This is a genomic window from Microbacterium xerophyticum (genome assembly GCF_053543555.1).
In genome coordinates, this window is sequence record NZ_JBLVOB010000007.1 from 362,441 (window position 1) to 406,943 (window position 44,503).

A 44,503-nucleotide genomic window follows, 5' to 3' on the forward strand; every position below is an offset into this window, starting at 1 on the left:
GGGGCCCCCCTCCCGATCACTTTCCGCTGGGCGTGAAGTTGTAGATCGACGGCACAGCCTGCTGCACCTGGGGCACGATCTCTATGCTGTCGCCGTAGAAGTTGAACGTGTCAGGGCGCATCACCGGCGCGAACCACACGTTGTCGACGACGAACTCGTTGATCTGACGTGCGATCTGAGCCTGGCCGTCCTCATCGGCGAGGGGGTACTCCGCAATGAGGTTCTCCAGCTCAGGATCGGTCGATGCCATCGGGTTCCACGGAGCATCCGGCGAGAGCAGGAACTGCGTCGTGCCCCAGTCGGAACGCTGCGCGAGCGTCATGAACGCGAGCGGGAACTCACCTCGTTGCATGGACGGGATCGCCTCACCCGGACCCCACTGGTGACGGGTCACGGTCACGCCGATGTCTTCCCAGTTCTGGATGATCGCGTCGTAGATGACGGGTTCGAAGACACCGCTGACGGGGAGTGTGAACGCGAGGTCGCTCGCGCCGGCTTCCGCCAGAAGTTCCTTGGCGCGCTCCGGGTCGTACGCGTAGGCGTCATCGAGATCCTTCGAGTAGGCGGACGTCTCGGGACCGAAGACCTCTGAGGTCTCGGCTCCGAGCCCTTCCCAGCCCACCTGCACGAGCGCCTCGGAGTCGATGGCGATGGCGAGCGCCTCGCGTACACGGACATCGGCGAGTTCGGGCAGCAATGCACCGTCGCGGTCGAAGAACAGGATCCCGCCCCAATTGACCGAGAACGGTTCGGGAGCGTTGAGGCCCGCGGCTTCCGCCTGAAGCGCAGACGCGGCTCGGTTGAGCGAAGCGAAGTCGATCTGGCCGGAGGTGAGTGCGTTGAGTCGCGCCGTCTCGTCAGTCAGGATCTTGAACTCGACTGTGTCGAATGGGAGCGCTTCGCCCCAGTAGTCCTCGTTGCGCGTCACCAGGATGGTGGATCCAACGACGGTCTTGCTCGTGTCGAGCACGTACGGCCCGGAGCCAACAGGTGCGGTCGCGAGATCCGGTGAGGCGAGAGCCGCGGGGCTGCCCATATACCCACCGGCGTTCGCGAGGTTGGCCGGGAGGTCGGGATCGGGCGAAGACAGGTTCAACGTGACGGTGTCGTCATCGACGACGTCGACGCTGGCCACGCTGGACAGGTTGCCCAGCATGGGTCCGTTGGCCGTCTGGAAGTGGTCGATGTTCGCCTTGACAGCCTCGGCGTTGAAGAGCGTGCCGTCGGTGAAGGTGACATCGGTGCGCAGGTCGAGCGTGAGCGAGAGGTTGTCGTCACTCGTCGTCCACTCGGTGGCCAGCATCGGGACGAGTTCGCCGTCGGGGTTCTTCTTGATCAGCGTGTCGTACACGGACTGGAAGATCGGAGCGAGGTGGCCCTCGTTCGCCTGGGCCGGGTCCCAGCTCGTCGGCTCTTGAAGGGAGCCGATCGTGAGCAGGGGTGCGGTCTCCGAGCCGCCAGAGCCGTCCGAGTCGTCGGGGTCGGCGCCGCCTGCGCTGCAGGCGGTGAGCGTCACGGCGGCGACGGTTACCGCCACCGCGAGACGGATGAATGGTGCGGAACGCATGTGGTCTCCTACAACGTCATTGGTTCGGGATTCACCGTGCCACTCTGCCCGGCACAGTAATACTAAATAGTGTTCAGTAGTTTTGCAACTGCTTACCCGCCCAGGGCCGCACGCGAGTACAGCGGCTCCCAGACTTCGCGCGGTAGAACACCGACCCGCCCGCTCCAGGCCGCGTACGCATCCGACAGCTCACGCACGACGGACCGCTGTTCACGTGCGAGATCGGTCGTCTCGCCACGGTCGAGTGCGATGTCGTAGAGTTCCCACGCGCCAGGATGCTTCCGCACCAACTTCCACCGACCGCGACGGACCGCGGCGTTCCCTTCGTGCTCCCAGTAGAGTGTTCGATCGTCGGCGGATACTTCTCCTCGCCACGTCGAGAGCATGCTCACTCCTTCCATCGGAGCGACCGGCGAGCCTCCGCGCTCTTCGGGGTAGTTCGCTCCGGCCATCTCCACGAAAGTGGCCATGATGTCGGTCAACTGATGCGGACGATCTCTGATCGCAGCCACGGTGGGCGTCGCAATCGGCCAGCGCACGATGAACGGCGTCGAGATGCCGCCCTCGTGTACCCAGTGCTTGTACTCACGAAACGGGGTGTTGGACACGTTCGCCCAGGCACGGCCGTAACTGGCGAACGTGTTCACGGCCCCCGGCCAGACCTCGCTGGTGTTGCCGAACGCGATCGGTTCGCCACCGGCCGTCGCGCGTGCGAAAGGCAGTGGCCCTCCGCCTACCGGAATCTCCTCCGCGCAGCCGCCGTTGTCCGAGAGGAAGACGACGCAGGTGTTCTCCGCGACTCCGCTCTCGTCGAGCGCCCGCAGCACGTGCCCGATCCCCTCATCCATGAGAGCGACCTGCGCCGCATAGACCTCCATGCGTCTCGCCTGCCAGCTCTGTTCGAGATCGTCATCCCACACGGGCACCCGAGGGTCAGCATCGCTTTCGACGAACTCATCGTCACCGAAGAGTTCGAGCTCTTCCTGACGATCGATTCGCGTCCGACGCGCGTGCGTCCATCCTGCGTCGTACCGTCCGGCGTGCTGCGCAACCGCGGATTCCGGCGCTTGGAGCGGCCAGTGCGGCGCGGTGAAGGCGACGTACGAGAAGAACGGCTCGTCGGGTCGGTCCCGCACGTGATCCCTGATCGAGTCTGCGGCCGAACTCGCGACGGCCTCGGTGTAGTAGAAGTCGTCAGGTACTGCGACCCGCTGCTCGTCGCGGTACAGCGCGGGCGGCGTGTAATAGCTGCCACCGCCGTCCAGCGTTCCGAAGAAGGTGTCGAACCCTCGGCGCGTGGGCCACGTGCTGTTCGGCTCGTCGATCCGACCGCTGACATGCCATTTCCCGACCATGTGAGTCGCATACCCCGCTGAGCGGAGGACCTCGGCGAGAGTCACGCATTGATCGTTCAACGTCCCCGGATAACCTGCGGGCGTGTCGTCGCGCGTGAGGATTCCCACCCCGGTCTGGTGCGGATGCAGCCCTGTGAGCAACGACGCCCGCGAAGGCGAACAACGAGCGGTGTTGTAGAACTGCGTGAGACGGACCCCCTCCTCGGCGAGCGCGTCGAGATACGGCGTCGGGATTTCGCCACCGAAGCAGCCGATGTCCGAGAACCCGAGATCATCGGCCAGGATCAACACGATGTTCGGGGGTGCATCGGATGAAATGCTCATTCGTCGTCCTCGCAGTTCATTTCCCGGTCGGCCGGAAGTTGTAGATGGACGGGATGGCCTGCTGAACCTGCACGTCGAACTGGACGGAATCGCCGGAGAACACGAACTGGTCGGGCCGCATGACGGGGGCGAACCAGACGTTGTCGATGACCCATTCGTTGATCTCGCGCGCGATCGTCGCCTGCTCGGATTCACTGGCGGTCGGGTACGAAGCGATCAGCGCGTCCAACTCGGGATCGCTCGAACCCAGCGGATTCCACGGTGCCTCCGGAGCGAGGACGAACTGCGTCGTGTTCCAGTCCGAACGCTGCGCCAATTGCATGAACGCGAGCGGCACATCGCCGCGCTGCATCGCGGGAACCGCCTCGCCCGGTCCCCACTGCATCCGATTCACCTTCACACCGACGTCTTCCCAGTTCTGCACGATCGCGTCGTAGATGATCGGCTCGAAGACGGGACTGATCGGTAACGTGATCTCGAGATCCTCCGCGCCGGCTTCGGCGAGCAGCTCCTTCGCGCCCTCGGGGTCGTACTCGTACGAGGACTCGAGCGACTCATCGAAGCCTTCCGTCTGCGGACCGAAGATCTGCGATGTCGGCGATCCGAGCCCTTCCCAGCCGACGTCGACGAGAGCCTCCGAATCGATCGCGAGCGCGAGCGCCTTGCGGACGCGTACGTCGGAGAGTTCGGGCTGAAGCGCACCGTCGCGATCGAAGAAGAGGATGCCGCTCCACCCAGTGCTGTATGCGTCAGGGGCGTTCAAGCCAGCAGACTTCGCCTGCAGCGCTGACGCCGCGCGGTTGAGCGCTGCGACGTCGACCTGCCCCGAAGTCAGGGCGTTGAGCCGCGCGGTCTCGTCGGTGAGGATCTTGAAATCGACTTCGTCGAACGGCAGCGGATCGCCCCAGTAATCGTCGTTTCGCATCAGCGCGATCGTGGAACCGGTGACGGAACGCGCCTCATCCAGAGTGTACGGACCCGTCCCGACAGGAACGAGTGCCATTTCGGGCGTCCCGAGCGCCGCTGGGCTTCCCATGTAGCCGCCCGCGTTCGCCAGGTTGTACGGAAGGTCCGGGTCGGGGGAGACCAGGTTGAGCATCACGGTGTCTTCGTCCACGATGTCGACGGACGCAACACTGGCCAGGTTGCTCTGCAGCGGACCGTTCGCACTCTGGAAGTGCTCGATGTTCGTCTTGACCGCCTCGGCATCGAACGCCTCACCGTCGGTGAAAGTCACATCGGTACGCAGATCCAGTTCGAGCGAGAGGCCGTCGTCAGCGACTGTCCAATCAGTCGCCAGCATGGGTGACAATTCGCCATCCGGTTCGCGCTTGATGAGCGTGTCGTACACCGACTGATAGATCGGCGCGAGGTGCCCCTCATTCGCCTGCGCGGGATCCCAGCTCGTCGGTTCCTGCAGGGAGCCGATCGTGAGCAGCGGTGCGTTTCCCACATCGTCCGACGCCGCGGGTTCGGCATCTCCGGCGCTGCATGCGGTGAGCGCTACTGCGGCGATGGTCGCCACTGCCCCGAGGCGAATGAGTGGTGTAAAGCGCATGTGTTCTCCTACGTCGTCATTGGGTTCGGAAACATAATCGATGCGACATCGCGTCAACGATGTAATACTAAATAGTGTTCAGTAGTTAACGCAATGCCGCGTGATGCACATCGAGGAGGATCAGTGAATCGGCCGAACATCCTGTGGATCTCGACCCATGACATCAACCCCCACATCGGCCCATACGCCGATCTTTGGCCCGATGCTGACCAATCCCCCACTCCCCACCTCGACGCGTTGGCGCAGTCGGGGGTGCGGTTCGATCAGGCGTTCGCTGCGGCACCCGTGTGCGCGCCTTCCCGCTCGGCGATCATGACCGGGTGCTACCCCACGGCAATCGGCACCATGCACATGCGCACAAAAGCGGTACCTCCTGCGTCCGTCCGGCTCGTGAGCGAGTACTTCCGCGAGGCCGGCTACTACACGTCGAACAACTGGTTCACTGACTTCCAGGTGAAGACCCCACCGACCGCGTTCGACGATTGCTCCCCCACCGCACATTGGCGCGACCGGCCGGACGGCGCGCCGTTCTTCGCGTCGTTCCACAGCCTCATCACTCATGAATCGCGCATATACGGCGACGACGCGTACGCAGCCGCCACTCGTACGCTCAGTGACGACCAGCGACACGATCCCGCAGCGGTGCCGTTGCCGCCATATCATCCGGACACTCCCACGTTCCGCCAGGCGTGGGCACGCTACTTCGATCTCGTCACCGCGATGGATGAATGGGTCGGCGGCATCTTGGCCCAGCTCGAGGAGGACGGTCTCGCCGAGGATACCCTCGTCGTCTTCTGGAGCGATCACGGAGCGAGCTTCCCGCGGGCGAAGCGATGGGCCAACGAGGCCGGGGTTCGTGTGCCGCTCATCGCGCGGTGGCCAGGACGAATCGAGCCTGGCACCTCACGCTCGGAAGTCGTCCAGATGCTCGACCTGGCGCCGACGATCCTCGAGGTCGCCGGCATCGAGGTGCCCGAGCACATGCACGGGCGCCCCCTCCTCTCGTCGAACGGCGAATCGCTGCCTGCTGCCCCCTATGCGTACGCGGCGCGCGATCGGATGGATGCCACCGACGACACGGTCCGGACCATCCGCGACGAGAGATACCGGTACATCCTCAACGTGCATCCCGACCGGCCGAGCATGCAGTACAACTACTACCCGGATCACCTGGGCACCTGGAGCGACCTGCGACGCCTGCGACATGAAGAGGGCGACATGCTCACGCAGGGGCAGAACCCCGACATCCTCACGGACCTGCAACGCTCGCTGATGAGCGTGCCGCGTCCGGAGGAGCAGCTCTACGACGTCGTCGAGGATCCGCACGAGACGCGCAACCTGGCGGACGACCCCGTGCACGAGGCGACGAAGCATCGGCTGCGCCGAGCCCTGCAGGACTGGCGGGACGAGTATGGCGATCTGGGCGCCATCCCGGAGAACGAGCTGATCGAGAGCTGGCGCCCCGGGGGCGTCAGCCCGAAGACTGCGGCACCGGTTGTGGTGTCCGAGTCGGGAGCCTACGTCGCGACGGTCGCCACCGAGGGCGCGTCCATCGCATGGACGGCGGACCCTCCCGGTCCTCTCGGTGATCTGTCGGACATCGAACGGGCATCCGGCTCGCCGACTCCGGACGGTCGGCGCTGGCATCTGTACTCCGGGCCGGTGGTGGTCGCGGAGAATGACTCCGTCTGGTTCGGCGCGTGGCGCCTGGGCTATGAGCCCAGCGATCACGTCCTCGTCACCCAGGAAGGAGCCCGCTGAGCATGCGCGCGATCAATCTGATGTTCGACAGCCTCAACCGCCACATGGTGCCTCCCTACGCGGACGTCACCCCTCACCTGCCGAACTTCGAGCGACTCGCTGCCCGCACCGTCACGTTCGAGAAGTTCTATGCCGGGTCCATGCCCTGCATGCCGGCTCGACGCGAGCTGCACACGGGTCGCCAGAACTTCCTGCATCGCAGTTGGGGGCCGCTCGAGCCCTTCGACGATTCCGTTCCTGCACTTCTGGCGGAGCACGGCATCCATACGCATCTCGCCTCCGATCACACGCACTACTGGGAGGACGGCGGCGCGACGTACCACACGCGGTATACGACGTGGGAGTTCTCACGTGGACAGGAAGGCGACCCGTGGAAGGGCGTCGTCGGTGCCACTGACACCCGCACCTCACCCGTCGTGCGCATGCGCGCTCAGGATGCCGTGAACCGCAGGTACATGCAGAGCGAGAAGGAGCACTCCCAGACCCGCACCGTCGATGCCGGCATCGACTTCATCACGACCAACGCGGCAGCCGATGACTGGATGCTGCAGATCGAGCTGTTCGACCCGCACGAGCCGTTCTTCGCACCCGAGCGCTTCCGCGAGGGTCGGGGTATCCAGGGCGAAGCGACCAACGACTGGCCCGCCTATCGTCGTGTGCTCGAAAGCGAGGAGGAGGTGGATCGCGTGCGCGCCGAATACCTCGCTCTGCTCGACATGTGCGATCACTCCCTCGGCCGCGTACTCGACGCGATGGATGAGCACGGGCTCTGGGACGACACGATGCTGATCGTCAACACGGACCACGGGTTCCTGCTGGGAGAGCACGGCTGGTGGGCCAAGGGCATCACGCCCTGGTTCAACGAGCTCGTTCATGTGCCGATGTTCCTGTGGGACCCGCGTACAGGAGCCCGCGGCATCCGAGACGAACGCCTGGCCCAGACCGTCGACATTCCGCTCACCCTCCTCGACTTCTTCGGCGTCGAGTCGACTCCCGACATGATCGGTCAGCCGCTCACCGCCCACGCGGATGGGCATGATGGCGCGCTGTTCGGCGTCTACGGGGGGCATGTGAACGTGACGGACGGACGATATATATACATGCGGGCGGCAGACGACGTCAGCAACGCGCCGCTCGAAGAGTTCACCCTCATGCCCACCCACATGAGAGCACGCTTCTCGGCCGCCGAGCTCCGGGATTGGGAGCCGGCGGATCCGTTCACCTTCACGAAGGGGCTGCGGACGATGCGCACCGAGACATCCGCCGTATGGTTCAACTCGTGGCAGCATGGCACGTTGCTCTTCGACCTGGACTCCGATCCTCGCCAGCTGCACCCGCTCGTCGACGATGAGGTCGAGTTGCAGATGGCCGAGCTGCTCGTCAACCTCATGCGACGTGGTGATGCACCGGGCAGTCAGTACGCGCGGCTCGGGCTGCCCGCAGAGGGGCCCGTCGACGTGACGCACTTGCGCGCGCGAGCGCACCGGGAACGTGCAGAGCGCAATCTCGTACCGCTGCCCCGCGAGGACGAGCTGACGGCGCTGGATCTGCTCGATCTTCCGCTCGACGATCTACTGTACGAACCGCGGTTCCGGTCGGTTGTGGAGCGGCACGCGCCCGACATCGCGCGTACCGAGATCCTCGGGCTGGCGCCAGGTGCGAGTCTCATTTCGATGGCGACCAGAGCCGGAGTACCGGCGGATGCTCTGCGAGCGCTGGACACGGATCTCGCCGCTGCGAGGACGGGCACCTGATGACTGCTCCCGGTCTCCCTCGCACGATCATCACGACCGACCCGGAGATCGACGATGCGAACTCACTCGTACGTCTGCTTCTGTATGCCAACGAGATCGAGATTCAGGGATTGATCTACGCAGGATCTCAGTTCCATTGGCGCGGCGACGGCCAAGGCACGTATTTCTTCCACCCCGACCGCGAGTACACCGAACCGCAGACGTCATGGCGCTGGGGCGAGGAAGACGTCTTCATCCACGACGTCATCGATCGGTACGCCGAGGTCCACGACAACCTGCGAGTCCACGACGCGCGCTACCCGCGCGCAGATCAACTGCGCTCGGTGATCCGCATCGGCAACGTCGACTTCGAGGGCGATGACCGCACGCCGTCGGCCGGAGCGGATCTGATAGTCGAACGGATCCTCGATGACGATCCCCGGCCGGTGTTCGTGCAGTTGTGGGCGGGACCGGCGACTCTCTCGCGAGCGCTGCGGACTCTGGAAGAGCGCTTCGGGTCGTCATCCGACTGGCCGGCAGTGCGAGACCGCCTCAGCCGCCGGGTCATCGTGACGAAGTTCGCTTCACAGGACGACACCTACGAGGACTACATCGCGCCGAACTGGCCGAAGGTCGAGGTCCGCGAGGTCGCGACGCGGATGTGGGGGTATGCGGCGCGCTCCGTGGCGACCGCGGACGGCGCACGATTCCTGTCATCGTCCTGGCATGAGGCGAAGATCATTCCGGCGGGACCGCTGGGCGGGCACTATCGCGTATGGGGGGACGGCCGCACCATGCCCGGCGACCACAATGACTACTTCGGAACCCGTCGAAGCGAAGCGGAGCTCCGTGCCGAGGGGTACCACGTCTTCACTCCCCTTCAAGAGCCCGGATCGTGGGTGTCCGAAGGCGACACGACGAATTTCCTGAATCTGATCGGCAATGGCCTGCGTGCTTTCGAAGCTCCCCACTGGGGAGGCTGGGGCGGCCGGCAGAAGCCCAATCCTGACCGGGCGAACGAGTTTCTCGCGACCCTAGCGACCGACCGGGACGAGACGGGTGCCCGATCCGCCTCGTACACCGCGGCCAGATGGTTCCCGGACGCTCAGCGGGACTTCGCCGCACGCCTTCGCTGGTCGACGACCTCGGATCTCGCAGCGGCGAACCACGCTCCTGACATTCATCTGGTCACTCCCGCAGCGCTCGCCGCCCGCCCTAGTGCGATCGTGACCCTGGAGGCCGGCGTCACCGACCCCGATGGAGACGAGGTCCGTCTTCTGTGGCGCGAGGACACGGACGCGGGGGACGGCGACGCATCCGGTGTCTTCACCGACCCCGGATCGGCGGGCACGCAGTTCTCGCTCGCGGGAGCGCTCGAACCAGGCCGCGAAGTGCATCTCATCCTCGAAGCGCGCGATGTCCGCGTCGACGACCAGCCGCCGCTGGTCCGGTACGCCCGCGTCCTCATCACGATCGTCTAGGCGCGGGTTTCCGCCTCGAACCTCACTGCTCCGCACGGATGCGAGCGAACAGATCACCGACACGCTTGACGGCAGCCGCGTCGTGGGGTCCCCACTCGGGTCGAGGCGTGGCAGGTCCTGTGTACGGCTCATCGGCGTAACGCTTCTGGTACTCGGCGAGCTTCACTTCAAGCGCGGCGCGCACCTCGGCGTACACGGGGTCGGCGACGACGTTCTGGCACTCCTCGGGGTCTACTCGCAGGTCGTAGAGCTCCCATTCCGGCTCGAAGACGGCGCCGGATGCCCCGGGCACACCGAGACCGGCGCCATAGTAGTAGATGAGTTTGTGGTCGGCGGTGCGGATGCCGTAGTGCGCCGGTGCGCTGTGGATGGGGTCGTCGTGCTCCCAGTAGCGGTAATAGGCAGCATCCGCCCAGTCCTCGATGGTCTCGCCCCGCAGGATCGGCAGGAAGCTCCGCCCCTGCGAGGTGGGGAGCGCATCGTTCGCGTCGATGCCGCACGCGTCCAGGAATGTCGCGGCGAAGTCGACGTTGGTGATGATCGCCTCGCTGCGGCTGCCCGGCGCGATCTCCGCCGGCCAGCGCATCAGCATCGGCATCTGGAGCGACTGATCGAACATCAGCCGTTTGTCGAACCAGCCATGGTCGCCGAGGAAGAAGCCCTGATCCGAGGTGTAGACGACGAGAGTGTTCTCGGCAAGGCCGCGCTCGTCCAGATGGTCGAGAAGACGCCCCACGTTGTCGTCGATGGATTGGATGCACTGCAGGTAGTCCCTCATGTAGATCTGATACTTCCAGCTCATCCGCGCCGCCCTGTTCTCGTCGCCGCGCAGGTGCTGTGGAATCTCGGTCTTCAGGTCGTCGACGCCCATGTCATCGGCGATCGTCATGTGCACGCCGCGGACCGCCCTGCTGCGGGAGGCGTTGTCATCGAAGAACGTCTCCGGCTCCGGGATGTCGCCGTCGGCATAGAGATGCTTGTGCTTCTCGTCGGGAACCCACGGTCGGTGCGGCGCTTTATGGTGCACCATCATGCAGAACGGCTCGCCGTCGAGGCTGTCGATCCACTCGGTCGAGAGGTCGGTGATGATATCCGTCGCGTAGCCGCGCATGACATCAGTGCCGCTCTCATCGATCATCGGCGGATCGATGTATTCGCCCTGCCCGGGGAAGATCTTCCAGGCGTCGAAACCTCGCGGCAGAGATTCTCCGTGCTCACCCAGGTGCCACTTTCCGAACATCGCGGTCTTGTATCCAGAATGTCCCAGTACCTCGACGAATGTGGGGACCCGGTAGTCCATCTCGGTCCAGATCGAGGAGACGCCGTTCACATGGCTGTACGTTCCCGTCAGGATCGACGCGCGGGAAGGACTGCAGATCGAGTTCGTGCAATACACCGCGTCGAGCCGCATCCCCTCGTCGGCGATGCGGTCCAGGTGAGGCGTCACGTTGACACGACTGCCATAGGCCGAGATGGCGTGCGCGGCATGGTCATCGGACATGATGAAGATGATGTTGGGTCGGGTCATCGTGCGGGCTCTCGTTCGTCGATCATCGTGGTGGAGTGTCGGGATGCTCGTCAGCGCTCGTGCTGCAGCGAAGGGGCGAGCATGAGGTGTGCGCGTGCGTCCGCGCCGTCTTCTCCGCGGGCAGCGGCCACGATGAGTCGTGCAGCCGACCTCCCGCCTTCTTCAAGCGGAAGGCGCGAGTAGACGAGCCCCGGCCAGAGTCCGGGTGAGAGCGACCCTGCGGCGAGCGCGACGACCTGGGTGCCCGGTGCGTGCATCGACGCGGTCCGGTATGCCGCCTCCGCATCGATGCCCCACGCGCACAGGACGGCGCTTCGAGCCGGCACACCGGCCCAGCTCGCAAGAATCTCGCCGAGCTGCCGGATGAGGGTGTGATGGTGCGATCTGTCCGCGTCACCGGCGTCGAATCGTGCGATCGTCTCGAGGGTGACATCCGTCGTGAGCGTGTGCACCTCGAGCGCAGAAGCTCCCGCTGCTTCCTCGATCGCTCGCGCACGCGCCTGCTCGGCGGACGAATCGATACCGGGCCGGATGTAGACGAGCCTGTCGACACCGGCCAGAAAGGCGAGGCTCTGGCGCACCCCCTCGCCGTAGTCGAAATCGACAGTCGGGTAGCGCTCCTGCTCAGCTCCGGAGCCGCAATCGACGGCGACGAATGCGATGCGGAACTCCGCGATCGCGTCACGCAGCGCACTCGGCACTCCCTGGTCGTCGTGACCGATGAAGATGAGCCCATCCAGCGTGCCGGCGCGCACATCGTCGATTCCGCGGAGCGCGTCCGCTTCCTCGAGCAGCGAGATCCGGAAGCCCTCGGTCCTCAGGCCACGCGCCAGCCCGTCCACGATCGAGGCGTAGCGCGCGAGCGTCAACGCCTTGCCGAGGATCACACCGATCGTCCGGCTCGCGCGCGCCTGCAGCGACCGCGCCACTCCGTTCGGGACATACCCGAGCTCACGGGCCGCCTGACGCACGCGTTGCTTGGTCGCTTCCGCGAGGCGAACGGTGCTGGCGTCGTTGAGCGCGTACGAGACGGCCGATGCCGACACCCCGGCTCGCGCGGCGACGTCTTTCAGCGTGGGTCGACCCATGGTGCTGAGATTAGGTTGTTCAATCGATTGAGTCAAGTAATCGACGGGTCGATTCAGACCAGTGGCATCGAGGCCGCGGACTCGGGATAGGCTGGCGGGCGACCACCGAACTGGAGTGCGAGGAGTGTCATGACATCCGATGCGGGGTGCGGTCCCGGTTGCACATGCGGGGCACCGGGACGCGAGCAGTTCGTCGCGCTCGGGATGCCGTCACGCGAGACTCTGCGCGCATCGAGCGCGGGGTCGCATGACCTGGAGCAGGCTGTGATCCCCGCCGGCACGTTTACGATGGGGGATTCCTCCGGAGACCTCAACCCGGCGGACGGGGAGGTGCCGCGGCATCCTGTGACGCTCCCGGGATTCTCGATCGACACGACCGCCGTCACCAACGATGCATTCGCCCGTTTCGTCGATGCCACCGGTTACACCACCGAAGCGGAGGCATTCGGCTACTCCGCGGTGTTCCATCTCGCGCTGACGGCGCCCGAGGAGGACATCGTCGGCGTGCCGTCCGGCACACCGTGGTGGCTCGGGGTACGTGGGGCGGACTGGCGCCATCCGGGCGGGCGCGACTCGTCGATCGATGGGCGGGAAGACCACCCCGTGGTGCACGTCAGTTGGAATGACGCGAACGCATACGCCGAATGGGCCGGGAGACGCCTGCCCTCCGAGGCCGAATGGGAGTACGCGGCCCGCGGCGGCATCGAGGGCGCGAAGTACCCGTGGGGGGATGCCGAAGTGGATGCCGGAGGCTGGCGCGCGAACATCTGGCAGGGCGACTTCCCACGGGTGAACACGGCGGAGGACGGGTTCCTGACGACGGCCCCTGTGCGGACCTTCGAGCCGAACGGATACGGCCTGTGGCAGTCGGTGGGCAACGTGTGGGAGTGGTGCCAGGACTGGTTCGATCCGAACTACTACGGCCGTTCGCTCGCAGCCGCTCCAACGGGGCCGGATCGAGGCCAGGCCCGGGTGCTGCGCGGCGGCAGCTATCTGTGCCACATCTCGTACTGCAACAGGTACCGCAATTCGGCGCGTTCGCAGAACACTCCGGACTCGTCGATGGGCAACAGCGGGTTCCGGACGGTCGCACTGTGAGCACGCCCGGAGGCAACGGGCGCCGCTTCCCGCCGGTCGTGTACAGGCACGGCGGTGAGCCGGATGCCCGTTTCACCCTGGCGAACGAGCGGACCTTCCTCGCGTGGATCCGAACCTCGCTCGCGCTCATCGCGGGCGGTGTCGCCCTCGAGGTACTGGGTCTCGACCTGCAACCCGAGCTGCGTCTGGTAGCGTCCCTTGTGCTCGCCATAGCCGGCATCCTCGTCCCCTCGCTCGCCTGGGTCGAGTGGGCGCGCACCGAGAGAGCCCTACGGCGCGCACAGCCCCTGCCGGGTTCGCTGCTCGGCGCGATACTCGGAACCGCGGTCACGGTCGCCGGCGTCCTCGTCGTCCTCGCGATCCTGCTGCGCTGACGAGACCACGATGACGTCGCTGTTCGACCCCGGCCTGCAGCCTGAGCGCACCGAGCTCGGGTGGCGCCGCACTTGCCTCGCCCTCAGTGTCGGCTCGCTGGTCGCGATGCGGATCCTGCCAGAGGCGTTCGGGAGTGGATGGTGGGCTCTCGGCGGCGTTGCCGGCATCATCGCGTCCGCCGGCCTGTGGGCCGCCGCGCGCCGGCGCTACCGGAGCGCTACCCGCGCACTCGAGCGGGACGGTGATAGGGCTCCGATGCCCGACTCGCGCCTCCCCTTCGCACTCACCGTGTTCACGGTCGTGATCGGCGGGACGAGTATCGCCATCGTCATCTGCATGGCGGCATCCTGAGACGCTTCGGACTGGGATCCCAGCGGCTTCGGGCCTGACTGCTGAACAGGTATTTTGTGGCGGAGACGAGGGGATTTGAACCCCTGGACCCCTTGCGAGGTCTCCACCTTAGCAGGGAGGTGTGGCGGCGCTAGCTGGGTTCGCCGCCGATCGCGCCCGCTCCCATGCTGGCATCTGGGAAGCGCGTGTTTCTGCGAGAACTCGCGGCTATCGATGCCAACCCGCCACGCACGCCAACCACTACCGATCTCGTGAGAATCGTCCTTCCCAGGACGCTCCAGACATTTTTCGGACACCTGGCAATACCGCGCAGCCTGCGCCCGTGCGATGAGTCGATTCATTCCGGGGAGATCTTCCCGCTTGCATCTGACTCTTCAAGATGCAAGTCAGACAAGGCCCACGCGCCAAATACTCTTCTGGACAGGCAAAGCAGAGAGTGGCTCAAAGGCCGAGAGACCCTGGTCCAGAAATCACCTCTTGGTTCGACAACACGAAACGCTCAGTCCCATTGATAGGAGACGTTGCGGTTCGTCAAAGCACCATGAGCGTCGGCAACATCACCGGTCGAGCGCAGCATATGTAGGACGTCAACACCCTCGGACGTGGCAAATAATTTCAAAGCCGTAGCCGATGATTCAGTGCGCCAGCACCGGAATCCGCAGCAGCCGGCCACCTGACGACACGGCCTGAAGGTGAAGCGCACGGGCAGGTCGGCCTTCTTGATCTTTCCGCTCGCCGTCCGGGGTTCTCACGGATGTCGGGAGTCCGAGACATTTCCTAAGGAACATGGTGACGGCGGTTTCCGCGACCACAATCTTCGAGGTGTGGTTAGCATCAGGCGAAGGTGGAGCTCACAGTCCGCTGCATGCGCATCGTTGGCTGCGTCGTCTGGAAGCCCCAACCCCATTTCGCCACCAGCCCCGTGCTGTCTCACCGCCGGGCGCCGCGCGCTGCACGGTCATGACCACGACATCGGACTCGATGTGTTCCGCGACTTCGCAATAATCGCCGACACCGAACTTGTCGCCCTCGACCAGGCGCCAACGATCACGCAAATCCGAAATGTGACAGAGGTAGCTGCCGCCACGCAATATTCAGGCGCTCCCGAGATCTGGGCCGTTTGGATTCGAAGACGGCAATCGACCGTCGTAAGCGGGTCAAACCAATCGGCACACCGTTCCCAGACGTCGCCAATCGATTTCCAGTGTCCCGTGGTCGTCAAGTAACCATCCTCGATCGAGTTGTACTGGGCGAATTTCGGCCTGCCAGATGTTGGCTCTCCGTTTCGCCCTCCTCCCAGGGGCATTTCGCAGACGGGATACCGCCGCGTGCCGCGTACTCCCACTCAGCTTCGATCGGTAGCCGCTGGCCAGCCCACCGGCGGTATGCAAGCGCGTCGTTTTATGAGATGTGCACGACCGGATGCTCCGCAAGACCCTCAATGCTCGACGCGTGCCCACGGGAGTGAGCCAGTCTGTTCGGCGCACGCCGAGCCACCAGGGTGTTCCTGGGTGTGCCCGAGGAAACCCTCGCGCGGTGCGCGGATCGCGAGGTGGAGTTCAGCCGAGAACTCGAACGTCTCGGCCTCGGTGAAGTAGCCGGTATCACCGACGAACTGCGCGAAGTCGGCGTTCGTGACCGCCGTGGCGTCGATATCCAACGCATCCATCGCGAGTTCGTGCAAAGGAGTTTCGCCGTCAGCACGGTTGGCATCGCCCGATGAATCGCCCATCACGAAGTTGTCTTAGGTGATCACTCGGCCTGCGCCTTCGCGAGGCGGGCTATCTCGGGAAGTCGTTCTCGCCTCATGAGTTCGCGCAACTCAGACTCGATGACCCGACCGGCCGCCGTACCCACCAAGTTCTCAAGCTCGTCTGGATCGGTATGCAGGTCGAAGACTTCGCATGCGCGACCCGATACCAGGTCAACAGTGAGGCGACGAACGCCATCCGTGACGGCACGGAACACAGTGTCAGTCTTGCCGTAGCTACCGATTTCAGAGACAGCTATCGGCCAGCCGGCCGATGCGCGCCCCATCGTTCGCGAGACAAGCGAGCGTCCGCGGCTCCGCTCGATAGGCGGAGTCCCGGCGATGTCAAGCACCGTTGCTCCGACGTCCACGAGCTGCGCGATGCCGTGATCGACCCGCGTTTTTGCGGATTGTTCGGGTGCGGGCGAGATGATCAGGGGCACCCTGACGGAGGGCCGATAGAAACAGGCTTTCCCCATCAGGCCCTGATCTCCGAGCATCTCACCGTGATCCGAGCTGTAAAGAATCCACGTACTTTCGCGGAGGTCGCAACGTTCTAAAGCTTCGACGACACGGCCGATTCCCTCATCGATCATGGAGATCATCCCGAAATATGCGCGGCGGGCCTTTTCTAGTTCCGTAGGCAACATGCACCCTGTCTGCGAACGTTTCCGAAGGTCTGCTAGGTGCTCCTCCCACTCCGGGGTAGCGCCCTCGACCGGAATGCCACGTGCCGTGCCAACATCCACGCCCTCGTAGTGATCCATCCAACGTCCCTGAGCGATCAGCGGGGAATGAGGTTGGACGAACGAGAGTTGGAGGAAGAACGGAACGTCACGGTCCCGTTCTTCAATCCACCGAACTGCGGCGTCGGCAAGAAACGCAGTCTGGTCCGACCCTTCCGGAAGCGAACTTCGAGTCCCACGCCAGTGGCCCTCCGTGAACGGCATTACGGACTTCATCAGCTTTGTGTATTCCGTTCTCAGCCCCTCCTGATCTAGGTACTCGAGATAAGGAGAGGTAAAGCCTGGTTTCATGTGGACATGCTGGTCGAACTCTTCGAGGACGTCGTCGAACCCGAAAGCGGCGATCTGTTGCGCCGAGTCATTCACATGGACGTCGCTACCCGCGACAGGCCCGTCGTGTGCGCCGAGATAGTGAGTCTTGCCGATGTTGGCCGTACGGTATCCCGCACGCTGCAGCTGTCGCATGAACGTCGGCCACTCCGGATCGAAATCACTGGCCAGGTTCTGCACAAGGCCGTGCTCACTCGGGTACATGCCAGTGACGAGGGAAGCTCGCGAAGGTTGGCAGACAGGGCTCGAGCACCACGTCGCTTCAAATGTTGTCCCTCCTTGGGCGAGCTTGCGGAGGTTCGGAGATTCAACCGGCGAGTCGTCGTTCATCTCCAGCGCGTCTGCCCGATGCTGATCGGTGAGGATCACGATGATGTTGGGTCGCTTCTTGTCGCCGTCGAGCATGATGTGAGATCCGTTCTTGTGTGTTTCGGAAGAAACATCGCGCGGAGTCAAAGTCGAGGTGCGTCGACGCCAATCTTGCGTCCTTCCAAGAGCTGCCGAGCAACCCACGGACTCGTCATGATCCGATCGCCGTCGGCTACCAGTTGGTGATAGAGGTCTCGCCGGAGCACGGCGAGTGGCCCCGACAATGATTCGTCGGAAACACGATTCTCCAGTTCGAACGGGTCGCCTTCCAAGTCGTATAGCTCATCGATATCCGTTGGGTTCCACACATATTTCCACTGCCGGGAGCGAATCATCCGCTGCGTGAACAATCCAAATTGTTGACCGTTGTAAGTCGAAATGATGTGATCGCGATTCGACACTTCGTCCGAGATCGGTAGGCCCTCGGTGCCCGGCACGAAGATCGCGGCGCCGTGTTGCGCGGTCAATGGGGCAAGCTCCAAGAGCGACGTCAGGGTGGGCGGTAGGTCGAGCATGTTGCAGACGAATGCATCGACGACGGCGGGCGTAGTGAGGCGGTTCGGCCAGCGGACGATAAGGGGCACCCGGGTGACGTCGTCGTACATGACGTGGTGCTTGTCCATCATTCCGTGTGAGCCGCACATGTCTCCGTGATCGGCGGTGTAGATCACGATGGTGTTTTCGGCCTGACCTGTCTCGTCGAGGGTCGCAAGCACTCGACCAATGGCATCATCCATCTGCTCGATCACGGCATAGTAACGAGCAACGATTGGGGCCCAGTCCTTCCAGGCGCGCCCGTCCACCCCCCAGCTCACCAACTGTTGGCGCTGGATGTAGGGCTTGTTCCTCAGGGGGTCGGCGAAGCCGCCCCACGCGGGTATGTCGTCCGACGCATACCGTCGGGCGAAGTCTTCGGTCGGCTGACACGGTAGATGTGGCTCGACGAAGTCGAGGCGAGCGTGCCATGGCCCGTCCTGCGCCGAAGCCTCGCGGATGAAGCGCTCGGTGTTGCATGCTAGCCAGTGCGTTCTGCTTTCGGAGGTCGGCAACTTATCAATGACACCGTCCCAGTCATGCCGCGGCATGGTGTTCCCGGGGTGCTCCTTCTCGCGCCACGCCAGATAGTCATCCAACGACACGTATTCGTCATAGCCGAACGCGGTGGGGTCGAGGTCGGGATGCACGTGCCACTTTCCGACGTACTGTGAGCGATAGCCAGCATCCGCCAATGTCCTTGGCCAGACATCGGAGTCCGGGTCGACGGCAGGAATTCGCGGCCCCAGATCGTAGTTCCACAGATAGCCGGCCGATTCCGGCCGTAACCCCGTCAACAGCGATACTCGGGCAGGCGTGCACAGCGGAATCGGTGTGAACGCGTGCGTGAACCGCACCCCACCGGCGGCGAGCGCGTCGAGGTTCGGCGTCTTCACGGGGTAGCGCTCTTCGACTCCCAGGCAGTCAGCCCTATGCTGATCGGCAACGATGAGCAAGACGTTCGGCTTCATACGGATCAGACTCCTTCAAGTGGGGTGAGGCGTACGCTCGGGGGCCAGGCAGGCAGGGCCACCGACGTTGAGTAGTCGATGGAACGCTCGCCGAGAGCGAGAAGTCGCTCGTCAAGCTCCTCCAACCCTGGGCGTGGGAAGCGGTGTGGCTCGGCCATGGCCAGGAGGCGGATGGAGCGGCGCTCGTGCAGTGGGGTCTCCGACGCGAGAGCACGAGGCGCAAGCTCGTCGACGATGAGTCGCGCGGCTTCGTGGGCGAGGATAGCGCTGAGGGGGCTGTCGATCGAGAAATACCTGCCGCGGGCGTTCGGCGACCTCCAATCGTCGGTTCCACTGAACCCGAGCGGCTCATTGACCTCAAAGAAGTGCTCCAGCCCATCGCGACGAATGTAGTGCTCCCCAGGGACGAACTCGTCCTCTAGCCGGGTGAGCCACCATCCCAGCTCCTGTTCGAGCCGCCGCTGCTCGGAGGCGAGCGCCGGATCACCGCAACGATTGCGCAGTTGGAATGGATCCTCGACGTTGTCATACAGCAGCCATGGGCCAGTGAGCGTGCGCACGTAGGTGTAGCGTGCATCTCGCACGCCGCGATACTCCTCAAGGCCGCTCCGCCGCATACTCGTGTAGACGGCTGGCGCGCAGAGGAAGGCCGTAGCCGGACCGGAATCTGAAGCCGAGAGGTCGCTCCCCGTCACAGTTGTCGGGATCTCGAGCCCGGCAAACCCGAGCACTGTCGGCATCAGGTCGGCGCTGTTGAACAGCTGTGTGGAGATGCGCGGCTCGTGCCCAGGCACGCGCACGAGCAACGGCACTCGCACGGACTCCTCCCACGGATTGAGCTTGTGCTCGAGTCCTTGCGACCAGAGCATGTCACCGTGATCGGAAGTGAACACGACGATCGTATTGTCTGGATCCAAGCCATCGAGTAAGCGGCCAACGCATTCGTCCAGGGCGGCGATGTGGGCGTAGTACCCGCGCAGATCGTGCTTTGCGCGTTCGGCAGCCCAACCGGGAACGTTCGGGCGCAACGGGATCTCAACGTCCTCGTAGAGCGCGCGGAATCGTTCGGGCGCTGTCTGCAGCGGGAAATGAGGCGGACCGTATGACAGCATCAGAAAGTAGGGCTGCTGTCCAGGACCTTCCTCGATGAACCCCAGCGCATCGTCGGTCTGCGCGAACGCGTCGTATCCTTCCCAGTACTGCGGCGTCGGGTCGTCGTTGGCGTAGTACTCAGACTGGTTATAGTCGTGCGTGCATTCGAGCGCCTTGAAGTACTCGAATCCGTGTCGTGATTCAGGCGGGATGAACGCCGACCGACGTTCGTAATGCCCTTCGGGGCTGCCATGGAGGTGCCATTTACCGATGTATCCGGTACGGTAGCCGCTCTCCCGGAACACCTCCGCCAAGGTAGGCCCGGTCGGTGTGAGCTCGACGTCGTTGAGGTATAGCCCGTGCTGCAACGGGAACTGGCCGGTAAGGAAGCTCGCTCGCGACGGGCAGCAAATGGGTTGGCCAGCGATCGCCTGCGTATAGTCGATCGACTCTTCCGCGAGCCGGTCGATCCGTGGCGTTCTGGCGATCTCGTCGCCGGCGTACCCCACGTTGTGCGCCCGCCACTCGTCGCCGAAGACGACCACCACGTTCGGTCGCGACGTTGTCGGTTGTGTTGCGGTCATTACTGGATCATCCTTCCTATGCCCGCTCGTGAATGGGCTCGCCTGAGCTCGATGCCGCGGACAGGTCAATCCGATGCTCGCCCGCGGGAAGCGCCAGAACCTCACCATTCCAAGTCTGGATTCGCACGGGAAGTGGGCTGTCCACGACGAGCTGTCCGCCGGCGAGTTCGATGCTCAGGAGCCCCGCGCGAGTCGGAACGGTCGCTCGTATCCATTCAATCCCGGTCACTGCCGGAGCGATCCAATACGCGTCGGTGTCCAGACCGACCGGCGCGATGCCGAGCACGTGGGTGACGAGGTCGCTCGTGGGAGTACTGCTCCACCCGTGCGCGGGGGTCCCCCATTCCCAGCATTCGCCAAATGTGTCGTAACCGTCGACAAGGAAACGTAACCATCTGCGCAGGAGACGTGGAAGCATGTCGGCACGACCGGCATACGCCACAGCATCGTGCACCACGGACGAGAAGAACGGTTCCGCGCGTATGATCCCGCGCCGCACATCCCAGTCGATCTGCTGCACACCGTCGACGCGGTCCTGCACCTTCTGCGCGAGCGTCCGCTCGGGAGATGCCGCGTTCCACCCGCGCGAGACGAGGTGAGATTCGTCAGTGATACGGCAGATTAGCGCCCCCCGCCGTCCGGCGGGCCCCAAGTCGGCGACGATTGCCGCGGCATTGGCCGCCTGCGAGACGGCCGGCATCAGTCTCCCATCCACGATGTGATCGACGTACACGGCGCGGTCAGGGTCCCAGAAGCACTCGAACCCGATCTCGGTTCTGACGACCAGGTCGCGTGCCCACCGTGCGCTGCCCCCGTTGCCGAGCGCGTCGCAGAGCTCGGCGAACTCGCGGAGACCGCGCACCCAGAGGGCGGTGAGGATCGCGCTGCGTCCGGAGGTGAAAACACTCGCCCAGTCGACCAGCCCCCACTCGGGGACATCAGCGAGCACGCCGTCCGCGTCGGCGTATTGCTCAAACCAGGTCAAAATCCGTTCAGCGGTGGGAAGGTGTGCGCGCACCACATCGAGCTTGTGACTCGCTCGGGCATACTTCCACAGGCCGTGAAGCCAATGCAGCGACCAGTCAGGGATCGTGTATCCCGAGTCGGATTCGATGTCACCCGCAACCGACATCGGCAGCATCCCGTCGGCGCGTGGAGAATCGCACACATCGAGGTATCGCTCGGCCAGGCGCCAGTCCCGGTTGGCGACGAGATGCACGTCGAGGTGCACAATCCCGTCACCGGTCCAGGCGCGCTGCTCGCGAGTGGGACAGTCCGTGAAGGCATCGGAAGAGTTCACCTGCACCGTGCGCACCCCCGCGTGCCACAGCCGCTCAAGGTCGGCGTCGCTGGAGGCGAAGGATGCCCCCGGGGCAAAGGGATACAAGTGTTCGCGAACACCCAGTTCCTCGATCCGGACGGCGGCGGACAGTGGCGGAGTGACCAGCACAGCCACGACGCGCACCCCGTTCGTCTCCAGCGCACGGAATCGTCCCGGCCCGCCGCGCGCGATGACTCTGGCCCCAGCGCGCGGCACATACCGGGCATCCTGGGCCGGATCGTGGGGACGCTCGAGGTATGCAAGATCGAACATGGTGCCTGCAGGGGCATCGAAGGCGAACTCGACGAACCCCGAGAGCACTCGACCGAAATCGAACTGCCAGAGGGAGGGGTCGTCTGGCGCGGCATGGTGCACAGGTTTCGTGGTCGAATGCTTTGCCGTGACACCGTGTAGCGCCACCAGCACGGAGTCGATGGGAGGCCTTGACGGTTGCTCGCCAGGACGCACCAGGGTGGCAGACGTGGGCGAGACGAGATCACCGTCCAGTCGTGCGAGGCCTCGAGGTCGCAGTGCGCCGTAGGGGTAGGCGGGCGGGCGAGAACGACGCGACCCACCCGGGTGAAGCACCTGCGCGGGGACAGCGCTCAGGAACCCAGTCGCGTCACCGGTCGGCAGGAGCCAATCATCGTCGAGTTCGCGTTGGTCGACGATCTCCACAGGGAGCGATGCCAAAATCCCTGCCCCTGGCAGCGTTGACCACGCCGTCATCGGCTGCGCTGTCCACGCGGGGCCGCTGGCGAGCGCAGCCCAGGCGTGGGGCAGGTCGACGATCAGGCAAGCAGAGGAGCCGAGGCCGGAGGCCACGCGCGCCCGCTGCCAGATCGCGTTGTCGTGACCGTAGAACGTGACGAGGACGGCGATCGTGTTGCGCCCTTCGACGAGCGCTGCGCCGATGTCGTAGTCGTCGTAGGTCAAACGGTAAGGCTGCCCCCGCACTGGACCGCGCCCGATCTCCTGCCCGTTGACCCACAGCACGTACCGCGAGTCGGCGCTGATGCGAAGCGGGAGGGTCGTTGGCGGGTCAGCGAGCGTGAAGTCACGGCGGAATCCGATTCGATGCAGGCCGTCGGCGACAGCCTGAGTGGCATTGATCCACTCACCGTCCCAGGGTCCGAACCGGGACTCAGACTGCGTCATCCTGCTCCGCCTCCCCAAGACCGCCAGCATGTCGCGCCGCGCGGCGCCGGGCCTGCTCGGCAGGGTCGGTGACCGGTGTCGCGAGCAAGAGTGCGCGCGTGTACGGGTGCTGCGGAGCCTCGGTCACTTGCCGGGTTGGTCCGGTTTCGACGATGCGGCCGTGCCGCAGCACGGCGATCCGATCGCTAATACTGCGCACCACCCCGAGGTCATGGCTGATAAAGAGGTAAGCGACGCCGGTCCGATCCTGCAGCTCACGCAGAAGCATGAGGATCCGCGCCTGGGTGGACACGTCCAGCGCGCTCGTCGGTTCGTCGCAGACGATCAGTCGAGGGCTCAGCGCGAGGGCGCGCGCGATCGCGATGCGCTGCCGTTGACCTCCGGAGAACTCACTGGCCAGGCGCCGGCCGGAGTCGGCCGGCAGATGCACGCCGTCCAGTAGTCCCTTCACCTGCGATCGCGCATCCTTGATACCCCGCACCACCAGGGGCTCGATGAGGATGTCCTCCACCGTCATCGCGGGGTTCAGCGACGAGTATGGGTCTTGGAAAATCGCCTGAAGCCCCACAACGCTGACGCGGCGCCGACGACGCGTCAGATGCGTGATGTCGGTTCCGGCGAATCGCACTACCCCGGCGGAGATCGGTGCTAGCCCGAGGATCGCCCGGCCGATGGTGCTCTTTCCGGAACCGGACTCGCCGACGAGGCTCAGGGTCTCGCCCTGCGCTATCTTCAGGTCCACGCTGCGGATGACCTGCGTGATCCGACCGCGTCGGCCGAACTCGACATGGAGGTCTTCGACCTCGAGTATTGGGTCTGACATCTGCGCGTCTCTCAATGCAATTCGGATGCCGCGTGCAACAGCTCGCGGGAATAGGCGGCTTCAGGACCGGCGAAGAACGTTGTCGTCGGCGAGTCCTCTACGATCCGGCCGTTCTTCATGACCGCGACGCGATCGCAGATGTCGGAGACGACACCGAGGTTGTGCGTGACGAGCACGACCGCAAGGCCGCTCTCATCACGCAGGTCCCTGATCAGGTCGAGCACACCCGCCTGCACGGTGACATCCAGTGCGGTCGTCGGCTCATCGGCGATGATCAGCTCGGGATCGCCGGCGACTGCTCCGGCGATGAGCACGCGCTGAGCCATCCCGCCGGAGATCTCATGCGGGTATTTGCGCATGACCTCTTCGGCGTCTGCAATTCCCACCCGCTGCAAGAGACCGACAATGCGTGCATCCGCCGCAGACCGTGAGACCTTCCGGATCGCACGCAGCCAGCGCCGCATCTGGGTTCCGATGGTCATCGTGGGATCCAGATTCGTCATCGGCTCCTGAGGGATGTAAGCGATCTTGGTTCCGCGGACGGCACGCAGCGCCGCCTGCCTGCCCAGAATCTCCTCGCCATCGAAGCGGACCGAGCCACCGACGATGACGGCGTTCTTGGGAAGGACGCCGAGGACGCTGAACGCCGTTTGCGACTTGCCGGAGCCGGACTCTCCGACAAGTCCGACGATCTCGCCGCGACGCACCTCCACATCCACACCGTGCACCACTTCGCGGAGGGCCGAACCATTCGTCGGGTATGCCACCCGCAGACCACGAACGCTCAGAATCGCATCTGTCGACGGCATACGTCGAACACCCTCCACCGGCGAGGCCGCGGCCACCCGGGCACGGGCCGCACGATTAGAGAGAATGACGCGCTTGGACGAAGGATCGAGAGCATCGCGCAACGCATTGCCGAGCAGCACGAAGGCGAGCACGGTCACTGTGACCGCGAGCGCCGGCCACAATACCCCGGTCGGGGCGACGTAGATGTTGCGGAAGGCGAAGTCGAGCATCCCACCCCACGAAGGCTCCTGTGGACTCCCGAGACCGAGAAACTCCAGGGCCGCCTGGATACCGACGGCCGCACCGAGAATGAACGAACTCTGAATGATGATCGGCGAACGCACGGCGCGCACAACATGCCGGAATAGGATCCGCGTGTCGGTCAAGCCGGAGACCTTCGCAGCATCGATGTACAGCTCCCCCCGGACAGAGGCGACGACACTGCGCGTGAGGCGGTAGAAGATCGGGGCGACCATGACGCCGTAGATCGCCATTGCGAGCAAGATGTTCGGGCCGATGACCGCATAGAGCGCGATCAACAGCACGACGCCAGGCAGGGCGAGCAGCACGTCGGAAACCCAGTTCGCCACGCCCTCGATCGCGCCCGCGTAGTAACCGGCCAGCAGACCGGCGACCGCGCCGATGCAGACGGAGACGAGGAGCACGACGATGCTCGCGAGCAGGGTTCCCCGCGCAGCCCACAGCAGACGCGACAGCACGTCGCGCCCGGCCGAGTCTCCACCCAGGATGTAGCCGCCGGTGAAAGGTGGCGCGTTGGTGAGCTCGATCTTGGTGGCGTTTGGATCGAACGGCGCGATCCAGGGAGCAAGCACCGCGGCAAGGACGATCACCGCGAGCAGCATCAGGGAGATCAGGCCGAGTGGGTTACTCAGCAGCCGACGGGACGGGCGTTGCGCGCCCGGTGCGGTGGGGTCGATCGAGACGGGTACGGCTGCGGCTTCGCTCATCGCTGCCTCACCTTCGGGTTGAGGGCGGCGTTGACCAAGTCCGCAGCGAGGTTGACGATGATGACGACGATGATGATGAAGAGGACGCAGCCCATGATGATCGGGATGTCTCCCAACAGGGAATTCGTCACTGTGAGCTCACCGACACCGGGCAGCGAGAAGACCCGCTCGATGACGACGACCCCGCCCAACAGGACGATGATCTGCAGGCCGAGGATGATGATGCCTGGCCCCGCCGCGTTGCGGAACACGTGTCCGAAGATCACCGGCCCCGATCGCATTCCGCGAGCACGCAGAGTGCGAACGAAATCCTTCTCCAGCACGTCCTTGACCGCGCCGCGGAATTGCTGCGAAGCCGGCCCGACAGAAGCGATAACGACAGCGGTGACCGGCAGGAACAGGCTGAGTGCCCACTGCGCGGGGCTCTCCGTGAACGGCACATAGCCGGTAGCAGGGAAGAGTCTCGCGCTGACGGCGAGAGTCATCACCAACACGATGGCGACGATGAAGTTTGGAACCGCTGTTCCGATGAGCGCGACGACCTGCAGCACGCGGTCGACCCACCCCCCGGCCACGGCGCTCGCGACGCCGAGCAGGGCGCTGAGCACCGCTGTCAGCAGCATCGCGATGCCGACGAGGGCCAGCGTCACCGGAACTCGGCTGGCCATGATCGTCGTCACCGCTTCCCCCGTGTAGTAGCTGGCGCCCAGGTCCCCACGGACTGCCGCGAGGACCCATTCGATGTACTGGAGGATCACCGGACGGTCCAGGCCAAGTTCGGCGACCTTCGCCGCGACCTGGGCGTCGGTCGCATCCACCCCGAGGATGGTGCGCGCGATGGCGGCTCCGTTGCTGAAGACGAGCACGAACGTCGCGAACGACACTCCGAGCGCAAGCAGCACGCTGAATCCCACACGTCTGGCGACGAAACCGACCATCGGCGAACCTCCTCTGTGAATGCGTCGGTGATTACTGAAAAGACTTGAGCTGGGGAACCTGGAAATAAGGATCAGGCGTGCCGGTCACCGTCATATCCCCTGCCGTACCGAAGTACGCGGTGCGGTTGTTCCACGGGATGAACCATGCGTTCTCGACGACGTATCGGTTGATCTCCTGCAGCGTGGTCGTCAACTCCTCACCGGTCGCGCTTTGTGCGGCGTCGGTGAGAGCGGCGAGTTCCGGCGTGGTGTTGTGCTTGACATTCCAGGTCGCGTCAACGCTGATTGCCTGTTGCAAGCTCCACAAACCGGACGAGAGCGGCATGCTGATGTACGTCATCGGGAATCGTCCGCTCAGCAGCTCGGGCACGGCTGTGGCACCGGCGATCGGCGTCTCGGTGACGGTGATCCCCAGCTCCGCGAACTGCTGCACGATGAGAGGGTTGGCCTGATCAGTCTGCGGAGTGCGCGACGGGATCTCGATCGTGAAGCCGTCGGCATACCCGGCTTCGGCCATGAGCTTCTTCGCCGTGGCAACGTCGTAGGCGTAGTCGTGGTCGAGATCTGCGATGAAGCCCTCGGTCTCAGGTCCAAACATCTGCGTCGTCGGATCCGCCAATCCCTGGAACAGCCCCTTCGCGATGCCTTCACGGTCGAACACCATGTTCAGCGCCTGCCGCACCTTGGGTTCGGCGAGAGCGGGCACCATGGTGCCGTCGCGATCGAAGATGATGATGCCGTTGGTCGCGTCGACCCAGCTGACCACGGAAAGATCGGATGCCTCGGCTTCGGCGAAGGTCTGCGCCGACAACGTGGCGCCGTCCACCTGACCTGTCTTGAGCGCGTTCAGACGTGCGGTGACGTCCGTCATGATCGTCACGACGATTTCGTCGTATGGGTACGCGTCAGCGTTCCAGTAGTCGTCGCGCTTGGCGAAGGTGAGCACGGAGCCGCTCGTCGAATTGGCTGCATCGAAGGTGTACGGACCGGAGCTGAGCGGCACGGCATCGAGATCCGCCGATGCGATGGCGGCCGGGGAAGCCACGATACCCGGACTGAGGCACATGTAGGTCGCCAGCAGGCCGCGCGGTGCCGGGGCTTTCACGACGACTGTCCGCTCATCGGGCGCATCTACCGTGAGCCCTGCGACACGCACTGCGCCGGATCCGCCGCCGGTCTGCATGTGCTCGATAGATGCCTTGACGGCCGTCGAGTCCACCGGCGTGCCGTCTTCGAAGGTCATCCCGTCGCGCAGCGTCATCGTGAGGCTGCTGTTCTCGTCGCTGAAGGCGAAGTCCTCGGCGGCGCCGGGGCCGACCGAGCCGTCCTCATTGCAGGTGAGCAGCGTGTCGTAGACGGCGGTCCACTGCCAGATTCCATCGAACGCGCTTGTTTGGAGCGCCGGGTCCCAGGACGCCTGCGCAGTCGAACTCGCCAGCCGCAGCTGAGAGTAGTCCTTGGCTTCCGATGGTGTTCCGGTGGGTGCACCGGAACACGCAGTCAACGCGATAGCGAAAGTGGCCGTGGCGGCCGCGATCGAGCTGAGGCGGGCGCGCCGCGATGTCAGTGCTCTCATCAAATACTCCTTTGTAGTCGAACCGGCACAACGGCGAATCTTCAATGACGCGGGTGCCGTGCAGACTCAAAGTAGCTGACTCAACTTAATCGTGCAAGTTAGACTAACCGAGCGTTACTGAATCGTGAAAGTTCGATCATGCGATCGTGTGGCTGCTGGGGCACACTATAGAGATGACGAGCAGTGAGGTAACTGTCGCGGGCCGGGGGCGCCGCGCCACTGCAGCAGACGTCGCACGACTGAGCGGCGTATCTCGCGCGACCGTCAGTTACGTATTGAACAACGCCCCCGGCCAGACGATCCCTGTTTCCACTCAAGAACGCGTCCGGGCGGCTGCTGCAGAGCTGGGATACGTTCCCAGCGCCGCCGCAGCATCCCTCCGCCGCGGCCATTCTCGCATCATCCTTATCGTCACCGAACCGGCACTGTTTGGGTTCATCACCGATCCTTTCCTGTCAGCGATCTCATCCCGTCTCACACATGCCGGATTCGTCCCCGTCACACACCAATACAGCACGTCGGAGGCCTTACGAGCTCTGGTGGCCGAGATCCGCCCGTACGGAGTGCTCGCGCTGATCGCGTTGGATCCGGAGTTCAAAGCGGCGATCCACGCGGCCGGGGTTCCGCGTGTGTACTCCTCGGGGCAGGGCGACGCCAGCTACCCCCGACCGTGGGAGGAGGAGATCGGCGAGATGCAGGCGCATTACCTCATCGACCGCGGAGCCGAACGCCTCGTGTACGCAATGCCCAGCGACGAGAATCCGCGTTCGCCCATGGCGCGTTCTCGTGCGATCGGAGTTGCCACCGTGTGCAAAACGCGTGGGTTGACGGCGCCAACGCCGGTGAAAGTGCAGATGGATGCCGAGAGTTCGCTCGCAGCTCTCGGCCCCGTAGTCGCTTCGGATGCCGTAACCGGTATTTGCGCGTTCGACGACGAGGTGGCCAGCGTCGTGCTGGCGGCGATGCATCGTCTGGGCAAGCAGGTGCCTGGCGATGTGCTTGTGATGGGCGTGGACGATACGCCCTTTGCTCCGTTCCTCACTCCACCGCTCACCAGCATGACCATCGATGGCCGCCAAACCGGCCTCGCCCTCGCAGACCGGTTCCTCGCAGGCGACAACGGTGCCAGCGCAGATTCCGTCTCCCACGCCGTCGCCACGATCGTCCGCCGCGGAAGCGCCTGATCCCCAGGGAGCGCTGCGGATCGCCGTGGGTGAATTCCACATCGGCTTCGTCGGCCACGCCCTACGCCAGCCAGCTTGGCTTCATTTACTAACGCCTGCCCATGCAACGGTGGAGCATCTCGGCGATGACCCACGAACGGAGTTGAAGATCTACGCGCACGTTCTCGGCGAAGGATCAGGTCCACAGGGTCACAGCCGCGGACCGCTCAGAAAGAGTCCGAACACTACATCAACACTGGACCGCAGATTCTGGATCAGACGTGGGCGCGACTGCGCTCATCCAGTCACAAAATAAACCTCTGACCAGCGGTTTTTGTGGCGGAGACGAGGGGATTTGAACCCCTGGACCCCTTGCGAGGTCTCCACCTTAGCAGGGTGGTGCACTAGGCCGGACTATGCGACGTCTCCAGACATCCGACTCGAAAGCACGGATGCGCTCCTCCATCATAACCGGTCGGAACGAGTGTCACGAACCGGCCGTTCTCACTCCTGCGAGTCGGCCAGCAGCCGCGCTGTCGCCGTCGCCATGTGCACGGCCATCGCGGACGCGGCAGCGTCGCCGTCGCCTCGGCGCACTCCCGCCAGCACCGCTTCGTGCTCTGCGACCGCCCGCTCCGCCTCGGCGGAATCGTGCACCGCGCGATCGGCGTAGACCTGCAGGAGCGAGCGGATGACGTGCACATGATCGGTCAACGTCTCGTTGCCGGCAGCCTCGGCGAGCGCATGGTGGAAATCGAGGTCGGCCTTCGCGAAGGCGGGAAGATCGGCGACCGTCTCGCGCATCCGCTTCACGTCTTCGTCAAGCCGAGCGATGACCGCGGCATCCGCCCGCGCAGCGGCCAGCCGGGCGACGTAGATCTCCAGCCCCTCGCGCAGCTCCAGCAGTTGCGCGGTGTTGCGTTCGCCGATGAGCAGCCCCCAGCGCAGCGTCTGCGGCAGAAGCTCGCTCGCCAGTCCGCGAAGGTAGGTGCCGGATCCGGGCCTGACATCGACGATCCCGAGAATCTCGAGCGCGGCGAGCGCTTCGCGCACTGCCGAACGCCCGACGCCGAGTGTCGCGGACAGCTGCCGTTCCGGGGGCAGCCTCGTACCCGGCGCCACTGCTCCGCTGGTGAACAGATCGAGCAGACGTCGTGCCACCTCGGAGACCGGCGTCCCAGAGGGCAGAGCACTCAGCGCGGACGCGATGTCGTCGACCGATTCGCCGGGGTATGCGGGCATGGCTTCAACCTACCCGAGCGCGAGGAGAAGACTTGCAATTGGTCAACCGGTTTGCCAAAATGTGATCATGATCGGCCTCGGCACATACGCCTACTTCTGGCAGCACTCCGACCGCGTGCCGCAGCCGTTGAGCCTGATCGGCGCTCTCGAGGACACCCGCGCCCAGGGTGTCGACCTCTTCCAGATCTGCGACTACGCACCGCTGGAGCGGATGACCGACACCGAGCTGCGCGACGCCGCCAAGGCCGCCAGGGACCTCGGCCTCGCGATCGAGCTCGGCACGAAAGGCATCGTCCCCGAGCACCTGAGCACCTTCCTCGAGCTGGCCGAGATCTTCGACGCGCGCCTGGTGCGCAGCATGCTCTACGGCCCCGATTCCCGTCCTTCGCTCCACGAGGCCGAGACCTGGCTGCGCCGCACGATGCGCGAGTACGAGACCGCGGGCGTCACGCTCGCGCTCGAGACGTACGAGCAGCTGGCCACGGCTGACCTCGTCGGTCTCGTCGAGCGCGTCGGCAGCGATCACCTCGGAATCTGCCTCGACCCCGCGAACGTCGTCGCCCGGTTGGAGAACCCGAGAACGTGCGTCGAGCAGACCGCCGCACTCACCAAGAACGTGCACGTGAAGGACTTCGCCTTCGCCCGCCAGCCGGGCTGGGTCGGATTCACCTACAGCGGCGCCTCGATGGGATCTGGGCTGCACGACTACGCCCACCTTCTCGGAGCCGTCCGCCCGCGTGAGCGCGGCATCAACGAGATCGTCGAGCACTGGCTGCCGTGGCAGGACGACGCCGAGACGACCATACGAACCGAGCGGGAATGGACCCGCGCCACACTGGAACATCTGAGGAGCACACTGTGACCGAGAACCACAAGATCGCCGTCATCGGCGCGGGCGGCAAGATGGGCATGCGCGTGTCCGACAACCTCGCGAACACGGACCACACCGTCTGGTACGTGGAGAACTCCCCCGCCGGTCGGCAGCGCACGATCGACGCCGGGCGCGAACTGACGGACGCAACCGCAGCCGCGGCCGACGCCGACATCGTCGTGCTGGCCGTGCCTGACCTGGCCCTCGGCCCCGTCACGGCCGAACTGGTTCCGCAGCTGCGTTCGGGCGCGATCGTGCTGACGCTCGACCCCGCCGCCGCCTACGCCGGGCTGCTCACCACTCGCGACGACGTCATCCAGGCCGTCGCGCATCCGTGCCATCCGTCGATCTTCCTGCAGCGCGAGACCCCCGAGCAGTGGGCCGACACGTTCGGCGGCATCGCCGCCCCGCAAGACGCCATCGCCGCGTTCGAGAGCGACGACGAAGCGAAGAAGGCCATCGTCGAAGCGACGGTCCGCGCGATCTACGCCCCGGTCATCGACGTGCACTGGGTCACGATCAAGCAGCTCGCACAGCTCGAGCCGACGCTCGTGGAGACCGTCGCCTGCATGATCGGCGATCTCCTCAACGAGGCTCTTCAGGAGGCCGTGAACACGATGGGCGTTCCGGAGGCGGCTGCGCGCAGCATCCTGTACGGTCACACGCAGGTGGCACTGGCCAACGGCCTGCGCGGCGACAACCCGTTCAGCGACGCGTGCCTGATCGCGATGGACTACGGCAGGGAGAGCATCATCAAGGACGACTGGAAGAAGATCTTCCGCGACGACGAGCTCGACAAGAACCTCGCGCGGATGCTCCACCTCGACAAGATCGAGCGCTGAGATGACCCGCCTCGAGGGGAAAACGGCACTCGTCACCGGCGCCGGAGCGGGGATCGGACGCGCGGTCGCCGAGCGCTTCGCTCGCGAGGGCGCCCGAGTGATCATCGCCGACAGAGATGCGGATGCCGCGGCATCCGTCGCTGCGGAGATCGGCGACGTCGCCCGCGCGGCAGTCGTCGACATCTCCGACGAGGCATCCGTCGAAGCGGCGTTCACCGACCTCGTCGCCACCGGGTGGAGCCCCGACGTGGTCGTGGCGAATGCCGGAGTGCAGCTGTTCGGGCAGGATGCCAAGGCCGCGGAGCTCGATCTCGACGTCTGGCGCCGCACGATCGACATCAACCTGACCGGAACATTCCTCACCGTGAAGCACTCGGTCCGCGCGATGCTGACTGCCGGCGGCGGGTCGATCATCCTCACCGGAAGCCCCACCGGCCTCAACGGGGAAGGGCAGGACTTCACGGCGTACTCCGCATCGAAGGCCGGCATCCATGGCCTCACCCGCACGGTCGCCGCGGCATATGCCGGTGACGGCATCCGGGTGAACACGGTCGTTCCCGCCTACACCGAGACCGGGCTCGTCTCGACGATCTCCGACGATCCTGAATCGCGCACGGCGATCGTCGGGCGCATTCCGCTCGGCCGTGCCGGTAGCCCGGCCGATGTGGAAGGCATCATGGTGTTCCTCGCCAGCGCCGACGGCGAGTTCGCCACCGGAGCGCTGTTCGCGGTCGACGGGGGCATGACGACGCTGTGAGCGCCGGCGGCATCAGGCTGTATCTCGCACTCGCGCATCGACGCGAGTCGGTCGAGCCCGGCCCCGTCGGCGTCACGAGACGCTGAACGAGAACGAAGGTGGAAATGCTGTGACCTGGAATCGTGCTGAACGCGACTTTCGGAGGCTCGGGGACTGGAGCTTCGAGAGACGCGAGGATGAGATCGCCGCGCTGCGCTGGCGGGGGCGTCGCGTGCTGCGCAGCGTTCGCGCGGTGATCCGCGACCACGACTGGAACACCGTTCCGCTCCTCGTCGATTCCGTGGTCGCAGACGGTGATGTTCTTGAACTCGCCGTCCGTTCCGACGAGCCCGCGGCCTTCATCGGCAGCGTTCGCGTCGAGCTCGTCGACGGCGGCATCACGATCGGCATGGACCTGCAGGCCGCGCAGCCCTTTCTGACGAATCGCATCGGCCTCGTCGTACTGCATCCCCCTCTGATCGCCGGCCAGGAAGTCGTCGTCGGTCGTGCCGACGGAACGACCGAGCACAGCCGATTCCCGCTCCGGATCAGCCCGCACCAGCCCATGACTGAAATCTCTGAGCTGGAGTGGTCTGACGAGGACACCCTGATCAGCGTCCGCTTCGACGGAGACGTGTTCGAGATGGAGGACCACCGCAACTGGACCGACGCCTCGTACAAGACATACAGCCGCCCGCTCTCGCTTCCCTTCCCCTACTCTGTGGCGGCAGGTGAGCACATCACGCAATCTGTGCACATCACGGCACAGGCGGACACCGACGCACACGATGCCGTACCCGGCGATGCCGTCATCCGGCTCAGCGGGGGCGGGCGATTCCCGTCCATCGGCGTCGCGGCGTCGTCGGCGCCCGACCCTGCACCGGCATTCGCACCGCTCGGCCCTGAGCTGCTCGTCGAACTGGATCTGGCCAGCACCAACTGGCACGCGGCTCTCGAACGCGCGGCGGCCACCGGCCAGCGTCTCGACGTGCGACTGGTGCTCGATCCTGAAGCACCCGACGAGGTCGCACGGGCGGTCGCCGCGCTCGATGGGCGGCCCGTCGTGCGCATCGCCGCATTCCACGCGGTCGGAGACGCCCGTCATGTATCGGATGCCGCGAGCACTGCGCTGTTGCGCAGTGCCCTGGCCTCTGCGGGGCGGGAGATACCCGTCGTCGGAGGCAGCCGCTCGCACTTCACCGAGATGAACCGCGAGTTCCACCGCCTCCCGGACGACCTCGACGGACTCGTCGTCACCCTCACTCCCCTGTTCCACTCGCGCGACACGGAGCAGCTGGTCGAGTCCATCGCGATCCAGCGGCTCATCGCGGACGAGATGATCGAGCGCGCCGCCGGGCTGCCCGTCCACATCGGACCCGTTACTCTGGCACCCCGATTCAACGACGTCGCGACCGGCCCGCAGCCCGCGCCGAGCCGGATCGATCTCGCCGAGGGATACGGCGCGCAGTTCACCGGGGTCGACGATCCACGACAGCGCGCCGCAGAGCTCGCCGCGTGGGTGATCGCCAGCGCCGCTGCACTGGCTCGACCTGGAGTCGCGACCGTTGTCTGGTTCGAGGAATGGGGCCCGCGCGGGGTGCGTAACACGGACGGGACCGATCTGCCTGTTCTCGCGGCTGTCCGCGAACTGGTCGATCTCGCCGCCGATGACACCGCCGAACTGATCTCCGGCCCCAGTCCCGACGGGTTCGTATGGGCGCTGGGCAGCCGCACTCCTGAGGGCGGTGCGATTCTCGCCGCGAACATCGACACCGCCGAGCGTTCCGTGCGCCTCGTCGTCGAAGACGAGACCATCGCGCTCATCCTGCCGCCCGCATCCTTCACCCGAATCCCGCTCCCCGCAGAGGAACAGCACGAATGATCGACAACTGGAAGCACCGACTGCGTACACACATCCTCGAGCACGCCGTGCAGATGACCCGGGAGCCGAGCGGCGTCCTCACTCATCCGTACACCGTGCCCAGTTCGCCGGATTCCCCGTACTACTCGGCGGCGCTGTGGGACTGGGATTCCTGGTTCATCAGCGTCGTGCTCGGACAGGTCGAACTCGAATCAGGGCAGACCGGTCGTTTCGGCGCCTACGAGGAAGGCACGATACGCAACTTCCTCGCACACACCGACGAAGACGGTGTCATGCCGCTGCTGCTCAAGCCGGAAGGACCGCTTCTGCACGGGGACCCGAGCCGTGCAGCCGGGTTCTCGCAGAACATGCACAAGCCGATCATCGCTCAGCAGACCGCACTGCTCAGCCGCCGCCGTGGAACCACCGAGTGGATCCGCGACGACCTCCCGACGATCGAACGGTTCCTCCACCGCTATCTCGAGAGTCACATCCATGCCGAGACCGGTCTGGCCTATTGGCAGACCGACTTCGCCATCGGCGTCGACAACGACCCGTCCGTCTACTACCGTCCCGACCGCAGCACCGCATCGATCTACCTCAACTCCCTGTTGTATCGTGAGCTGCTCGCGTACGGGTCTCTGCTCGAGGACGTCGATCGTCTGCAGGAGGCCAACATCTGGCGCGGGCGCGCACAGGACCTGGCCGACGCCATCAACGAGCACCTCTGGGATGAGCGCGACGGCACGTACTACAGCGCCGACCTCGCCTTCCGGGAGATCGACTCAGAGGATTGGCTGCACAGCGGCGCGCCGCGGTCCTGGTCCTCGTTGCTTCTTCGTGTGGACAACTGGTCGAGCTTCCTCCCGATGTGGGCGGGAATCGCATCGCAGGAGCAGGCGGAGCGGATGCGGCAGCGCCTGCAGGACGCCCGCACATTCCGCGCGAATTACGGTGTCCGCACCCTTTCTCGCCTCGAGAAGGCCTACAACCTGCGCGCGTCGAACAATCCGTCCAACTGGCTCGGACCGGTCTGGGGAATCAGCAACTACCTGGTCTTCCGTGGGCTGCAGAAGTACGGCTTCCTCGACGATGCCCGCGAGATCGCCGAAGAGACCGTCGCCCTGTTCGGCCGCGATCTCGAGACCACCGGGTCGCTCCACGAGTTCTACAACCCCGACACCGGCGAGGCCATCATGACCAGGAACTTCCAGAACTGGAACTTCCTGGTGCTGAACATGATCGCGTTCCTCGAAGATCGCGCGACGGTGACCGAGTTCTGAGCTTCGGCAGAGTCGTATCGAGCGAGGGACGTCAGAAGTTCATCGCCCGGTCGACGCCCTGACCACCAACTCGGGTTCGAACACGACCTGTTGCACGGGCCGACCAGGATCCGCCTCCTCGTCGAGCAGGAGCCGCAGCGCGGTCTCGCCCATGATCCTGCTCGGCTGACGCACGGAGCTGAGCGGGACCACGGCCGCCGCCACGAAGTCGATGTCATCGAACCCGATGAGCGCGACGTCCTCCGGTACCCTCAGCCCGGGCGACTGGAGCAGACCCTGCAGCACGCCGAGAGCAAGCAGATCGTTGCCGGCGAACACCCCGTCCGGTCGTTCCGACGCCTTTCTGCCGGCGATCTCCTCGCCGACGGCGCGACCGTCGGCGACCTGCATCGCGGATGTCGCGAAGACCTCGAGCGTGACACCGGAGTGTTCACGCACCGCACGCTCGACGCCACGTCGTCGGTCCTCGATCTGCCGCAGGTCGGCCGGGCCGCCGACGAACATCAGACGGCGTCGACCGCGCTCGATCAGGTGCGTGCCGGCCAGCCACCCGCCCTTCTCGTCATCGACGGAAACGGAGCTGAACACGCCATCGGCGCTTCGTCTGTCCACCAGCACGGCCGGTGTGCCTCGCTCACGCAACCGCTGCAGTCGGGGGCCGACCTCTCCATAGGGCGAGATCAGGACTCCGCGCACCCGCTGCTGCTCGAACAGATCCAGGTAGCGCGACTCACGCGATTCGTCCTCGTCGCTGTTGCCGAGGATGACTGCGAGATCGTGCCGCTCGGCCTCCTGCTCCGCGCCTCGAGCCATCTCGGTGAAGAACGGATTCCGGACATCCAGCACGACGAGACCGACCGTCGTGCTCTGCCCAGCCCTCAGCTGCCTGGCAGCATCGTTGCGCACGTAGCCGAGGGCCTCGATCGCCTCGTTCACCCGCCGCACGGATTCCGGAGCCACACGCTCGCGATGGTTCAGGACGTTGGAGACGGTACCCACCGAGACGCCGGCATGGGCAGCGACCTCCCTGACGCTGACGGTCATGCTCGGCCGAATCCTTCCGTGCTGGCACGGATGACGAGGTCGGGTTCGAACATGTGGTGGGGATCAGCGATCGCACGGCCTTCGATGGTGTCGAAGAGCAGATCGACCACCGTGCCGCCGAAACTGTCGTGCCTGCCACTCACGCTGGTGAGAGGGATGAGCGACACCTCGGCGAACTCGTTGTCGTCGTATCCGATGATCGCCGTCTGGCGCGGAATGTCGACGCCGCCCTGCACCAGCACCTGCATGATGCCCAACGCGAGAAGATCATTGACGGCGAATATCCCGTCGGGGCGGAGCTCCGGCGGTCGGGCCAGCAAGGCGGCCCCCACCTCACGGCCTCCGCGAACGGTACGGTCGGGCATGTCGATGACTTCGATCGTCGCTGCACCGAACAGGCGCACGGCCTCGCTCGCACCGGCGAGGCGATCCGCGACCTGAGGAATGCCCAGCGGACCACCGACGTAGGCGATCCTGCGGCACCCGACGTCGAGCAGATGCTCCAACGCCTTCCGGCCGCCCGAGACGTCGTCCAACGACACGGACGGCTGTTCGTCCGAGCGTCCCTTCTGGCCGATCAGAACGGATGGAGTGCCACGCTTGCGCACCTGAGCGAGGCGCTCCTCCACGGGAAGGTGCGATGAGACCAGAAGCCCCTGCACCCGGTGCTGCTCGAACACCCTGAGGTATGCGTCCTCGCGATCCCGGCTGCGATGGGAGTTCGCCAGGAACACGGTGACTCCACGCTCGTCAGCGCGTCGCTCGACGCCCTCGGCGATCTCGGCGAAATAGGGGTTGCTCACGTCTGGCGCGAGATAGCCGATCACACTCGAGACACCGAGTCGCAGTTGACGACCGGCACTGCTCGGCACGAAACCCAGTGAGTCGATCGCGAACTGAATGCGCTGAGCCTTGTCAGCGGACACCCGGTCCGGGTGGTTGAGGAAGTTGGAGACCGTTCCGACGGCTACATTTGCGAGCGCCGCGACGTCGCGGATGCCGACCCTGGACATTCGGCGGCCCCCTCCACTCGCGTGACTCACAGATTGAACGCCACTGTACAGGAGCAGGCGGCCCGCACAGCGTTGTCGCTAGAACGTTTCAAAGCCTCCGCAGTCCTCTCTGCCCGCAGGCGCGCTCGCGACGGCGACCGTCCGCGCCGATCGAGAACGCCCCGGCTGTCTTGTGATCAAATTGTGACGTTTCAACCTGATCCACCCTACCCGAGAGGCATCTCGCCTGTGCCACCACCGCGCAGCACGGCTACCGTTCCGCCACCGTGGCGATTTTCCCGATTGACATTGGCTTGCCACGGATCTAGCATCCAATTGAAACGTCTCAATAAGGAGATTCCACTTTCAAGGAGGAAATGTGTTCACAGCACCACGGCGGCGCCCCCGTAAGGCGCTCATCGGCGCGGCCGCACTGCTCGGTGCCGGCGCCCTCGTCCTCGCAGGCTGCGCAGGCGGCAGCGGCGGAGCAGAGCCCTCGTCCATGGAGTTCCTCAAGAACTCCGAGAACACCACCACCGAACCTGTGCTCGACGCGCTCGCCGCCGGTGATTGCAAGGCCGAGGATGAGACCCTCCCCCTCGAAGTCAGTTCGATGCCTCAGGCAGAACTCGACTCGCAGATCCAGCTCCTCGCCAGCCAGGGGGGCCTTCCGCCCATGTTCTCGGCCGGCGGCAACCCGGCTGAGGGCGCGAAGCTCGCCGAGGCGGATGTGCTGGTCGATTTCGACAAGGCACTGACTGACCTCGGGGTCCGCGACAAGATCGCTCCCGGTGCCGTCTCCACGATCGAGAAGCTCTACGGCGGCGGTTTCAACTTCCTGCCCTTCCAGTACAACATCGAGGGCATCTGGTACAACACTCAGATCTTCGAGGAGAACGGCTGGGAGGTCCCCGAGACATGGGACGACCTCCTCACTGTCGCTGCCGAAGCGAAGGCCGCGGGGCTGACGCCGCTCTCGGCCTCGGGTGAGCAGGGATGGCCCATCACGCGTCTTCTCTCGACGTACATCTTCCGCGACCTCGGGCCCGACGCGATGCAGAAGGTCGCCGACGGTGAAGCGAAGCTGACGGACCCCGAGTACGTCGAGGCCGCCGAGGCCATAGCCGGTCTCGGTGCTGAGGGCTACTTCGGGGACAACGTGACATCGCTCGACATCGACGGCTCGTACAACCTGTTCCTCACCGGGAAGTCGCCGATGATCTACATGGGAAGCTGGATCCTCGGCAACATCAACGGCGAGGGCAATGAGGTCGGCGCCGAGAACATGAGCTTCTTCCCGTTCCCCGCCGTCGAAGGCGGAGCCGGATCGATCGACCAGTATCCGGCGAATGTGGGCCTGCCTGCCACGTTCAGCTCGGAAAGCTACTCCGACGGTGTGGCCGGATGGCTCGGCTGCATCGCCGAGAACTACGGCAACGAAGCACTCAAGCAGGGCCAGATCACCGGTTTCGTCGCCGATGAGGAGGCCGACCTGCCCGAGATCTCGCAGAAGGTCGCCGATACGATCGCCGAGAGCACTGACAGCGTGCTGTGGTTCGAGGCGCTGTTCAACGCCAAGGCGAGCCAGATCTCGTCGACGAACGCCGCGCTGCTCGTCACCGGTCAGCTCACGCCGGACGAGTTCATGAGCATGGTGCAGGACGCCATCGACAACCCGTGATCCACAGGTGCCCCGTCGTCTCTGCGGCGGGGCACCTCGCACTCGATACTTCTCGCGGACGTCGGCGGGTTCACCTCGCACACGTCCCACTCACCCCGGAAAGGCCCCCTCGATGAAGTCGATCTTCGGTGACCGCAAGGCGATCGTCCTCCTGCTGGTGCCCGCGTTGCTCGTCTATACGCTGATCATGCTGGTACCGGTCGTCTGGTCCCTGTTCCTGACGTTCTTCGACGGCACACCTCTCTCCGGGTTCCAGTTCGCCGGACTCGACAATTTCGCACGGCTCTTCTCCGATCCGGCCGTCTGGGAGGCGTTCTGGTTCACGATCCGGTACGCGGTGCTCGTGACGGCCTTCCAGGTCGTACTGGGCTACGGCCTCGCGCTGCTCTATCACTTCGTGCTGCGCAGGTCGTCGACTCTCGTGCGCACGCTCGTGTTCTTCCCGGTCGTCCTGCCGACCGTCGCCGTCTCGTTGCTCTACCAGAAGCTCTTCCAGTCCGCGCCGGACGACGGTCTCGTCAATGAGCTCCTGGTCAACGTCGGCCTCAGTGGCGTCGACTGGCTCGGCGGGGGCGGCACAGCATTCGTCGTGATCGTCATCATGGATGTGTGGCGCTCGATCGGGTTCTACGGCATCCTCATCTTCTCCGGCCTGCTCGACATTCCTGACGAGATCATCGAATCCGCGCGACTCGATGGCGCCAGCGGCGTCCGCCTCTTCCGGCACATCGTCCTGCCCATGTCCCTGCCGATCCTCTTCGCCTCGATCATCTTCAGCGTCAACGGCACGATCAAGGTCTTCGATTCGGTGTTCGCTCTCACCGCGGGCGGTCCTGGCAGCTCGACGACTCCGCTGACCCTGTACATGTACCGGACCGCGTTCCAATACAGCGACTACGGCTACGGCTCGACCGTCGCGCTCCTGTTGACGATGATGTGCCTGATCGTCACCCTGTTCATCTTCCGTTCGTCGCGCCGCGACGCCACGATCTGAAAGGCGCCGACATGACCTCCACTCTCGATACCGTCGCCGTTTCGTCCCCCCGTGCTCCGCGGCGGCATACAGGCGGCCCCGGCCCTTCGCTCATGCGTGGATTGCGTCGGATTCCGACGCTGCTCACGATCGCGGCCCTCATCCTCATGACGGCCTACCCGCTGTTCTGGATGTTCATCAACTCGCTGAAGTCCAACAGCGACTTCCTCAACAACCCCTCGTACGCCATGCCCGAGATCTGGCGGTGGGACAACTACGTCACAGGATGGGAGACAGCGAATCTCAGCACGACGGTCGTGAACTCCGTGCTCGTCACGTTCCCGTCGCTGATCCTCCTCGTGCTTCTCGGCACAGCCGCGGGATACGCACTCGAAGTGCTGGTCTTCAAGGGACGCAGCACGATCCTGCTGGTCTTCCTCGCGGGCATCATGATTCCCGGGCAGATGATCATCCTGCCGCTGTTCACCGCCTTCTTCAACATCGGCCTCACGGGCTCACTCCTGCCGCTGATCCTCATCTACACCGCAGGTGGATTGCCCCTGACGGTGTTCATGATGGCGACGTACTTCCGCGCGATCCCCCGTGAGATCTTCGAGGCGGCGACCATCGACGGCGCTTCGATGATCCGCGCGTTCTTCAGCATCGGAATGCCGATGATGCGCAACGCGATCTTCACCGTCGCGATCGTGCAGTTCTTCCAGATCTGGAACGATCTGCTCATCGCGCTGGTGTTCGGCGGACAGCGCAAGCTCAACACCATCCAGGTCGGCTTGCTCAACTTCTCCGGCGAGTACGGTTCGGTCAACTACGGCCCGCTGTTCGCCGCCATCTGCATCACCGTCTTCGCGATCCTGATCCTCTATCTCTTCTTGAACCAGCGCATCATGAAGGGCCTCGCGGCCGGCGCTGTCAAGGGATGAGGCCGGTGTCGGCGGGCCGCGATCGCGCCGCCCGCCGATACCCGTCAACGCCAGTCGTGGCGAGCGCGGAACCCGAGCCGCTCCTGGATCTTCGCCGTCGACATCAGCGACTCGAACTCACCGAGACCGTCGGCGATCGGCGTACCAGGGAACCAGTGCTCCGCCAACTGACGAGACGGAATCCCGGATCCGGATCCGGGAGCCGCGACGTTGAAGATCTCGAACCCGGGCCGCGCTCCGGCCACCGCGAGCGCGACCGCCTCGGCGCCGTCTCGCGCATCGATCCACGAGCCGATCAGATCACGGCGGTAATCGAGTTCTCCCGCTCGCTCGAACGTCGCGTATCCGTCCGGCGCCACGACATTCGTGAAGCGCAGCGCCGTGATGGAGGTATCTGGGTGCCAGCCAGCGAGCTGAGCCGCCATGGACTCTTCGACCACCTTGCCGAGTCCGTACGTGTTGAACGCGCGGGTGTACGTCTCATCGACCGGAAGCATCGGCGGCGCGACGTCGAAGGGAAAGCCCATCGCCGTGATGCTCGAGGCGAACACCACGGTGCGGACGCCCGCGCGGTGAGCCGCGAGCAGCACGTGGGAGGATGCCGAGACGTTGTTCTCGAACGTCGTGATGTCGGGGACGATGCCGTTGACAGGGATCGCAGCCAGATGCACGATCGCGTCGACACCGCTGTGCCTCGCAGTGACTCCGAGGAACGCGTCCAGCGTCTGCCCGTAGTCGGACAGATCGACGCGGGTGAACCCGCTGCCGGGGACTCCCGCGACGTCGAAGCCGACGACCTCATGACCATCGGACCGCAACCGCTCGACGGTCGCTCTCCCGAGAGTTCCGCTGCTGCCGGTAACCGCGATATTCATTCAATGGCCTCCTGGGTCCAGTGTCGCACTGCCGCATCCGGGTCGGTCCGCGCGACCGTGCGCTATCGTTTGAAACGTCACAATTCTACTCCTCCGCGTGTTCAAAGCACCGGACATATCCGCTCTGAAACGTTTCGAGTATCCGGGAGTCTACGATGAAGTCCGCAGTATCAGCCCCTCGCTTCGAGCATCATCGCGAGCCACTCGGAATCGGAGAGTCACGCCCACGCGTGAGCTGGACCGTCGACTCGGCATCTCCCGGCTGGCGCCAGAGTGCGTATCGGCTCGAGGTGCGTGGGGACGATGGGATCCGCGCCTTCGATGTCCGATCACAGGATCAGGTGCTCGTACCGTGGCCGTCTGACCCGCTGAGATCCCGCGAGCGGGCGGACGTGCGGGTGAGCGTCAGCGGTGAAGACGGCGTCTGGAGCGAACCAGGCGCATGGGCGACGGTCGAGACCGGTCTGCTCTCGCCATCGGACTGGATCGCGGGCCCGATCGGCGCCATCTGGGAGCAGAATCCGATGACCGACGACCGCAAGCCGGCCCTCGTCCGTCGCGAGTTCACGGCACGATCGGGGCTCGTGCGCGCACGCTTGTACGCCACCGCCCACGGCCTCTACCAGGCAGAGATCAACGGTCATCGCGTCGGCGACGACGTGCTCTCCCCGGGCTGGACAGTGTACCGGGAGCGACTGCGCTACTACACGTACGACGTCACCGATCTGCTCGCCGACGGGCCGAATGCCATCGGCGCGTGGCTCGGCGACGGCTGGTATCGCGGTCGCCTGGGGTGGCGCGGCGGCTTCCGCAACGTCTTCGGCGACGACCAGTCGTTCCTCGCCCAGCTCGAGCTCTCGTACGCGGACGGGACGCGAGAGATCGTCGCGACCGACACGACGTGGCGGGCGAGACGGAGTCCCGTGATCGCCTCCGGCCTGTACGACGGTGAGGACTACGACGCGAGAGAAGAGCAGCGCGATTGGTCCTGCCCGGGATTCGACGACGAGGGCTGGGAGCGCGTGCAGTTGCGCCGGCGCGACCCCGCGACTCTCGTCGCGCCCACCGCACCGCCGGTCCGCGTGACGGAAGAGGTGGCGCCGGTCGCCGTGCTCACGACTCCCAGCGGCCGCCGGGTACTCGATTTCGGTCAGAACCTCGTCGGAGTCGTGCGTCTGCGCGCAACCGCGGCCGCCGGCACGACAGTGACCCTGCGCACAGCGGAGGTGCTCCAGCACGGCGAGCTCTACACGCGACCGCTCAGGGAAGCCCGCTCGACCGATCGATACACGTTCGCAGGCCGCGCGGACGGGGAGGAGTGGGAGCCGCGGTTCACGTTCCACGGCTTCCGCTACGTCGATGTCGAGGGCTGGCCAGGCGACCTCGACCACGACGCCGCGAACGGCGCTCTCATCGCCCGCGTGATGCACACCGATCTCGAACGCACCGGATGGTTCGAGTCGTCGAACCCGCAGCTCGACCGCCTTCACGAGAACGTCGTGTGGGGCATGCGCGGAAACTTCGTGGACCTTCCGACCGATTGCCCGCAGCGCGACGAGCGGTTGGGGTGGACCGGCGACATCCAGGTCTTCGCGCCGACGGCGTCCTACCTGTTCGACATCTCGGGCATGCTGTCCGGCTGGCTGCAGGACCTCGCCGCTGAGCAGCTTCCTGATGGCACGGTCCCCTGGTTCGTCCCCGTGATCCCTTCGGACACGATGTGGACGCCCCAGCGCCCCGGCGCAGCATGGGGAGACGCCGCCACGGTCGTTCCCTGGACCCTCTACCAGCGCTTCGGCGACACCGGGGTCCTGGGGGGGCAGTTCGACAG

At 65.0% G+C, this 44,503-nt stretch carries 33 protein-coding genes, 1 tRNA gene and 2 pseudogenes; 17 read left to right on the forward strand and 19 right to left on the reverse strand.

Annotation, left to right across the window (positions count from 1 at the left end):
• Nucleotides 1-16: 16 nt before the first annotated feature.
• From ACNPNP_RS13360 to ACNPNP_RS13370, 3 genes are all read right to left on the reverse strand, one after another.
• Nucleotides 17-1,567 carry an ABC transporter substrate-binding protein gene (locus ACNPNP_RS13360; RefSeq protein ID WP_448966524.1) on the reverse strand — a complete coding sequence of 517 codons (1,551 nt, stop codon included), beginning with the start codon at nt 1,565-1,567 and terminating at the stop codon, nt 17-19.
• Between the two features lie 92 nt (nt 1,568-1,659).
• Nucleotides 1,660-3,246 carry an arylsulfatase gene (locus tag ACNPNP_RS13365; protein ID WP_448966525.1) on the reverse strand — a complete coding sequence of 529 codons (1,587 nt, stop codon included), beginning with the start codon at nt 3,244-3,246 and terminating at the stop codon, nt 1,660-1,662.
• Nucleotides 3,247-3,262: 16 nt separating this feature from the next.
• On the reverse strand, nt 3,263-4,804 hold the full coding sequence (locus ACNPNP_RS13370; protein ID WP_448966526.1) for an ABC transporter substrate-binding protein: 1,542 nt from the start codon (nt 4,802-4,804) through the stop codon (nt 3,263-3,265).
• Between the two features lie 123 nt (nt 4,805-4,927).
• On the opposite strand from ACNPNP_RS13370, the gene ACNPNP_RS13375 reads away from it, so the two are divergent.
• From ACNPNP_RS13375 to ACNPNP_RS13385, 3 genes are read left to right on the forward strand one after another with little or no spacing between them, the layout of a single operon-like run.
• On the forward strand, nt 4,928-6,565 hold the full coding sequence (locus ACNPNP_RS13375) for a sulfatase family protein (RefSeq protein WP_448966527.1): 1,638 nt from the start codon (nt 4,928-4,930) through the stop codon (nt 6,563-6,565).
• A 2-nt stretch (nt 6,566-6,567) separates the two neighbouring features.
• Nucleotides 6,568-8,319 (forward strand): sulfatase, encoded by a 1,752-nt coding sequence (locus ACNPNP_RS13380; RefSeq protein WP_448966528.1) that lies wholly within the window; start codon nt 6,568-6,570, stop codon nt 8,317-8,319.
• Complete coding sequence (locus ACNPNP_RS13385; protein ID WP_448966529.1) at nt 8,319-9,779, forward strand: DUF1593 domain-containing protein; 1,461 nt, start codon at nt 8,319-8,321, stop codon at nt 9,777-9,779. Before ACNPNP_RS13380 ends, ACNPNP_RS13385 begins: the two co-directional genes overlap by 1 nt.
• 22 nt (nt 9,780-9,801) lie before the next feature.
• Here ACNPNP_RS13385 and ACNPNP_RS13390 read toward each other — a convergent pair whose 3' ends face one another.
• Both ACNPNP_RS13390 and ACNPNP_RS13395 read right to left on the reverse strand, forming a co-directional pair.
• Nucleotides 9,802-11,307, reverse strand: coding sequence for a sulfatase family protein (locus tag ACNPNP_RS13390; RefSeq protein WP_448966530.1), 1,506 nt, complete (start codon nt 11,305-11,307; stop codon nt 9,802-9,804).
• 50 nt (nt 11,308-11,357) lie between these two features.
• Nucleotides 11,358-12,395, reverse strand: a complete 1,038-nt coding sequence (locus ACNPNP_RS13395) for a LacI family DNA-binding transcriptional regulator (RefSeq protein ID WP_448966531.1) — start codon at nt 12,393-12,395, stop codon at nt 11,358-11,360.
• Between the two features lie 129 nt (nt 12,396-12,524).
• Here ACNPNP_RS13395 and ACNPNP_RS13400 point away from each other — a divergent pair, with 129 nt between their 5' ends.
• The 3 genes from ACNPNP_RS13400 to ACNPNP_RS13410 are packed head-to-tail and all read left to right on the forward strand — an operon-like array spanning nt 12,525 to nt 14,219.
• Complete coding sequence (locus tag ACNPNP_RS13400; RefSeq protein WP_448966532.1) at nt 12,525-13,493, forward strand: formylglycine-generating enzyme family protein; 969 nt, start codon at nt 12,525-12,527, stop codon at nt 13,491-13,493.
• On the forward strand, nt 13,490-13,867 hold the full coding sequence (locus ACNPNP_RS13405) for a YidH family protein (RefSeq protein WP_448966533.1): 378 nt from the start codon (nt 13,490-13,492) through the stop codon (nt 13,865-13,867). The genes ACNPNP_RS13400 and ACNPNP_RS13405 overlap by 4 nt, the downstream gene beginning before the upstream one ends.
• Nucleotides 13,868-13,877: 10 nt before the next feature.
• Nucleotides 13,878-14,219, forward strand: coding sequence for a DUF202 domain-containing protein (locus tag ACNPNP_RS13410; RefSeq protein ID WP_448966534.1), 342 nt, complete (start codon nt 13,878-13,880; stop codon nt 14,217-14,219).
• Between the two features lie 1,097 nt (nt 14,220-15,316).
• Here ACNPNP_RS13410 and ACNPNP_RS13415 read toward each other — a convergent pair.
• The 9 genes and pseudogenes from ACNPNP_RS13415 to ACNPNP_RS13455 all read right to left on the reverse strand — a co-directional run.
• Nucleotides 15,317-15,957 (reverse strand): annotated as a pseudogene (locus tag ACNPNP_RS13415) (SUMF1/EgtB/PvdO family nonheme iron enzyme); the annotation flags it as partial.
• 14 nt (nt 15,958-15,971) lie between these two features.
• Nucleotides 15,972-17,450: a sulfatase family protein gene (locus ACNPNP_RS13420; protein WP_448966535.1), complete on the reverse strand. Its 1,479-nt coding sequence runs from the start codon at nt 17,448-17,450 to the stop codon at nt 15,972-15,974.
• Nucleotides 17,451-17,497: 47 nt separating this feature from the next.
• Nucleotides 17,498-18,919 carry a sulfatase family protein gene (locus ACNPNP_RS13425; protein ID WP_448966536.1) on the reverse strand — a complete coding sequence of 474 codons (1,422 nt, stop codon included), beginning with the start codon at nt 18,917-18,919 and terminating at the stop codon, nt 17,498-17,500.
• A gap of 5 nt (nt 18,920-18,924) precedes the next feature.
• On the reverse strand, nt 18,925-20,595 hold the full coding sequence (locus ACNPNP_RS13430) for a sulfatase family protein (RefSeq protein ID WP_448966537.1): 1,671 nt from the start codon (nt 20,593-20,595) through the stop codon (nt 18,925-18,927).
• A 16-nt stretch (nt 20,596-20,611) separates the two neighbouring features.
• A complete protein-coding gene (locus tag ACNPNP_RS13435; RefSeq protein ID WP_448966538.1) occupies nt 20,612-23,074 on the reverse strand; it encodes an alpha-L-rhamnosidase-related protein in 2,463 nt (820 codons plus the stop codon).
• Entirely contained in the window at nt 23,061-23,912 is an 852-nt protein-coding gene (locus ACNPNP_RS13440) for an ATP-binding cassette domain-containing protein (protein ID WP_448966539.1), read from the reverse strand. The genes ACNPNP_RS13435 and ACNPNP_RS13440 overlap by 14 nt, the downstream gene beginning before the upstream one ends.
• Nucleotides 23,909-25,654 carry a dipeptide/oligopeptide/nickel ABC transporter permease/ATP-binding protein gene (locus tag ACNPNP_RS13445; RefSeq protein WP_448966540.1) on the reverse strand — a complete coding sequence of 582 codons (1,746 nt, stop codon included), beginning with the start codon at nt 25,652-25,654 and terminating at the stop codon, nt 23,909-23,911. The genes ACNPNP_RS13440 and ACNPNP_RS13445 overlap by 4 nt, the downstream gene beginning before the upstream one ends.
• Complete coding sequence (locus ACNPNP_RS13450) at nt 25,651-26,592, reverse strand: ABC transporter permease (RefSeq protein ID WP_448966541.1); 942 nt, start codon at nt 26,590-26,592, stop codon at nt 25,651-25,653. Before ACNPNP_RS13450 ends, ACNPNP_RS13445 begins: the two co-directional genes overlap by 4 nt.
• A gap of 31 nt (nt 26,593-26,623) precedes the next feature.
• A complete protein-coding gene (locus tag ACNPNP_RS13455; protein WP_448966542.1) occupies nt 26,624-28,168 on the reverse strand; it encodes an ABC transporter substrate-binding protein in 1,545 nt (514 codons plus the stop codon).
• 173 nt (nt 28,169-28,341) lie between these two features.
• Here ACNPNP_RS13455 and ACNPNP_RS13460 point away from each other — a divergent pair.
• Nucleotides 28,342-28,470, forward strand: a pseudogene (locus ACNPNP_RS13460) (LacI family DNA-binding transcriptional regulator); the annotation flags it as partial.
• A gap of 237 nt (nt 28,471-28,707) precedes the next feature.
• The gene (locus tag ACNPNP_RS13465) at nt 28,708-29,352 is read left to right on the forward strand and encodes a substrate-binding domain-containing protein (protein ID WP_448967252.1); all 645 of its coding nucleotides are present in this window, start codon (nt 28,708-28,710) and stop codon (nt 29,350-29,352) included.
• A gap of 316 nt (nt 29,353-29,668) precedes the next feature.
• On the opposite strand, the gene ACNPNP_RS13470 is transcribed toward ACNPNP_RS13465, so the two are convergent.
• Nucleotides 29,669-29,760, reverse strand: a tRNA-Ser gene (locus ACNPNP_RS13470).
• 75 nt (nt 29,761-29,835) lie between these two features.
• Complete coding sequence (locus tag ACNPNP_RS13475; RefSeq protein WP_448966543.1) at nt 29,836-30,573, reverse strand: FadR/GntR family transcriptional regulator; 738 nt, start codon at nt 30,571-30,573, stop codon at nt 29,836-29,838.
• 67 nt (nt 30,574-30,640) lie between these two features.
• Between ACNPNP_RS13475 and ACNPNP_RS13480 the strand changes: the two genes are divergently transcribed.
• The 5 genes from ACNPNP_RS13480 (at nt 30,641) to ACNPNP_RS13500 (ending at nt 36,166) form a co-directional block, all read left to right on the forward strand.
• The gene (locus ACNPNP_RS13480; RefSeq protein ID WP_448966544.1) at nt 30,641-31,435 is read left to right on the forward strand and encodes a sugar phosphate isomerase/epimerase family protein; all 795 of its coding nucleotides are present in this window, start codon (nt 30,641-30,643) and stop codon (nt 31,433-31,435) included.
• Complete coding sequence (locus ACNPNP_RS13485; RefSeq protein WP_448966545.1) at nt 31,393-32,286, forward strand: phosphogluconate dehydrogenase C-terminal domain-containing protein; 894 nt, start codon at nt 31,393-31,395, stop codon at nt 32,284-32,286. The genes ACNPNP_RS13480 and ACNPNP_RS13485 overlap by 43 nt, the downstream gene beginning before the upstream one ends.
• A gap of 1 nt (nt 32,287) precedes the next feature.
• Nucleotides 32,288-33,043, forward strand: a complete 756-nt coding sequence (locus ACNPNP_RS13490; RefSeq protein ID WP_448966546.1) for an SDR family NAD(P)-dependent oxidoreductase — start codon at nt 32,288-32,290, stop codon at nt 33,041-33,043.
• 109 nt (nt 33,044-33,152) lie between these two features.
• Nucleotides 33,153-34,904, forward strand: coding sequence for a D-apionate lactonase family protein (locus tag ACNPNP_RS13495; RefSeq protein ID WP_448966547.1), 1,752 nt, complete (start codon nt 33,153-33,155; stop codon nt 34,902-34,904).
• On the forward strand, nt 34,901-36,166 hold the full coding sequence (locus ACNPNP_RS13500) for an MGH1-like glycoside hydrolase domain-containing protein (RefSeq protein ID WP_448966548.1): 1,266 nt from the start codon (nt 34,901-34,903) through the stop codon (nt 36,164-36,166). Before ACNPNP_RS13495 ends, ACNPNP_RS13500 begins: the two co-directional genes overlap by 4 nt.
• A 39-nt stretch (nt 36,167-36,205) precedes the next feature.
• Here the strand turns inward: ACNPNP_RS13500 and ACNPNP_RS13505 are convergent, their stop codons facing one another.
• Together ACNPNP_RS13505 and ACNPNP_RS13510 are read right to left on the reverse strand one after the other, a co-directional pair.
• Nucleotides 36,206-37,210 carry a LacI family DNA-binding transcriptional regulator gene (locus tag ACNPNP_RS13505; protein ID WP_448966549.1) on the reverse strand — a complete coding sequence of 335 codons (1,005 nt, stop codon included), beginning with the start codon at nt 37,208-37,210 and terminating at the stop codon, nt 36,206-36,208.
• Nucleotides 37,207-38,223 (reverse strand): LacI family DNA-binding transcriptional regulator, encoded by a 1,017-nt coding sequence (locus ACNPNP_RS13510; RefSeq protein WP_448966550.1) that lies wholly within the window; start codon nt 38,221-38,223, stop codon nt 37,207-37,209. The genes ACNPNP_RS13505 and ACNPNP_RS13510 overlap by 4 nt, the downstream gene beginning before the upstream one ends.
• Before the next feature lie 358 nt (nt 38,224-38,581).
• Between ACNPNP_RS13510 and ACNPNP_RS13515 the strand changes: the two genes are divergently transcribed.
• The 3 genes from ACNPNP_RS13515 (at nt 38,582) to ACNPNP_RS13525 (ending at nt 41,797) form a co-directional block, all read left to right on the forward strand.
• The gene (locus tag ACNPNP_RS13515; RefSeq protein ID WP_448966551.1) at nt 38,582-39,883 is read left to right on the forward strand and encodes an ABC transporter substrate-binding protein; all 1,302 of its coding nucleotides are present in this window, start codon (nt 38,582-38,584) and stop codon (nt 39,881-39,883) included.
• 112 nt (nt 39,884-39,995) lie between these two features.
• Nucleotides 39,996-40,877, forward strand: coding sequence for a carbohydrate ABC transporter permease (locus ACNPNP_RS13520; protein ID WP_448966552.1), 882 nt, complete (start codon nt 39,996-39,998; stop codon nt 40,875-40,877).
• Between the two features lie 11 nt (nt 40,878-40,888).
• A complete protein-coding gene (locus ACNPNP_RS13525; RefSeq protein WP_448966553.1) occupies nt 40,889-41,797 on the forward strand; it encodes a carbohydrate ABC transporter permease in 909 nt (302 codons plus the stop codon).
• A 44-nt stretch (nt 41,798-41,841) separates the two neighbouring features.
• Here ACNPNP_RS13525 and ACNPNP_RS13530 read toward each other — a convergent pair whose 3' ends face one another.
• Nucleotides 41,842-42,672, reverse strand: a complete 831-nt coding sequence (locus tag ACNPNP_RS13530; RefSeq protein WP_448966554.1) for an NAD-dependent epimerase/dehydratase family protein — start codon at nt 42,670-42,672, stop codon at nt 41,842-41,844.
• A 155-nt stretch (nt 42,673-42,827) separates the two neighbouring features.
• Here ACNPNP_RS13530 and ACNPNP_RS13535 point away from each other — a divergent pair.
• On the forward strand, nt 42,828-44,503 hold a 1,676-nt coding region (locus ACNPNP_RS13535; RefSeq protein WP_448966555.1), incomplete at its 3' end, for a family 78 glycoside hydrolase catalytic domain.

Bases quoted from the DNA above. Each gene is read 5' to 3' on its own strand.
- ACNPNP_RS13530 (WP_448966554.1), bottom strand. From the start codon at position 42,672: ATGAATATCGCGGTTACCGGCAGCAGCGGAACTCTCGGGAGAGCGACC.
- ACNPNP_RS13505 (WP_448966549.1), bottom strand. From the start codon at position 37,210: ATGACCGTCAGCGTCAGGGAGGTCGCTGCCCATGCCGGCGTCTCGGTG.
- ACNPNP_RS13490 (WP_448966546.1), top strand. From the start codon at position 32,288: ATGACCCGCCTCGAGGGGAAAACGGCACTCGTCACCGGCGCCGGAGCG.
- ACNPNP_RS13485 (WP_448966545.1), top strand. From the start codon at position 31,393: ATGGACCCGCGCCACACTGGAACATCTGAGGAGCACACTGTGACCGAG.
- ACNPNP_RS13510 (WP_448966550.1), bottom strand. From the start codon at position 38,223: ATGTCCAGGGTCGGCATCCGCGACGTCGCGGCGCTCGCAAATGTAGCC.
- ACNPNP_RS13430 (WP_448966537.1), bottom strand. From the start codon at position 20,595: ATGACCGCAACACAACCGACAACGTCGCGACCGAACGTGGTGGTCGTC.
- ACNPNP_RS13450 (WP_448966541.1), bottom strand. From the start codon at position 26,592: ATGGTCGGTTTCGTCGCCAGACGTGTGGGATTCAGCGTGCTGCTTGCG.
- ACNPNP_RS13390 (WP_448966530.1), bottom strand. From the start codon at position 11,307: ATGACCCGACCCAACATCATCTTCATCATGTCCGATGACCATGCCGCG.
- ACNPNP_RS13425 (WP_448966536.1), bottom strand. From the start codon at position 18,919: ATGAAGCCGAACGTCTTGCTCATCGTTGCCGATCAGCATAGGGCTGAC.
- ACNPNP_RS13380 (WP_448966528.1), top strand. From the start codon at position 6,568: ATGCGCGCGATCAATCTGATGTTCGACAGCCTCAACCGCCACATGGTG.
- ACNPNP_RS13520 (WP_448966552.1), top strand. From the start codon at position 39,996: ATGAAGTCGATCTTCGGTGACCGCAAGGCGATCGTCCTCCTGCTGGTG.
- ACNPNP_RS13370 (WP_448966526.1), bottom strand. From the start codon at position 4,804: ATGCGCTTTACACCACTCATTCGCCTCGGGGCAGTGGCGACCATCGCC.
- ACNPNP_RS13360 (WP_448966524.1), bottom strand. From the start codon at position 1,567: ATGCGTTCCGCACCATTCATCCGTCTCGCGGTGGCGGTAACCGTCGCC.
- ACNPNP_RS13400 (WP_448966532.1), top strand. From the start codon at position 12,525: ATGACATCCGATGCGGGGTGCGGTCCCGGTTGCACATGCGGGGCACCG.
- ACNPNP_RS13385 (WP_448966529.1), top strand. From the start codon at position 8,319: ATGACTGCTCCCGGTCTCCCTCGCACGATCATCACGACCGACCCGGAG.
- ACNPNP_RS13445 (WP_448966540.1), bottom strand. From the start codon at position 25,654: ATGAGCGAAGCCGCAGCCGTACCCGTCTCGATCGACCCCACCGCACCG.
- ACNPNP_RS13475 (WP_448966543.1), bottom strand. From the start codon at position 30,573: ATGCCCGCATACCCCGGCGAATCGGTCGACGACATCGCGTCCGCGCTG.
- ACNPNP_RS13365 (WP_448966525.1), bottom strand. From the start codon at position 3,246: ATGAGCATTTCATCCGATGCACCCCCGAACATCGTGTTGATCCTGGCC.
- ACNPNP_RS13480 (WP_448966544.1), top strand. From the start codon at position 30,641: ATGATCGGCCTCGGCACATACGCCTACTTCTGGCAGCACTCCGACCGC.
- ACNPNP_RS13525 (WP_448966553.1), top strand. From the start codon at position 40,889: ATGACCTCCACTCTCGATACCGTCGCCGTTTCGTCCCCCCGTGCTCCG.
- ACNPNP_RS13420 (WP_448966535.1), bottom strand. From the start codon at position 17,450: ATGCTCGACGGCGACAAGAAGCGACCCAACATCATCGTGATCCTCACC.
- ACNPNP_RS13455 (WP_448966542.1), bottom strand. From the start codon at position 28,168: ATGAGAGCACTGACATCGCGGCGCGCCCGCCTCAGCTCGATCGCGGCC.
- ACNPNP_RS13395 (WP_448966531.1), bottom strand. From the start codon at position 12,395: ATGGGTCGACCCACGCTGAAAGACGTCGCCGCGCGAGCCGGGGTGTCG.
- ACNPNP_RS13410 (WP_448966534.1), top strand. From the start codon at position 13,878: ATGACGTCGCTGTTCGACCCCGGCCTGCAGCCTGAGCGCACCGAGCTC.
- ACNPNP_RS13435 (WP_448966538.1), bottom strand. From the start codon at position 23,074: ATGACGCAGTCTGAGTCCCGGTTCGGACCCTGGGACGGTGAGTGGATC.
- ACNPNP_RS13500 (WP_448966548.1), top strand. From the start codon at position 34,901: ATGATCGACAACTGGAAGCACCGACTGCGTACACACATCCTCGAGCAC.